Here is a 55,954-nt window from a genome sequence, read left to right on the forward strand (position 1 = left end):
TCAACTACGCCGGTGGTGGGGCTGAACGATACGAATCACGCATCTGAACAGTGGGGCTCACTCGCACCAGAGGTGGTGCCCATCGAAGCCAATATTCACGTAGGCGTAGAGATGGAGTCTGCACGTTGCCGGTCTGTGCGGATTCCGATCTTGAAGACCTGGTGGATTCAGCTGGTCATTGCAACACCTGGTGGATTTGTTGCTTCCGGCCTGCACGCGTCTTTGCGGAGGGGACTTCACTTACGAACAGTGAAGGCCGGTCAGAAGCGTGAGTTTTCCGATTCATATGCGATCAAGGTGTGCAGATCGACTCCGAAGAGGGCCACAAGAGGCCAGAGCGCAATCGCCGCCACGCCTTCCAGGACGTTGTTGGGAACATTCCATGCCACGAGGTAACCGTGGGTGGCAGCAACCACGACCCCGATGACCAGATACACGATCCCGACCAGACCAATTCCGCGCCTGCCCATTTTGCGCCTGCCAATTCCGCGTATCGTCGCTCATCTGCCACTGCGGGTGTGATGACACAATAGTCGCGTTGGGGTCCTTCGGGGAGGCTTGGGCTCTTTCCGATTCGATGTTCCGAGGGCGGTGCGGGCGGGGGTGTTCGTGCAGCACGGGTGCCGCCGACATGTTCGCAATAGGAAACCCATCCCATGCCTGTGCCACCCGTGAGTGTCGGTGGGTTTTAACGCCGTGAGTGAGTGACTCGGACTTTAAGTCACTTCGTATATCTCCCGGTCGTCCCGCGACGATCGATCGCGCTCCTTACCCGACGGGAATGCGAGGCCGGTACCGCGGTGATATGCTCGGCGCATCATCAAGCATTGGTGAGATGAAGGGTCGTCATCATGAATCTCCTGCTTATTGTCATCGCCGTTATTGCCGTGGTCCTGCTGATTACGGGCGGTTTTGTCCAGTCTCTCCAGTTCCTTCTCTGGGTGGGCATCGTTTTGGCGATCATCGCTGTGATCCTTTTTCTCGCGCGCTCCATCTCCGGACGACGTGGCGTGTAGCACCAGCTGTACCCAGTGCCTGCGAGGGCCGCTTCGCTGTGCCGACTGATGAAGTCACGACAAGACGCGTGAGTGTCAGGTGCGCGAATGCTTGTTGGCGCGACAAGTTGATCGGGATTCCGCCCCGACCGATCAAGCCCAGGCCTCCAAGGATGACTAAATAGCTGTTAACGCCAGCAAGAAAGTTCTACATCAGGTCTGCCAGTTTCGCGCAGTCAGTGCCGCGATAGGCCGTGCCCGGCGGACCGAGGACTTCGACCAGAGAACGGTGGCGAGGGCAGTTCGGGACGCCGGCAGTATCCGGCTAGCTGAATGCCTTGTTCGTTGTCTCTGAAATGCTGCAGCCAGGAATGCTGGACGGCGAGTTCACGAAATACGATATTGCCCCCTTCAGACTGGGAAAGACGGCGCGTTCAACCGAGTTAAGGAATTCCATCACCTCAAAACTGCCGTGGTTCTTCGAAATGAAGCCAATCAAGCAGAGAGCATTGTCTGGAGCAATGCGGCGGTCAATGACTCTCCACTCGCAACCGGACAGAGCGCGGACTTCAATGTCGTCTGCCGTTCGGGCCTGCAATCGGCCTGCGATCATGATGCTTCCTCCCATCATTTTCTCTGTGACGCTCGTGCGGCCGCCTGATGGTTTTCTGGGCCGTTGAATGGTGTGCCCATCTATCACGGCAGGGCCCGATGGTGCTAGCCGCGGAGGTCATTCTTCGCATCAGGTCACAGTTACTACGAGGACGGCCGCCACTCCTATCAGTCCACCGGCTTGCGGTGCCTGGGGTCAGGCTGTTGAGGTTCTTCTGTGACTGTGTTGATCGGCCGGGCGACTGCCGGGGCGGAACCAAACCAGAGAATCTTGGCTCTTGGTTCCACTGAATCTTCCGGAAGGACCAGTGTGGGCTCAGGGCGCGTCTCGGGCACGATCGGTTTGACGGATGTGAGGAAGGGGAAGCTCATTTCGCGTAGGTCCTAGCCATTCGGTAGGCCGGCTGGCCCGAGGGTCCCGTGCCTTTGCGACCCCGTCTCACGGCGGGTGTGCCTTGTGCGATGGACGTTGACACCCGTCTCGCCGGCGGCCGGTAGCCACCTGACTTGAAGGTAGCACTCTCGGTCCGACGCGGATGGCCCCCGAAAGGGGTGGGCCCTTGGTCCGGATTCTCGAGGTCAACCGCTTCATAGCGGTCTCCGGGAGGTGGGAAAGCGCACGGGACCCGCCGGAGGAGTATCCGCTGTGCACGATGCCGAGACCCAGGAGCGCACCGATCGTTTTCCGGTGAAGCGGTGCCAGGGTGACGCCATCGATACCGGCCACGATCGGAGTTGCAGTGGCGTGGTTGCCCAGCCGCCCGGAGGCGGCGGCGTCGAGTTGGCGGACACAATTGGACAAGAGCGCCCGCGGAAATGCACCGAATCGTCGGCACGTCGGTCCGGTGAACAGTTTCCACAGCGTGCCCTGACGCAGCACCGCTCTCCATGGAGTCCTCCCCGGTGAGTATCCCCGCGACCAACGCCCTCATGGGAACCAACCGGGCGGACGATACGAGGTTTAGGTCATTCAGGAATCGGCTTTGTCGCCATGAACGCTGCCGCCCAGAAATCCATCGGATTCACACCTGGCGCGCCCGGTTCAACCGCCACTCGCCAAAGCACGACCATCGAATACTCGCTAGGGAAAGTGGACGACACCACAGCGATCGGCTGACCCACCTCGGGCCGATCCGGTCGGTACAGGCACAGATGCTGGCACTATCCGCCACCTCGGAACGGGAAGCACATGACCGCATCAAGACACAGTGTTAGCAGCGCCCATCGCTTACCCCTAGTTCCGGAAGTGTCGACGGGCGCAAACGAATAGTACTTCGCGGGCAGCACATGCACTCACTAACAACCTCCATGCCGCGCCGACCGGGTGAACGGGGGGGGCTAGGAGGCCGCACCCTGAATTACTACGCTCTAAATGAGACGAATCACTCTGAGGGAACCCCGATGGCAACGATGTGGACGGCCGTTACCCTCCGGGGTAACGACGCTCTGAGCCCGACGTTTGTGGTTTTGGTCAGACGGGACGAGCGCGGCCTAGTTCCCACGGTCCTCATCAATCCAATCGACACCGCCGGCCGCAGACTGCCCGGCATCTGGCTAAGCCAAGATCCTCACCCCGCTATATACCGGCGTCTGTCAGAGAGTCACTCGCTCTAGAAGGGCGCTGATCAAGTTTTGGCGTTGGCTTGGCGGGTTAGGTCGCTCTTTCAAGCCTGGTCGCCCGTCGATGTCCGCTGATGTGATGGCGTTGGTCATGGTGTCGCAGAGCCCGAACAATTTCTCGGACCGGGATGCGGCCGAAGCCGTGATTTTTTATCTGAGTTGGAGGGCGGCCTGCGGGTGCGCGTTCGCGGGGACCCGTGGACGGCGTGACCACGAACTGCACGCCTCCTCTGGTGTATGTGTCAATGGCGTGAAGTTAACCCGCAGCCGTCGGCCCCCAAATAGGTGATGCGCTACCGTGACAGCATGAATCTTCTATTTTGCCCGAACTGCGACAGCAGCGTCGTGCACGGACCGTATTCCACTGTGGTCCAGCCCGGAATGCGCACTTGGATCGACCAGTGCTCGAAGGAGGACTGTGAGTGGGAAAACGCTGGGATAGACCTGATCTAGCGATAGGCCATGGCCACATGCGGCGCTGAGCTCTCCCCACACCGATGCAGCTGATTCTGAGGTAGAACCGACGGTGACTTTTGGCCTCGTCAGGTCGCGCAGTCATTCCCTCGAGAGTTTGGAACGCCGGCCCCAGTCGCTGTGGCTGGCGCGGCGATAGTTGCCTAAGTGAGGCCCTTGGGTGATAATCGGCTCACCCGAAAATAGTCTGTGTGCCCGGATTGTGGCGCGCAGGTTTGTGAGAAATGGAGACGCCATGGCGTCAGCGCGGACTGCAGAGATAACACGTGGTGCGGAGGCGGTGACGGGCGGACAGGCCGCGTTCATGTACCTCCGGCGTCGCATACTTTCAGGTGAGATACCCGCACGTACAGTACTCCGGGAGCAGTCCTTGGCGGACGAGTTGGGTCTCAGCCGGACCCCTGTCCGAGAGGCCCTGCGTCGTCTGGACGAAGCCGGCCTTGTTGACTTCACGCCCAATAGAGGGGCGACGGTCGTCTCCTGGACACAGGAACAGGTACGGGAGACGTATTGCCTGCGCGCGGGCCTGGAGAGCAGGGCCGCCGGTTTGGCTGCCACCCGCATAAGTGATGAAACTCTCGAACAACTCGCTGAACTCATCGTGTCGATGGACGAATTCGTGCTTGCGAGTGACGATGAAGGAGTTACGCGACTTGGCGAACTCAACGCCAAATTCCATCACACGATCGTGGCGGCGTCCGGGAACCAGCCGCTCATTCAACTGACAGGCTCTGTCGGACGCATCCCGATGATGGCGCGTGTCTTTCGACGCGATGGCGAGCGTTTTCGGGCAAGCAGCAATCATCACCACCGCGACATCCTCACGGCGCTTCGGTCACACGACGCCCTCTGGGCCGAAGCAGCGATGCGCGCTCACATCCTCGGCGCTCGGAACGCAATCATGGACTGGGACGGCTCGGATCTCGACGCAGATCGCGACACTGCATAGCCGGACGCGGATAGCTGTTTGGGGGAGTAGCGCGGCGCCTAGCAGCGGAGATTTCTCGGTCAGCTCGGTCGTGATTTCGACACGTCGAGGGATGCCACAGGTCTCACTGCGACTGAGGGGTCAAGGACGGCCTCGTCCGATCAGGACCTCAAATGGTGAGCTGTTTCAGTGCGAACATCGGGCATGACTGGTAGATGTTGGCCGGAGTTAGTAGACGTCGTCCCAGTGGTCCTCGGTCGACCAGCCTGCTGACCTTGATGCCACTGCACGCGTGACGGTGCTTTCAGCCCTGAACTCCGAAAGGAGAGAGTCGATGTGGTCGCGAAGGACGGATACGGCATAGTGCGTCTCGGGTTCGTCACCAACGGCATTCTCGGGAATGCTGATGAGTTCACTGCCGGGGGCTACGAGAAGGTGAATGAGTATTTCGCTACCGTCTGCGCTATAGGACGGCACCTCCACTACTTCAGATTTGTGCTGCTCTGTGAGCGCTGCGGCGAATTCTAATAGCGCATCCGCAACAGCATTTGTGGTTAGGAACGTCGTTCCGCAGTACGACATTCTCTTCACAATTCCCCCGATTCATGCCCTGGAGACGCCAACCCAGCGCACAAGCGAAATGTTAGGGCATTTTTGTGTCGGTGACCAGTATGATTTTTGGCTCACGCGCCATCAGGTGCATGTGAAGACGATAGCTTCACGCGAGCCTGCGACTTGTCGAAACAGCGCACGCAATCGCCTTTTTCAGGAGGGTCGTCTGGTCAATTTGGGTTTCCGGCTAGCGGCTCGAAAACTGTTCGTATTCTTGCCGCGCCCTTTCCAACCTTGTTCGCGGTCGACGTGAGTCAGAAGTGCACTTTGCCTTCGAATGCGTGCGAATAGGCATGCGTGGTGTCAGGCGAAGTGCGGAGATCGAAGGAGGCGTTGGTGTGGGCCTGATATCTCACCGATACGCACATCATGTCAACCCGGTTGCGCCGGGATAGATACGAGTTCAGGGTGTGGGAATGAGACGTATTATGTTCGGCGGTGCTTCGTTCCTGACGGCAGATCGAATCGCAGACTCCCTCGTCAGTCTCTTGATCGTGCTCAATGCCAAACATAGGTCTGCAGTCGCGTCAATCCCGGTGGTATTGATCGGGGGCGCAGTCGTGACAGCGACACTTCTCCTCGGGCCGACAAGCGCTTTCGTCGCTATCCCGGAAGAATCCTTCTGGCCTGAACCCGACGCCGCGGAGGCCGTTACGCACCTTGAGTTTCTCGGCCAGGCGGCGTCCGCACCTGGAGAGACCGGGTATTCGGAGACGATTGCGGTCCCTGCCTACGAATGGGGTGACCCGGATGTGCACGAATTCTGGTGATGCTGGACGTCAGTAGAGGGAAGGTGTACCCCGAAAATGGTCACTCCCAGGAGGCCGCGCGACGTTCCGGGAGCAGCCGGAGTGATGACCCGCTCGACGAAGCTGAGAGCGGTCGCTTGGCTGGATACTGCCAAGGCAGGGCGATGAACATCACGCGGGGGCTTCTTCTCACCGTTGGCTCGGCGCTTCCGGGGAAATCGACCAGCAAGGTGACGACGTTCAGGGCGAGCGGTGAAGGTATCCAAGGGTTTTGAATATCTTGTTTCCGCGCCCTGCGGAAAAGGCAGCCGCGGGTCTCGCGGCGCCTATTTTTGCGACTGCGCGCTTAACAGAGGCCCGAACCCGCGCCTACTTATCAAACGGGCGCGGGATGAGATCTATAAGTTGACACTCAGGACATAGTTGACGCACCCGGAGCCCGTATGGTGTCTCCACCGTCGCCACGTTCATCTCGTGGCCGCAGGCAGGACATACCGGTCCCTCCCAGGGGATGCCGTCATCGTCCATCGTAGGATTCTGCCTCAAATTGTGAAGTCCCTCGCCGACGGGCGACGGACGCTTTCGCTTCCCTGGACTAGCCGCGCAGAAGGTCGATCATGTGTTTGTCGTGTGCGACGAGAGCGGCCGTGACCCTCTTATCGATCAAAGCCGTGAGCTCCGCCATGGCTTGGTGTGCATACTCGTCCGCGCTGAGCTCCGTTGTCGACGTTTTGAAAACATTCTCCGACGATCGTGCTTCTATGTAGCGAATGATCGCGTCTAGCAATTCGCGATTCGGCATTTCCTATCCCCCCCCCCGAGCGTGGTTATTGATCCCAAACGTAGTCCCTCGTGGCATGGCTCGGCAACGAATGTTAACAGCCATGCCAGACTCGGAGCAGCGAGGCTAATCTCGACTCGCAAACCCCTAAGGGTAATCTGTGTGTAGACGACGGAGTCTTGTCGTCCACAGGGTGCGATCCAAGTCGCAATTTCACTGCCTATCCGCGCAGCTTCATTGGAGTCTTCAACGTCGACGACTTATTAAGACAGTTCGGTGCTGTTATCGGCAGAAACGACTCTTGACCATCCCAGGTCGCCCGTTCGCCTTAGTCCATTTCTATTGTCGGAGTCCAGAGCTGATATTCATTTTGACTCTCGTCAACCATTTTTTAGAAGACGATCTCAGCGATCGATGACTTTGGGTTTTGCCTTGACATAGAGCACAAGATGTTTGGTAGGCCTACGGCTTTATGATCCGCACACGGCTCAGTGAGAAGATAACAGCTCCGACGATTACGGTGGCGACGAAGATGACGATGGAATAGATCGCAACGCTTCCGTACCCAGTGGCGGGGTCGAGGAACGGGTAGGGCACCCAGCCGTCAGTTGCACCGCGGATGATGACGACGATGATCCAGAGCACCGGATAGATCAGGACGACCCAGAGTCGCTTCCACGCCAGGGCGGTGCGGTCGCCGAAGAGGATCCAGTCCAGTGCGGCGTAGATCGGGAATGCGACGTGGAGCACCCAGTTCGCCCACTCGAGTGAGACGCCTCCCTCTAGGCCGGCCAGGAGGAGGTTATAGACGATGCCGACGATCACGATGTAGGTCGTCGCGCAGGCACGCGCGAACATGAGAAGTCGCGTCTGTGTGCGGCCTATGAATGTGGTTAGAGCGGCGAGGAGCAGGATTACCGCGGTGATGATGTTGCTCTGCATCGTGAAGAAGCCGAAGAAGTTGAACGGGTTGATGTTCGCTCGCGTCGCTGTGTCGAAGAAGGTGGCCACGATGGCGATCACAACTAGCGCGACGATGGCCACTCGGAGGACGGCAAATAGGTATTTCCGTGATCCGGTCGATGGTTCCGTCTTGATATCGCTGGTTGTCGTCATGCTTCTCTCCCCGCTAGATGTTGTGCGTATGTATGAAGCATGAGCGCGATGCTGTCAAGCCTACGAGTATCCGGGGGCATCAGATAGATCGTACCGACCCTTTACTGACGTCATCGCCGAAGGCGATGCGTCGTCCAGCCAGCACCTCTTGCACGTGGTCCCAGGCCTCGTCGTCCACGAGTGGTTCGTGAGTGCCGTCGTGATGGGACGGGCGACCGGATGGGTCGAGCGGACTTTTTCGATGGCCAGATTGATCAACTGTTGTCGGGTTGTCGCGTCAAGCACCGCGCCATATATGCGGGGCTGGCTTGCCCTCCTCGGGGAATCTCTGGGCCCAGACGAACCGATCCACTGGTGGCCAGTCATCGCGCTCGCGCTATCACCGCTTGCCTTCCTGGCAGCCCCTGCCCTTCTGAACGACTTGCGCCTTCCCGAACTCATGACGCAGTCTCGCCGTTGGCAAACAAACGGCACGCCGGTAGAGACGGGCGATGTCGCCGGACCTGACTGCCGCCATTGCACGCGGCCAGGGAAACGAGATTGTGGCGATTCCAGCGCTCGGCGATGACGGCGAACCAATGGTTGTGAGTCTCGTTTTGGGCCCGACGAGTTCACTGATCAGCGTCCCGAAGGCGTGGAGTGAGCCAGTACCGGACTACACGGACGCGGTCGAAAGCCTTTGCACACTTGCCTACGACGCACTCTCGGCTGGGCCAGGGGGATTTTCAGAAGCAATCGAAATGACCGATTTTGAACTGTACGACCCGGACGACACAGGTTAGGTGGCCCGTGCATCACCAAGCTTGGCAGCAGGTTTACGTGACGCAAGTCCGTTTTGCGACCGGACAGTTCGAGCGGGCGCGGGATCCTTCCGATGCCTTCCGTGCCTCGCCGTGATTGAACAACGCGACGAGAGGGAGGATGGGTCCTTGATTCCTGCGCTGTTCACCCCTAGTCAGCATGCGCCACGGCGGCATCCAGCAACGGTTGAAGAGTTTCACGACCGGTTTATCAGAAGGTAGGGGTTCCTCGAAGAGCGGCGGCGGCGGGGGTTCACCCCGCAGGAGGCTGATCTCGCCCTGCGCGAGGCGGCGGTCGCACTCGGCGTTGTGCCCGGGCCGGCCGCGGTCCTGCGGCTCATCTGGTCGTGCAGATCAGTTGTTGATGCTCACGTGCTGGGTCGCGGCCTCGGCCCGGAGGGTGGCGCCGTCGGCCGCGATTACCTGGATAACGTCGGCGATCGAGAGCGGGCGGCCGAGCAGGAACCCCTGACCGTCGTCGCAGGCGAGGTCGAGGAGGTCGTTGAGCTGGGCGACCGTCTCGATGCCCCCACCGACCACGCTCATGCCCAGGCCATGCGCCATCGCGATGACCGCCGCGACGATCCCGCGCTCATGCGATGACACGGTCAGCTGCTCGAGCTTGACGACACCCACCGGGAACTTCGGCAACCGGGTGAGTGAGGTGTACGTCGCGCCGAAGTCGTCGACCGCGAGCTGGACCCCGAGGGCGGCGAGCGCCTCGAGGGTCCTGCGCGAGTCCGGCCCATCGTAGACCAGGGCTCGCTCGCTGACCTCGAGGCATAGCTGGCCGGGCGCGAGCCCGTGCTGCTCGAGGGTACTGCGGACGAGGTCCACGAAGTGTCGCTCGCGCAGCTCCCGACCCGAGACGTTGACGGACATCGTCAACGAGGCGATGTTCGGGTCCCGATCGGCGGTCCACGCCGCGAGCTGCTCGCAGGCCGTGTCGAGCACCCAGGCGCCGATCCGCACGATCAGGCCGCGGGCCTCGGCGACGGCGAGGAAGTCCGCGGGGCTGAGCGTCCCGCGCCGGGGGTGCTCCCAGCGGATCAGCGCCTCGAACCCGAGGACATGCTGTTCCGCCAACGAGAGCCGTGGCTGGTAAACGAGCCTGAACTCCTTGTTCTCCAGGGCAAGCCGCAGCTCGGCTTCGATTGCGGAGCCCTCGGCGGCCTCGATCGGCGCGAGCGGGTCGAAGATCTCGAACCGGTTCCGGCCGCCCTCCTTGGCCCGGTACATCGCCGAGTCCGCGTTGCGCAGCAAGCTCGAGGCATCGGTTCCCGGATCGTCGGTGACGACGGCTCCGACGCTCGCTGAGAGACGCAGAGTCAGGGTGCCGACCTCGAACGGCTCGGCCATGGCGTGCACGATGCGGTCGGCGACCTGCTCGACGTCGTCGGCGGTAGGTACCTGCTCGCACAGGACGATGAACTCATCACCACCGAGGCGGGCGATCGTGTCCGTGCGGCGTCCGGCCCGCTCCAGCCTGCGGGCGACCTCGATGAGCACGCTGTCTCCGACCTCGTGGCCGTACGTGTCGTTGACGTCCTTGAAGCGGTCGAGGTCGACGAAGAAGACCGCGAGCCGGTTCCCAGCGCGCTCCATGCGGACTAGAGCCTGACCCAGGCGGTCCGTCAGGAGGTGCCGATTGGCCAGGCCCGTCAGGGAGTCGTGCATGGCATGGTGGGCCAGGGCCTGCTCTGCACGCTTGATCTCAGTGATGTCCCGCATGGAGGTCAGCACCCCGACGAGGGCGCCGGTCGTGTCCCGGTCGGGTGACAGGGTGGTGTGGAACCACTTCTCGCCGCCCTGCAGGTCGCGCGCCGAGAACTCGATCTCGTCCGGTTCACCGGTCTGCAGCACTGCTCGCAATGCGGGCTCCCACATCGCGAGCAGACCTTGGTCCATCCCCGTCTCACGGTCGGTGCGACCGATCAGCTGCTCGAGCGTCGTGGCACGGGCGCGCTCACCGGCCGGGTTGACGTACCTGTAGCGCAGATCGCCGTCGTACTTCACGATCGCGTCGGTCGAGCCGTTCAGCACCGCCCGCAGCTGGGCCTCGGCCACTATCAGCCGCGCGTGCTCGTCGGCCGCCGCCTTCGCCATCCGCGCGACCTCCTGTTCGGCTCGCCCCTGGCGGGTGACGTCCCGGCTGGCGCCGAACGTGCCGACGATCGTGCCGGTGGCGTCGCGCAGCGGGAACTTGCTCGTCTCGACCCACGTGCCCGGCCGATCGACGAGCCGGTCGACCTCAGCCTTATCGATCAGTGGCTCACCGGTCGCGATGATGCGCTGCTCGTCGGCGAGGAGCTCCAGAGCGTGCGCCCGATCCGTCAGATCGAAGTCCGTCAGACCGACCAACTCCTCCGGCGTCCGGCCCGTGAGGGCCGCACACGCCGGACTGACCCGGATGAACCTGCCCTGCAGATCCTTGAAGAACACGATCGCCCCGGGGGCCTCGAGGAGGTTGCGGGTCCAGAACTCGCCCAGGTCCTCCTGGAGGCCGGGGTCTTCGGCGGCCTGAGGCGCGAGAGCGCCAGGGCCCTGCTCCGCACCGTCAGAGGTCCACGTGCTCATCACTTCACCAATCATCCAGTCGCGGAGCGCCTGAGGTTCGCGATCGCCGCAGATTCGCTCGTTGAGTAAGTCCTTTTGGGCTGGGTCCGCGTGGCCGCTATTAATGGCTGGCGGCGGGCGATAAACCCTTGGTGCGAACAACGAACTCAACACGCTGCCGACCATACTCTACGTCAAGCACCCGGCGTTGCGTCCCTGAGCGTGCTGTAACGGATCCCGGAGACCGTGTCGCCGCAAATGGCGACGGTCACCGCGGGATCCTTCGAGAACAAGGGGACGCCGGCCAGGGGTGACGGCCCAGATGGGACGCATTTCAGAGTTCGAATCCGTCCGGGGCACACATAGATCCCCAACAGACGGCGGCTTTGACGCAAGGTCATGCTGCACCCATCCCGCGTGATCACCCTGGTGTCTGCGCTCAAACCACGGCCATCTTGTTACCCGTCCGATCTGCACTGCGACGCGAGCCAGTGGAGGAACTTCATGGGCAGGAATCATTGGTGTGTCGGAGCACCGGGTGACGCGCGCGATGTCGGCGGGGGCGGCGGGGTGGCCGGAGCTGGCGACCGGGCGGACGGCGACCGAACTATCTAAATATCACTGATGTCCTGATGCACCAGCGGGGCGAGTTTCTCGCGGAGTGCCGTCACGACGCCGGGCTAGAATCACGCGCATGCGAACGATTCGCGAGCGCCGCCGATCAGTTCCCCTGTGGTGCGGCTTGATGAGCGCGGTCGTCCTGATCTCGTCGCTCGCAGGGGGCACGACGGTGTCCGCTCGCGCCACTGAATTACCGTCGCCCGGGTGGGCATCGGCGTCCGAGATCAATGCTTTTCTGCAAAAGGAGCGCGCCGATCTGAAGCTGTCGGGCCTCGCCGTGGTCGTGCTGTCTGAGGGATCGGTCCTATTCGAGGGGGCATTCGGCGACGCGACACCGGGCGGGCCCGCCGTCACGCTCAACACACCGTTCGTGCTCGGGTCGACGTCGAAACAATTGGCGGGACTCGCGATCCAACAACTCTTTGCACAGGGCAAGCTGTCTCTCCACGACACGGTTGGTACGCTGCTGCGCCGTCTCGGCAGCGAAAGCAGCCCCTTCGCTGACGTGACAGTCGCGGAACTCCTCAGCCACACGTCAGGAATCAGCACTGCCGCAGGCACGGCAGATGTGTTCGACCCAACGCCTGCGTTCACCTCACTCGGAACCGAGACACGCCATCTGTTGACGACCGCGTCGTCGTCGCTGGCGGGCACGAGGTTCGAATACTCGAATGGCAACTACACCCTGCTCGGATCGATCATCGAGGAGGTCACGGGGCAGACATTTGAGGCCGCCTTACAGAGCCTCGTGGCCCGGCCCCTCGGGCTCAACACGACCACGAGCGACCTCACAGCTGCCCAGGCGAACGGGCTAGCGCCGGGCCATTACACATGGTTCGGGATGATCGACTCGACAACGCCCGGCCCGCGCTGGCCGATGGGCGCACCATCCGCCTATACGAGCTCGACCGCGGTCGATCTCTCCCGCCTGCTCGAAGCCGAGCTGGGTCGGCCATCCGGCATCGACTCCGCCGTGTTCGCGGCCGATCACGTGCCGTTGGCCGCCGTCGATAAATACAGCAGGTATGCGAGTGGCTGGTACGTGCGCTCGTTCTGGGAATTACACGATGGTGACGAAAACTTCGACGACCCGGCCCTCCCGCTGATCTATGAGCACGATGGCGACACCACACGGGAAACCTCATACCTGGCGTTCTCTCCCGACCTTGGCTTCGGAGTCGTCGTGCTGAGCAACACCGGGCTCGGCACCGATTCGGGCCGATTCAGCGAATTCACCTACCAGCTCCTCCACACCATCGTCGGCACAACGGCGGCCCCGCATGTGGTTGATCCCGTTGTCGCCGCCGCGCCGATCATTATGATTGCGCTGCCCCTTCTCCAGCTGGCCGCTCTGATCCTTCTGACCGTCTCGTTCGTGCGCCGGCGCCTGGGCCGCCTCGCACGATCGATGCTGCGGGTCATCGCCGCGCTCGTAACAGTGGTCACATTGTTCGTCGCATTCGTTGTCGTACCGGAAAGGACGCACCAGTCCCTTTTCAATCGGGTGTGGTGGGCCGGAGTGCCGGACCTGGCGGTATCGACCGCGTCTAGCCTGTTATTCGCGACGGCGACCATCGCCGTGGGGGTCGTCGCGCTGATTCATGCGCAGCACAGGAGACGCAGCCTGTCTGTGAATGATCCCGCCGACAACGCATCCTGGAAGCAATAAGGAAACGGTTGCGGGTTCGAATCCCCCTGCCGCTCAAGCGGTTTTAGACACCACATCGTGCGCATAGAGAGGCTACCCAAGCCGCATCGATGGTCGGTCTCGGTCAGTCAGTCTCGGCGACCTCTGGATGAGCGGCAGCGTACCCAGCGTGACGACGGTGCCCCTGGAGGCCGTCATGGGTATCTTCATCCAACGAGCGCCATCGAGCGGGCAGCATCAACGCGGCCGCCCCTCCTTGCGACACGTGGGCGGCGATGAGGATGTCGATGGACGCATCTGTCCGCGCTCACACCCTCCTGGAATGCGCAGGAAGTCTAATAGGACCCGTGCGCCGCATGGCTTGTCTCGGTGGTCGGGACCGGCAAGAATGTGGCCGAACGGAGTTACTTAGTCGACGCCGACGTAGGGCCTGACGGAAATGAGGAGCGAAATGAACAGACAAGATGGCCTTCCGCCCAAAGATCCCCGAGTCACCAGCGAGGCAGTCGCCGAACCGGATGAAAAGGGTGAGTACACCGACGTGGATCCGGACCTGGATTCAGTGAGCGCTGACACCGACAACGTCTCCGATAGCAATGGGCCCGCGAAGCCCGGGGACGGGTCCGATGAAGGGGAGTACACCGACAGCGACGAGCCGGACTGACAAATCTCACCGTGCCGGCAGTGGAAATGGAAGTGTCGCGAAGTCGGGCTAGGTTCGCAGAGCCCAGCAGTGACCCAGGAACGCGGACGATTTCGTCATCACTTTTAGCCGGATCTCGGTGTCCATCCGAGTCATCGATGCCGTCGTTGGCTAAATGCCTAGGCTCTCGTAGCGAGGTCTGTGTTCGCGCGCACGACAAACGGCGGATTCTTCAGCGTCGGCATCTGGCCGCTAATAGCAAGCATGTGTCCGGACGTCTAGTTCGAGCCCGCGCCGAAGTGATGGTCGGCGAAAACGAATTCCTTGGCCAGCCAACTGTAGAACGGGTTCACCGTGTCATTGTCGATTTGGGCGGGCAGGGCCGGGTAGTCGCCCATCGCGTAGTGCACCCAGCTGTTGCGATCGTGAGGTTGATCGAAGTTCGGTCCCGCCGTCAAGAGGTTGCCGCGGTTCTCGACCAGGGCGCCCGAGGCTGACAGGGTTGGGAAGTAGAAATCGTTGGTCTTGTTCTCCTGCAGGAACACGATCACTCGATGCGCCGCTACTGCACCCATGTCATGCCCTCCCTAGTTGAGCGTCACCGATTGGCGCCGGAGACAGGAAAACACGCATGGCGTCAGGTCGCTACAACAACAAGGTGAATTCTTCTGGCCAGATCAAGATCCATTGCCGACACCGAGCGCGCGAGGCCGTGGTCTTTCTGTGCGCTGCTATCGCGATACTTTCCGCTCGACGAGCAGCCGTCGAGCGATATCGCGCTGCGACACGTATCGGAGTGGGTGTTTCCGCGGCGTTCGAGCCAAGCTGGAACAGTGCCAAGTAAATAGCGTTTGCTGTCGGTTTCGTGTGCATCACGCTCGGGCCCGGCAGGCCCCATTTCCTCCCCCGCTATATCGCCAGCGGTTTCCAAAAAAAAGTAGTCCAGTCGCGCAGAACTGTATCTGTCTTCAGCTGGCGTTAGTAGAAGCGTTCAGGACCACCCGACCAAGTCCTGCCTGCCTGTATCTCAGGACGCTAATCCGGTGCATGATGACGCTGACAGACGCCATCAACATTGCCGGACTGTCGGTCCGGCCCAGACGCGCACTGATGAAAGGGCTGCCCGGAAACCGGACAGTGCCGAAGGACAAAGGCGGCCCGGTCCGGCGTGGTGCCGAATCCGTCGGGGAAAGCAAGCCGTTCTAAAACCACAAGGAGTGATAAGCATGCTGAAGGAAAATGAGGTCTTCGCGGTCCTTCCAGCGAAGGACATGGCCCGGGCTAGAAGCTTCTATCGGGACAAGCTAGGGCTTGAGCCCGCGGACGTCATGGACGAGGAGAACGTCCAATATCGATGCGGGAACGGAACGACTTTCCTGCTGTACAAGACCGACAATGCGGGTACGGCCCAGAACACGCAGGTCGGCTGGAGAACCGACGACATTAATGCTGAGGTGGCAGATCTTCAAAGTCGCGGCATTGTCTTCGAAGAATACGATTTTCCAGGGCTCAAGACGGAGAACGGCGTCGCAACGACCCCAGTCGGGAAAGCAGCGTGGTTCATAGATAGCGAGGGCAACATTCTCAACATCTTCCAACGCCCATAGCCCCGACGCCGTGCCTCACTTGATGGGCCTGCAGTGTCCCGCGGGAATCGGCAGACGCCCTCAGGTGTCAGGATCCTCCGAAATGCGACGATGGCGTGGTGGCTGTCGCGCGGGAGAACTGGTCGAGCAGAGCGGCAAAAACGGTCACGGTTTGGTCATCCCAGCCTTCCACGGCGTGCCGGAGGAAACCGATTCGGAAGCCCTTCGCGGTCGCGTTCAATTCCTCACCGGCCGGGGTCAGGTCGAGGGCGACACTCCTCGGGTCATCGGGGCTGGGCGTGCGGCGGATGAAACCGGCCGCCTCAGTCGACGCCACGAGCCGGCTCGCAGTGGAGGGTTTCACCGTCAGGTTCGCTGCGATATCGGCGATCCGGGCCCGCTCCCCATTGTCCCTGAGACGTGCAACCGTGTCCGTGACGAGCATGGCCGACAGGTCGACCGTGCTGGTCAGGTGCGCCGGCAGCTCGAGCAGCCGTCGCATTCGGATCAGGGCGGCGTCAATCGTTTCCCAGGGACTCTCGGTCATAGGTGTACTCTACACATATGATCGAACGAAGAGGGAAGTCTGCTCGGGGGAGAGGAACCCGATGGCAGGCGAAGTGATTCTGGTCACGGGCGCGACCGGGAACGTGGGCAGGGTCGTTGTGGAGCGGCTCCTGGCCGCGGGGCGGCCTGTGCGAGCTGCCGGTCGTACCGCTGAGTCCGTTTCCCGGATGTTCGGCGACCGCGTGCAGGCCGTTCCGCTGGACTTCACGGATGAGTCAACCTGGGCCTCGGCGTTCGAGGGGGTTCACAGCATGTTTCTTATGCGTCCGCCGCAGCTCGGGAAGCCGAAGACCCAAATGGTCCCCGCCCTTGACTATGCCCGTGACCACGGCGTCCAGCAGATGGTGTTCCTCTCGCTACAGGGTGCCGAAGGGAACAAGATCGTGCCCCATGCTGCGATCGAGTCGTGGTTGCGCGCCTCGGGCATTTCGTGGACGTTTGTGCGCGCGTCCTTCTTCCATCAAAACCTCACGACCACCCACCTGACCGACATCCGCGATCGGAACGAGATCATGGTTCCCGCCGGCCGGGGCGCGACCGCGTTCGTGGACGCCGAAGACGTTGGCGCGGTGGCCGCGGCCGCACTTCTGGACCCGCTCTCCTATGCCAACGCTGCGTTGACGGTGACCGGAGATGAAGCGCTCACGTATGACCAGATCGCCGGGATCCTCACCCGGGAACTCGGCCGCCCCATCCGTTATGCCCGACCAGGGATGTTTCGCTACGTTCGTCACGCACGCCGCATTTTGGGGATGCCATGGGGGCTGGTCGCCGTCACGACGGCCATCTACACCACCGCCCGGCTCGGACTCGCCGCCGGTCGCACCGAAACCGTCCGCGAAGTCTTGAACCGCGACCCGATCGGCTTCGCCACTTTCGCCCATCGAGAACGCGACATCTGGAACAACACGTGACTATTGAGGAGATCCGGCGGGCCATCAACACGGATCCCGCGAATTCGGACTGGGCGAAGCAAGGCGTGGGGCCTTTGTTCGTTGCTGACCCTGCCGCTCGGATCGTGATCATCGGTCAGGCGCCTGGCCAGAGGGCGCAAGCCTCCGGCATCCCCTGGGACGACGCAAGTGGCGCAAAGCTCATGATGTGGCTGGGTGTGACAGAGACTCAATTCCGAGACCCCGAGCTGTTCGCGATCCTGCCGATGGACTTCTACTACCCCGGCAAAGGCACCAGCGGGGACTTGCCACCCCGAAAAGACTTCGCACCGAGATGGCATCCGCTCATCTTGAGCCAGCTGCCGCGGATTCGTTTGACATTGCTCGTCGGCAAGTACGCGCAAGACCAGTATCTGGTCGGCCGAGCCAAGAGCAACCTCACCGAGAACGTCCGAGCGTTTCGAGAGTACCTGCCCGAGGTGTTTCCCGTGGTGCACCCGTCCCCGCTCAACTTCCGTTGGCAAGCGCGCAATCCATGGTTCGAGGCTGACTTAGTGCCCGCGCTCAGGGCATCGGTCGCTGACGCGATCGGGTAAGCGCCAACGAGTCATCGACGGCGTCCGCGGCGTTTCGGGTCTGCATTGAGCAGATCGATGTCAGGCCTCGTGCCAGATGAAAAGCCGGAGGCGTGGGGATGGGAGCGGTTCACTAGGGGTATCGCCCTGAATCGCCTTGCCGAGGTCGCCGACGTCGCAGGCGTCGTCTCTTTCCTGGCCGGACCCGACTCCAACTACATCACCGGACAATCGATTCTGGTCGACGGTTGAATGGTCTTCAACTAGTCAGGTAAGAATCTCCGCCCCGTGCAAGATCGGGCAGCCGCACGACTTTCAGCGACAGCCTGAGAGAAATGGGGAATTGATGCGTGCACGTTTATTCAACGTTTATTGCCTCGAGACCGGCCGAGGCGGGCCGAGGGGTTGCGATAAAGTATGTTCCAAACATCGCAAGGAACTCTTGATCAGATCGAGATCAGTCAAGATGAGTCTAGGTTTCGAAAGCTGAGTCGCTTGGCCAAGAAGCGCCCAACGCAATCCGTCGGTCCCGGGTTCAAGTCCCGGCCGCCCTACTCCAAAGTATGGTTTGATCAGGTTTTCTTGTCCTCACAGAAGGGGCGAGACTTGATGCATGCAGTCTCTATCCATTGTTTATTCCGAAGTGCCCGCCTACTGACGGCGCTCATGGAGAAGATGCGCGACCGAGTTCGCTCGGTCTGGAGTGACCTCGAACACCTACGGGTGGACATCATCGAGGTGATGCTCGGCACAGCGACACGCGCGCCGCTCAGCAACGCGACGTTCTCTCCACGAGGCCTACAGTTCGCGCCACGGAGTCAGATCGGGATCGCGCTGTTCATTGTCGGGCTGGCAGTGCTCGCATTCGGTGCCGGCTGGATGCTCGGGCAACGTCAAGCGGCGAGCCAGCGACGATTGTCCGATCCGTGCAGGTCAGGCAACTGAAAGGTTCCGCTGCGTGGCCCGCGAGCCCAACCCCTATCGGGACGCTATCGAGAACGGTGTCACGGGTGATACCGTGTGTCCATGCCAATGACCCTTCGCTTGACCGATGACGAGGCGGACGCTCTGCGTCGCCGTGCCGAGTACGAGAGGCGGTCCATGCAGGACATCGCCAAGCAGGCGGTGCGTGAATACGTCGAGAACCACAGCCGACAGGACCTTCTGGGTAGTGTCCTTGACGAGGAGCTCCCGCGCTACGCCGAAGCGCTTGAACGCCTGGGAAAGTGATCTATCTCACCTACGCTGATCTCCTCTACGTCGGGCAGCGGGCCCTCGGAGGAGACATGCCGGTCCGTGACCAGGGGCTGCTTGAGTCGGCGCTGGCCCGTCCGCGCGCGAGCGCATTCGGAAGGGATGCCTACGGAAGCCTCAACGAGAAGGCCGCGGCGCTGACGCACTCCTTGGCCCGCAACCACGGCTTGATTGACGGCAATAAACGCCTGAGTCTCGCTGCTCTGCTCGCTTTCCTCGGTATGAATGGAAGACGGCTGACCTGGTCGAATGATGAGGCCTATGAATTCATCATGGACGTTTCTTCCGGGCGGCTTGACGACGTTTCCGAGATTGCGGAACGCATTGATCTGGGAAGCGAGGAGCGCTGAGACACAGGCGCCGTGGTCGACTCGAGAGTCGTGAAGGCTTCATTCCTCTCGCCGAGGTGTGGGTGACTGTCACTGGAAGTTGAGCCTCTGTCCCAGGGGACCTGCAAAGGCGTATCTGGTCGACTGGTCAGGCATGCCCTACATGCGATTCCTGCTAGGCAACATCGCAAAGGGCGAATCCCTCCCGCAACGGCTCAAGGTGATGGGCACTCTGCTCCGGGATACCCGTGGCCAACTCGCGAGCCTGATCCACTCGCACTGCACCTCGGCAGCTGCCCTGGGCCGGCAGATTGGGCTTTCCGCGGATGTCGAGAACACGCTCGCGTACACCTTCGAGCGATTCGACGGCGAGGGCCTGCCGGCGGCAGTTTCCTGCGACAAGATCCCGATCGAAATGAGAGTCGCCCAGTTCGCGGATGTCGCCGAAGTTCACTACCGGATATCCGGGCTCGACGCCGTGATCGCGATGGCCAGAAGCAGGCGGGGCGGACACCTCGATCCCGACGTCGTCGATGCTGCGCTTGGCTCGCCCGACGAGATCTTTGCGCCCGTGCCCGCCGGTGACTCCTGGAGTGATGCTCTTGGCTATGCACCCGATCGGGAGGTCCGACTCACCGACGAGAGTCTCGACCGGTTGGTGTGCGCGATAGGCGACTTCGTTGACCTCAAGTGCCCCTTCGCCTTCGGCCACTCCCGGCGCGTGGCCACGCTGTCGGCGAAGGCAGGTGAATTGTTGGGACTCGACGCCGGTAACCTCCGAACGCTTCGACGAGTGGGATACGTGCACGACCTCGGCTGTCTGGGCGTCTCCAACCAGGTGTGGTCCAAACCGGGCGAGCTGACTCCGTCAGAGTGGGAGCGCGTTCGCAGCCGGGGCCGCCAATGAACGTCTTGGGATGCGCCTGCCGGAGCACACCGACGCCGTTAGGCACGACGAGCGTGCCGCTTCCTCGGCAGAGGAGCAGAATGCTCGTAGTCGAGTTTCAACGTTGACCGGGAGGAAGAATGAGCGACCTCGATGTGCGCGAATCTTTTCTGCGGGCAATCACAGACAACGATCCGGAGGCCATGCGCGAGGGCCTCGAGCGTTTGTTCGGCCTCACCAAGGAGGGGCTCTCACCTGACGCTGAGTTTCGGCTTCGTGATGAGGCCTACGTGATGGAGATGCCGCAGTCGGGGGAGCGCATCCGTGGACGTGAGGCCATGCGGGCAATGCAGGAGGCTTTTCCTGTTCCCCCCTCGATCACCCTGCGCCGAGTCGTGGGGTCGGGGCAAATCTGGGTCGTCGAGGGGACGAATGACTATGCCGGGGATGTGTGGCACGTGGTGGTCATCCTGGAGTTCGGAGCGGACGGGTCGATCATCCGGGATACCCGCTATTACACGCGAAAGTCGGAGGCACCCGGATGGCGGTCTGAATGGGTGGAGCCCCTCGACTAGATGACTCTGCTCAGGGGTTGTGTCAGTTGTAAGTTCTCACAGAACAGGACACTCCTGGAGCTGCATGAGACCACCTGTTCACTGGAACCCGTGAACCCTAACTGCGGAGTTTCTGTCATTCGCTCCGAGACCTGATCTCGATGGATTCCCCGTTTCCTGGGGAACCTCAACCGGGCGACGTGCGTGTCAGCCGGGGTACGTTGGGAGACGTGACTAGCCGTAGCGGACGCATCGCCCTCATCGCCGTCGGCGTGATCGCTCTGATCCTTGGTGGCGTCTGGACCGGGCAGGGCATGAATCTGATCCCGGGAAGTTTCATGACAGGTAGCCGGATGTGGCTTTCCATCGGGCTCATCCTCGCAATCGTTGGCATCATCCTGATTTGGCTCGGCCTGCGACGGCCGGGGCACGGCCGCACGAGCAGGTGAGACGTGCCTTCCCCGCAGTCACTCAGCGAAGCTGACCGACGCCTCGTCGCAACCTGGGCTGCTGACTGTGCTGAGAGAGTCTTGGTCCATTTCGAAACGGAGGCGCCAACGGACGGCCGGCCACGTGATGCCATCGCTCGTACTCGGGCATTTGCTCAGGGTGATCTTGATACCGCCGGTGAAATTCGCAGGCGCTTCGTTGCTGGTCGGGCCGCGCAGGCAGTGAACTCTCCCTCGGCAGTGGCAGCTGCTCGGGCTGCCGGACAAGCTTCCGGCGTCGCGCACATGGGCGCGCACGCACTCGGCGCAGCCGCATACGCAGCGAAAGCCGCCGGGCTAGCCGCCGCTGATCAGGCGACGGCAGTCTCCGATGAGGTCTCCTGGCAGCTCGAGCACATGAATGCCCAAGTCAGGGCGGCGCTTCGGCAGTTGCCGCCCCTTGGTGAGGATTCCGCGGGCCCACTCGGTTCAGGTCTTCTCGCGTCGGGCATCCTCGGGTCGATCATTCGGAGGATTCAGGCCGCCTTGGGCAGTAGCTCGACAGAGCAGGGTCTCCGGTAGCCGGACGGCCACGGTGACATTTCAGCGCGGAAGTGCGATCGACCAGGACCGATGGATTGGCTGGAAGTTGACGATCGATTCTCTGCCCTGAGTGACATGCACCAAGCGTGAATTGCGGAGGCTCGAGGTTGCCCACATGTGGTGCCGGGGGAGCTGTTGCGACGGGCGAGCGGCTAGAGTCCGATCACGGAGTAGCGGCGTTCGATTCCCGCGGTGGCGTGACCCCACTCGCTGCTGGCGACACGTTCCTGGTGGGCTTCGAAGGCGGATGCGTGCTCAAAGCGCTCTTCAACCTGCCACACCAGGGGATTGCTCGTCCGGGTGACGTTGAACGACAGGCATCCCGGTTCGGCGCGGGTGAGGGCAAGGTGCAGTTGCAGGTATTCCCGGACAGTTTCCGCTTGGTCCTGGGTGCGACAAACAAGCTGCCCGCTGAGGGACACCTCGCCGCCGACTAGCTTCTTCTTCATCTTGAAATTGGTCAGCTGCACGCCGGCCGTCACCGGATGTTGTTCTGCCTCGACGGTGAATCCGGAGCGCTCAAAGAAGGGGCGGGCTGTAATGCTGACGTCAGCTGTCAGCTCTGTCAGCTGCTCCTGGCGCGCGCGGGCCTCCACGTGGCCGATCAGTTGCCGTGCCACCCCGCGTCCCAGGTAGCGAGGGGCGACGAACATCATGTCGATATGTCCCTCAGCGTCCACGTCGGAGAAACCCGCCGGCGCACCATCCACGGTTGCCACACAACTGTTCCGCGCCTGCATCGCCGTATGCCAAGCGGACAGCTCGCGCGCTTCTGGCCGCGCCCACGCCTGAATCTGCTCCCGCGAGTAGTCGGCGGCAGCGGTTTCTGTCACTGCGGCAAGGAAGATCGCTAACGTGTCTGTGGCATCCGCTTGACAATATGGCCGGATGATAACGGCCGGCGTGTCGGCATCTGTGTTCAGATCCACAGGATCAGCATCCCACGTGGACTGTGCATGACCGTGCGGCATTCACTGTGAATCAACGGGGGCAGTCCGCCGTCGTCGATTTGGTCGGTCGGCCGCAGGGTTGAACGATCCGACAAGGCGACCGAGCAGACTTGCTTACCGTCGTCGACCCGCCCGGTCCTGCGGTCGGCGATCGTGCGCCCAAGAATGCTGGTCTGGGTCTTTCGTCACCTGATCGGCGGGCACGGATTGCGCGCAGAGCTCGGCGTCGTTCTGGTTTCGGAGACGATTGACCCTGAGACACCCCTCGCCTACGCTGGCATCGTGTCCAGGATCTTCGGTACCCAGTTCACAGCGGTGTATGCGCTCTACGTGGCGAAGGTGGAGCGCAAGGGCAGGACGAAGATGGAGCTCGATCAGGTGATCATGTGGCTGACCGGATTCGACGACACGACGCTTCGCCGTCACGCCCAGGGTGGAACAACGTTCGAGGAGTTCTTCGCAGAGGCGCCGATGAATCCCAGCGCGTCGCTGATCACCGGTGTGGTGTGCGGCATCCGCGTGGAGACCATCGAGGACCCGCTCATGCAAAAGATTCGCTATCTCGACAAGCTCGTCGACGAGATTGCGAAGGGTAAACCGTTGGAAAAGGTGCTCCGTGCACCCGCCACGACCAGGATGGCCTGAATTTCTGATCAGTTCCCGCTGGCTCGACTGAAAGCCACGAGGCGAGCCTGCATTTCCCAGTAGGACGTCGCGGTCGGTGCCTGACGGTTATCGCGCAGGGCCGTGACAGTGTCCACGGCCCTGTCTATGGCTGCACGGTACGGCAGCGACCCCGAGCTCACACGCTTCACCCCCAGATCGCCGAGCTCGGCCACAGTCAGGGAGGGGTGCGCGAGCACATTGACCGGCAGCGCCACAACCGCGGTGATCCTCCGGATGTCCTCAGGATTCACGAGGCCGGGCACAAAGATTCCGTCGGCCCCGGCGTCGGCATAGGTGCGTGCTCGAAGCAGGACGGCCTCGACAGTCGCGTGCTCGCCGAACCAGAGATTGTCCACCCGCGCATTGACGAAGATGTCGGGGCTGAGGTCTTTGACGGCGCTGATTTTGGCGGCAGCCGTCGATGCATCCACGAGATGCCCATCCCGGCTGTCCTCAAGATTGACGCCGGCCACGCCCAGGACCTCTAGCTCGGCCACAAACTCCGCAACCTCCGCTGGGTCGTCGGAGTAGCCGTCTTCGACGTCCGCTGTGATGTGGACCGACATGCGGCCCAGTCGCGCCGCAAGTGCGACGGTTGCCGCCTTGCTGGACCCGCCACCATCCGGCAGGCCGGCGCTGGCCGCGATGCCAAAGCTCGTCGTGCCGACGGCCGGAAATCCGGCGTCCGCGAATGCCAGGGCCGAGCCGACGTCCCAGGCATTGGGTAGCACGAGCGGTGAGTCACGGTAGTGGAGTTGCCGAAAAGTTGACATCGTTGTTCCCGTCCTGCGCCAGCCGAATCGATGAATTCTCGTCAGCGTACTAGTGGGTGGCGAGCGCGCAAGCCGGTCCGAACGCTAACGCTTCTCGTCGAGTTCTTCCGCGGGCCAATGCTCTTGCATTGTCGCCCACCAGCGGGCCAGTGCTTCGCGTTCCGGCTGCGCCGTGACAGCACCGGCTGCAACCAGGTCCCGCCCGATCGGGAGGTCGATGCACGCTCCATCGAGTACCTGTGCGTCGACATAGCCGAGTACCGATCTCAATGTGGCGAGTGCACCGTGCCCGCGTCCCGGTGAGGCCACGTTGATCCACGCGACCGGCTTCCTGGTCAGAACGCTGCTGCCGACAGTCCAATCCAGAAGATTCTTGAAGCTGCCCGGGAGTGTCCCGGCATACTCTGGCGTGCTGAACACCACCACGTCGGCGTTGTTGATCTGTTGTCGCAACTCCGCGACCGGACCTGGAACCGGGTCGTGGTCATCGTCCGGGTTGAAGGCGGGTAGTGCAGACAAGCCTTGGTACACCAGTGCGATCGAGCCTGCTGGCGCCAGGTCGCGCACCGTGGTCAGCGCCGCGTTGTTGGTTGAAGACTGCCGAGTGCTGCCCGAAACAAGGAGGAGTCTCATATTCGTACTTCCCATACAGGCCACAGGCGGAGGAAAGCAGCCGGAAGGATCATCTCGTCGGCGCATCGTCTCCGGCCCGGGCGCATCAGCGAGCCGTGAGTTCGTGTGCCGTACGCGCGGAGCGTACCGATTGGTAATGCCGCGCAGCGCGAGCGCGGTTGCCGCAAGCGACCGAGCACCATTCCCGTCTGGGGTGTGTCTTCACGAAGTAGAGCACGCATCCGGGCGCGTGGCATGCCCGCAGATTCGAACCGTTTTCGCCCAGCAGGTGCTGGGCGTGGTAGGCGACGTCGGCGAGGCCGGCAACCACCGGAGAAACCGCGGATTCGGGGGAGAGCGCGAGAGCCGCTCCGCTCAGCCGCAGCTGCGGGATCGGACGCTGGTTGGCGGCGGCGTTGATAGTGAGCAGCGCGTCCTCCACGCTCGCCATGGGCGATTCGGCAGTCCGACGATCATCGTCCGTCACGTGGGCTGCCAATCGGCGCACCGCGTCTCGCAGATTCCGTGCCGTCAGGAACTCGTCCCGAGTCGTTGCCGCGCCTGCCCGATCGATGCGGACGGCATCCAGCCAGGCGTCTACGCCTGTCGGTGTCGCGAAGTCGTCGTGAAGGCCCTCCGTGTCTGCCCAGATAGTCGCCATCAGGCGGACCGGCATCGGCTCGTCGGCGAGCGCCCAGCTGCGGTCCAAGCTCCTGTTTCCCATGCGGACAAACTATCACGGAAGAAATCACTTGCATACGTTAGAAAGATCGTGATAGTAATTGTCACGGATGAACATGAGTTCATGCATTAGAAAACGAGGAGAAGAACCATGACTGCCACCATCACTGCTATCGTCCCGATCCAGCCCGAAACCGCGACGGGCGTCGCAAGGGACCTGCTTGACCAGGTCCAGAAGGGACTGGGTCTCGTGCCGAACATGGCCAAGGTCATGGCCAACAGCCCCACCCTGCTGAAGGGTTACCTCGCTCTCTCCACCGCAGTCGGATCCGGCAGCCTTTCTGCTGCGGTGCGCGAGCGCCTCGCTATCTCGACCGCTCAGCTGAACGGTTGCGAGTACTGCCTCTCCGCCCATACCTTCATCGGAGGCAACATCGCCAAGGTCGATGCTGCCGAGCTCGACTCCGCGCGCCGAGCGCAGTCACGTGACCCGCATGTGGCCGCACTGCTGACCCTCTCCAACACTATCGCGGAGAATGCCGGTGACGTCGGCGATGACGCGCTTGGTGCAGCCCGTGCCGCTGGTGTGACCGACGCGGAGATCGGCGAGGTCGTCGCGAACCTCGCGCTGAACATTCTGACCAACTACTTCAACGTGCTCGCTCACGTGGAAAACGACTGGCCTGTCGTCGGGCTGTAATCCTCGACTCGATTCTCCAGGAGATGATGACGATGATCGGGACGCCCCAACTCGCCGACGTCGGCTTTCACGCCGGCGAACTGGCCGTGCAGCGCCAGGCCGGTGTCACAATCGACGCGGCCCGCCTGTCAGGGATGCTCGGGCCTGTCACTCTGACCGCCGGGATGGCCGGGTTTCTCAGCGATCGAACGTTTCTCGTCATCTCCGGGAGGGATCGCTCCGGACGCCTCTGGACGTCCCCGCTGGTCGGCCGTCCCGGTTTCTTGGAGGTGCTGTCCGACACCTCCGTTGCCGTTCATGCCGTGATCCCGCCGGGTGACCCACTCCGCGGGCTGCAGGCCGGTCAGAAGATCGGGATGGTCACGGTTGAATTCGCCACCCGGCGCCGGGTGCGTATCAACGGCGCACTCACGGTGAGCGGCGGCGATCTCCTTGTCGTGGACGTCGAACAGGCCTTCGGCAATTGCCCGCAATATATCCAGCAACGTGTTCTCGTGCCCGATGAGATCGATGGGGCGGGCAGCGAGCACGTCAGACACGGCAGCACGCTCTCGATGGAAGACCGTGAGCTGATCAGTGCCGCCGACACGTTCTTCCTCGGCACAGTGAATCCCGAGCGGGGGTCCGACGCGTCCCATCGTGGCGGTCCGTCCGGGTTCGTCCGCATAGACGGGCACGGGCTGTGGTGGCCCGACTACCAGGGCAACAACCTCTTCAACAGTTTCGGCAACATCACCGTCAACCCCGAAGCCGCCCTGTTGGTCATTGATTTCGCGACCGGCAAGTCGTTGCAGCTATCCGGCACGACCCAGATCGAATGGGGTGAACCCGGTCGGCCCGGAGATGACGGACATACAGGCCGCATTGCTCGCTTCACCCTGCAACGCCTCGTGGCCGGCCAGGTTCTTCCGGTCCGGGAGATCACTCACACCCCTTATCCGCGCAACCTCGCGCTGACCGATTGACAAGGACCGTTCCGTTGACACTGGCGGCCACTCCGCACCTACGCTGCAGCGCAGCTCTGGCGTTCCCTCAACGCCCCGGACGAGTTTTAATCGGACAACCGGAATGTGGCGCGGTGAGAGGCGCCGACTGAACTGAACCACGGAAGGAACGTGATCTGCATGAATGCGAATCAGGAGTCCAATGGCGAGACCCGCCTGGCCTACATTCTCGGCGTACCCCTGGCCGAGAATGTCGTGCGCCAATGGCCGCAAATGGGCGAAATCGTGCGCACCAGCACACTCATCGGCAGCGTCGAGGGCAACTTCGCGGAACTGACACTGGAAGTCGGCAGACGCCTGCGCCTCGGGGATGTCCTGGTGGTCGAGTGGACCTGCAACTACGGCGACGGACGCCTCTACCGCAACGTGACCATCGGCGAACTCGAGAACGGGGAAGCCGTGCGCGTCACGGACTACTGGGGCGAACCCACCGACACGCCTCTCTGGCGAGTGCCGCTGACCGACCGCCTCGACATGCCCGGCGACGGCATCTGGAAGGACAACGACCACCTGAGCCACCACTGACGCGAAAGCGACCTGACAACCGGTCCGCGGATTCCGAGCACAGGACGGTCGGGGTGCCGCCGTGCTTGCGGCGCCGTTCTCGGCGCCGATGGCTGCACTGCCTCAGCGGCGGCCCAGCCGACCGATGGCGAACCCGACGACGCCGATGAGCCCGCCGAGGGCGACCCAGCCCGCGGCGCGGCCGCCTCTTGCCGCGTCCGGTAGCGGATGCGGCGACGCGGCCTCCGTCGCCCCCGCCCCGACAATGGCCACGGAAGCCGCCTCTGCCAGCGGCACCGCGGCATCCGCTGCCGGGGCGACGACGGACGCGTTGCGCACGAACAGCACGAACCACGCGAACACGATCAGCACGGCGACGAGTTCGAGGGCGGTGAGGTTGTAGTACCCGATCGGGTACCAGAGCAGCACCGCACCGCCGATCGCGAGTACGAAGACCGTCGTCGTGACGACGAAGCTCCGGGGGAGGTCCTTCAGGACGAGCGGGACCAGCACGATGAGCGCGACGAAGCCGACGACGGCAGAGGTCGCGAAGGTGTTGTGCACGACGAAACTGACGTCGACGGGCACGAGGCCGACTCCGATGAGCGCAACGCCGACGATGATGATGATGATCCGCACGAGCGGGACGCCGCGGAGGTCGCTGCCTGCGGCGCTCCGCCGCGAACGCAGGTCGAGGGTCAGGTAGTCCGCGAGGGTCGTCATCACGAGTCCGGCGAGGAGGATCGTCAGGTTGAACGCGTATGCGGAGGTTGCGTCCCCCATTCCGAGTGCGCTGAAGTTCGCCTGCCACCAGCGCGGGTCGGCCGCCGTGAGCATGCTCGAGAATACCCCGGCGGCGAGGAAGAGGCCCAGGAGTGAGGCGAGGCGGGTCGTCGTGATCTCCGCGGCGAGGAGGAACAGCGCGAAGGTGCTCGCTGCGACCGTCAGCGTGACGAACAGGGTCGCCGCGAACGGGTCGAGCAGCAGTTCGCGGAAGGCCAGCTGGAACACCGCGTAGACCGAGCTGATCAGGAGGCCGGCCATTGCGGCACCGGTCACCGACAGCCCGATGGTGTCGAGGATGCGTCGGATGCGGGCACGACTGCGCCATCGCGGAGAGTGCCGGGTGAAACGGACATAGGACCATCCGAAGACCAGCAGTCCGATCAGTCCGGCGATCTGGGCCGAGAGCCCGCCGACGGAATTTTCGCCGGCGAGGCCGACGGCACGGCCACCGAACACGATCACGGCAGCGAGGAGCCCCGCGAGCGCGCCGACCGCAGCGGCGATCAGGGCACCGGATTCCACCTCGGATCGGCCGTTACCGGTGCGTTCGTCCTCCACCGGCGGTTCCGGGTCCGCGCGGGAAGGAGTCATCTCCCTATCCTGTCGCGCTTTCGAGGCTGCTGTGGCCGCTGAGCGAGGTGTCGGCCTATGCGGGCGGGGCCTCACTCACGAAGCAGGAGATTGCACTCGCGAGGTCCGGCCGGACCATCCGGGCGACCGGGGTGCCGAATTCGATGACCTCGTAGCCGTCGCGGTTCCTGGCGATGAAGCCGATCACGCTCAGCGCGTTGTCCTTCGCGATCCGGGAGTCGCTGACCCGCCACTCCCGTCTCGAGAGCGCGCGCACCTGGACGTCGCTGGGCGAACGGGACTGAAGTGCGGCGGCGATCATGGTGGGTCCTTTCCTCGACATGAACCGACCGTAGGTTCGGTTCCTATCGGTTGCCTTGGGGCCCGATGTGAAGCCGATGAGGCCCGGCACACTCCGATCCGGGACTCAGGTTCCGATCCCGAGCAGCAGGCTCACCGCGATCACGGTCATGATCACCGCGATTCCGATGTCGAGAATCCGCCACGACACCGGCCGGCCGAAGACCGGGCGCAGCAGCCGGGCGCCGAAACCGAGCGCTGTGAACCAGATGACGCTGCCGAGCACCGCCCCGAGACCGAAGTACCAGCGTTCGTCGCCGTGGGCGGCGGCGACGGAGCCGAGGAAGACAACGGTGTCGAGGTAGACATGCGGGTTGAGCCAGGTGAGCGCCGCGGTCGTCGCGAGGACCTGGGTGAGGCTCGCGGCAGTGCCGACGACCGAGGTGTCGAGCGGCCGAGGGAGAACGGCCCGACGTGCGGCGAGCGCCGCGTAGCCGAGCAGGAATGCGGCACCGACGATCCGGACCACGACGAGCAACCACGGCACCGTGCGGATCAGCGCCCCGAATCCGGCGACACCGACCAGGATCAGGATCGCGTCGGAGGCTGCGCACACGATCACCACGGCGAGCACGTGTTCCCGGCGCAGTCCCTGCCGGAGCACGTAGGCGTTCTGGGCGCCGATCGCAACGATGAGGGACAGGCCGAAGCCGAGGCCGGCGAGGGTGGTGAGGATCATTCTCCGACCGTACCTCGGCGGCGAAGGATGAGTACAACGAAACTTTCTTAGGAGGCATTAGTCTGGCTAATCATGACGATTGACAATGCGCAGCTCAGGGCCCTCGCGGCGACGATCGATCGTGGCTCCTTCGACCTCGCCGCCGCGACCCTGCACATCACGCCGTCCGCGGTCAGCCAGCGGATCAAGGCCCTCGAGACCTCCGCGGGCCGGGTGCTGGTGCGGCGGACGAAACCGACAGAGATCACGGATGCCGGCCTGCCGTACCTGAGGCTGGCCCGGCAGATCGACGCTCTCGTCCAGGACGTCGTCTCCGGGTCGGAGTCGGAAGCGCGCGCGGGCGTTCCGCTCGCCGTCAACAGCGACTCGCTCGCGACCTGGGTGCTTCCGGCACTCGCCGGCCTGCCCGACTCGATCACCTTCGACGTACGCCGTGAGGACGAGGATCACTCGGCCGAACTGCTGCGCGCGGGAACGGTGATGGCCGCGATCACGACCGACGCGCGTCCGGTGCACGGTTGCTCCGTCACCCGGCTCGGCAGCATGCGTTACCGGCCGATGGCGCACCCGAGCTTCGCCGCTCGATGGTTCGCCGCGGGGCCCACAGCGGATGCGCTGTCCCGCGCGCCCATGGTCGTGTTCGACGCCAAGGACGACCTGCAGGACCGCTTCCTCCGGGGGCGGAGCCGTCGGCCGCTCACGCCTCCCCGGCACTCGATCCCGGGGTCCGCGGACTTCGCGGAGGCCGTCCGCCTCGGGCTGGGCTGGGGCATGGTGCCCAACCAGCAGATCCTCAGCGGCGAGGCCGACGGTGTGCTCGTCGATCTCGCGCCGGGCCGGCACATCGATGTGGTGCTCTACTGGCAGCAGTGGACGCTGCACACGCCCGTCCTCGCGACGATTTACGAGGCGATCCGGGCCGCGGCCGCGGAGCACCTCGACTGAACCCTGTCGCCACCAACCACTGCCGGCAGGGACCTTGCCGTCAGTCGGCGAGGATTCCGTAGAGGGAACGTCGGAGGTCGTCGATCTGGGTGACGGCCTTCGCGCGCTGCTCCGGGGTCGCGGCGAAGCGGAGTTGGTGGATGACGCCCATGAGCTTGGCGACGCTCTCGTGGAGATTCGCTTCGGCTTCGACGCGTGCCGTCGAACTGTCCCAGACGCGGGCAAGGGCGTCCGCGTTCTCGGTGACGTAGGCGCGGCCGGGCTCGCTGAGCTGGAATTCGGTGCCGGTGCCGTCACCGGTCGGGGCGATGAGGTCCTCGTCGACGAGCTGCTGCAGCGTCGGGTACACCGATCCGGGGCTCGGGCGCCATGTGCCTCCCGAGCGCTCGGTGATCTCCTTGATCAGTCCGTAGCCGTTGAAGGGCGCTTCGGAGAGCAGCGAGAGGATGGCGAGGCGGACATCCCCCTTGAGCTTGCGCTGGGCACCCGGCGGCATGAAGCCGCGCGGGCCGAAGCCGCCGAAGCCCGGGCCGAAGCCCGGGCCGAAACCGGCTCCGAAACCGGGCCCGGCGCCCCGGCCGAAGCCGCGGCGCTCGTGCCGGTCGCCGGAGTCGTGGGTTTGGGGTTCGCGAAAATCGTTGTGCATGGTGGTGTCCAATCGGGAAGCGGGTGGTCGACGGTCGAGAGGATCGGCGATGGCTTAAAGATATATCGGTGAATAGTCCTGAGCAATGACTCTCAGTGAATACGCAGCCGGGAGGTCAAGCGTGATGCGCGGTGAGTGCGGCAGCATGGACCACATGCAGGCCGACCCAGAGTTCAATCCGGAGTTCTTCGAGATCAACCCACTCTTCTCTCGCCCGGGGGAGGACAGCGTTGCGCCGCGGTACGTCCTCGGCGCGGGCCCGATGGAACCGGAGACGGCATACCAGATCATCCACGACGAGATCATGCTCGATGGAAACGCCCGGCTGAACCTCGCCACGTTCGTCGGAACCTGGATGGACGAGCACGCCGGGCGGCTCTACGCGGAGTCCTTCGACAAGAACATCGTCGACAAGGACGAGTATCCGCAGACCGCCGCGATCGAGGAGTATTGCTGGCGGATGATCGCCGGCCTCTGGCACGCGCCCGAGCCGATGGAGACCATCGGCACGTCGACGATCGGCTCCTCGGAGGCCTGCATGCTCGGCGGACTCGCCCTGAAACGCCGCTGGCAGCAGGCCAGGCGAGCGGCCGGGAAGCCGACCGCGCAGCCGAACCTCGTGATGAGTTCCGCGGTACAGGTGTGCTGGGAGAAATTCTGCAACTACTGGGACGTCGAGCCTCGATTCGTGCCCATCAGCGAAGAGCATCCGAGCCTGGACGGGCACGACCTGGCGAGCTACGTCGACGAAAATACCATCGGCGTCGTGGCGATCATGGGTGTGACGTACACCGGGGTCTATGAGCCGGTCGCGGCGATCAGCGCCGCCCTCGACGAGATCGAGGCGCGAACCGGAGTGTCCGTTCCCATCCATGTTGACGCGGCCTCCGGCGGGATGATCGCACCCTTCCTGCAGCCGGAGCTCGAGTGGGACTTCCGATTGGTACGGGTGCACTCGATCAACACCTCCGCGCACAAGTACGGCCTTGTCTACCCGGGACTGGGCTGGATCGTCTGGCGGTCGAAGGATTCACTGCCAGAGGACCTGGTCTTCCATGTCAGCTACCTCGGCGGGAGCATGCCCACGTTCGCGCTCAACTTCTCGCGTCCCGGCGCGCAGGTGCTCCTGCAGTACTACCTCTTCCTTCGGCTCGGATCCGACGGCTACCGTGCCGTGCAGCAGTCCGCCCAGGACGTTGCGCGGTACCTCGCGCGCGGCATCGAGAAGATCGGTGCCTTCACACTGTGGAATGACGGGTCGGACATCCCGGTCTTCGCCTGGCGCCTCACCCCCGGCCACACCCGGAACTGGAACCTCTTCCACCTGTCGGACCGGCTGCGCTCCCACGGCTGGCTCGTTCCCGCGTACTGGATGCCCGACAACCTGTCCGAGATGACCGTCCAGCGGATCGTCGTACGGAATGGGCTCAGCATGGACCTCGCTGCGCGCCTGCTCACAGTGATCGAGGAGGAGACGGCGTATCTCGACCGGCTCGAAGGTCCCATGCCCGTCGAGGGGCAGCATCCGGGCTTCACACACTGACTCCTGACGAGTGCCCCCTTGCCGGTTCGGGCGTCTCTTCCTATGCTCACGACGGGACCGCCGCCCAGGCGGGCCGACGTACAGAGGAGAATGCGATGACGCTCAAATACGGTGTGCTGGCTGTCGTTGAGGCCCGGGCCGGGCAGGAACAGGCCGTCGCGGATTTCCTCGCCGGTGCACAGGCACTGGCGGCCGCCGAGCCGGGCACCCGGACCTGGTACGCCTTCCGGGTCAATGACGATACGTTCGGCATCTTCGATACCTTCGACACCGAGGAGGATCGCCAGGCACACCTCACGGGGGCCATCCCGGCAGCGCTCGCCGAACATGGTCCGACCCTGCTCGTGAGGGACCCCGACATCAGCCTGATCGACATCCTCGCCGCCACCTAGTCGACGGCGAACCCCTCAGCCGCCGCCGACGTGGGTGCCCGGACGGCGGAGCGGGTCGGGTTCGACCTCGCGCATGATCTCCCGCACGACGGGGGCGGTGTCGCCCTGGCCGAGCAGGAGGTAGCGCATCAGATGGAAGAGCGGGTTCCCCTCCGACCATTCGAAGTAGACGTGCGGGCGTACCCCGGAGGCATCCCGCAGGGCGAGCAGGATCGCAGCGATGGCGTTCGGCGCCGCCGGGCTCTGCGCGCGCAGCACCCGGTAGCCTTCGATCTCAACTCCCCGGACGTGCACGATCTTGCTGAAGCCGGAGGGGTCGATGACCTCGATCTCGAGGAAGAGCACGTCCGCGGTTCCGGGAACCGGATTCATCCCACGCTGGTCGGCCTCCTTCGCCGCGTACTCGGCGCGGTCGCCGCTCTGGGGCTTGTTCGCGATGATGTTCAGGGCGCCGTCATAGACGAGGGAATCGGCGACGAACTGCCGGGCCATCCCGTCGAATTCGACGCTGTCCACCCGGAGCTCGGTCGTCCGTGTCACGCGTGAGATCAGGGACACGGCGATGATCGCCGCGATGAAGAACACTGAAATCGTGATCCCGTCCGGTTTCTCGACGATGTTCGCGCCGAGGGCGTAGAGGAGCGCGAGCGACAGGACACTGAAGCCGATGCTCGCGCGGCGTTGCCTGCGGCGGACGGCAGAGATGGTCACGGCGACGGCGCCGGACACCATCATGGCGAGGATCCCGGTCGCGTACGCGCCGGCCTGCGCGTTCACATCCGCCCGGAAACCGATCGTGATCAGCACACTCACCCCGGTGTACACGAGTACGACCGGGCGGATGGCGCGGCTTCAGTCCGGCGCCATCCCGTACGACGGCAGATACCGCGGCACGATATTGATCAGTCCGGCCATCGCGGACGCACCCGCGAACCAGAGGATCAGGATGCTGCTCACGTCATAGACGGTCCCGAAGACCTCGCCGACGCGCTCGTGGGCGAGGAAGGCGAGCGCGCGCCCGCTCGCCGCGCCGCCCGCCTCGAACTCGGCCGGTGGGATGAGCACGGTCGTCACGAAGCTGCTCGAGAGCAGGTAGACGCTCATGATGAGGGCCGCGGTCGTGAGGAGCCTGCGGGTGTTGCGGATCCGCGAGGCGAGTCGTTCCTCGGGGCTCCTGCCGTCCGCGGCGACGAGCGGCATCATGCTGACCCCGGTCTCGAAACCCGAGAGACCGAGGACGAGGAGCGGGAACGCGATCACGGCGGGCCCGAGGATATCGCCGAAACCGCTTCCCCGTGCGGTGAGTGCGTCCGTCCAGTTCGCGATCACCCCGGGTTCGGTGAAGGCGTCGTGGAGTCCGACGCCGATCACGACTCCATTGAGCAGCAGATACACCGCGACGAGGGGAATGGCGACGGAGACGGCCTCGCTGAAACCGAGCAGGAAGACTCCGCCGAGGATGAGCAGCAGCACGACCGTGATCGGCACGGCCTGGCCCGCGAGGAAGCTCGGCGCAAACGGGTTCTCAAGGATGTGCACCGTCGCATCCGCCGAGGACAGCGTGATCGTGATGATCCAGCTGGTCGCGACGAAGCCGAGCAGGATGAGCACGAATATCTTGCCGCGCCAGAACGGCAGCAGCCGCTCGAGCATCGCGACGGACCCTTGCCCGTGCGGGCTCTCCTTCGCGACGCGGCGATACATCGGCAGCATGCCGAGGAGGGTGAGCGCGACGATGAGCAGGGTCGCAACGGGTGAGAGCGCGCCGGCGGCGAGCGCTGCGATACCGGGCAGGTAGGAGAGGGTCGAGAAGTAGTCGACGCCGGTGAGGCACATCACCTGCCACCAGGGGTGGGTGGATGCCGTCCCCTCTGCGCTCTCGAGACCCACCGGTTGCACCCGGTTGGCCAGGAGCCACCGGCCCAGGGGCCCATATGCTGCCTTCGTGCGGATCGGACTCGGAACGCTCGCGGGGATCTCGGGACGAACTGCACGGCCCGGAGTCTGGTCCATGGTCACACGAGCTTTCGGGCGTCATCCTCGTCGCGCACGTCGACGATGTCGTGGGCGGCCAGGTCGTGGTGGATCGGTGTCCGGCGGTCGCCGAGCGGTTCACCGGTGCCACCCCACATTCCGGAGATGACCTCGGCCATGATCGAGACCGCGGTCTCCTCCGGCGTGCGGGCGCCGAGATCGAGGCCGATCGGGCTGTGCAGCCGCGCCAGTGCGACCTCGGGCACGGCTGCCGCGCGCAGCCGGTCCAGGCGGTCGTCGTGGGTGCGCAGGGAACCCATGGCGCCGACATAGGCGAGGTTGTCGTCGGAGAGGGCCAGCTCGAGGAGAGGGACGTCGAACTTCGGATCGTGGGTGAGCACGCAGACGACGGTGCGCGCGTCGAGGAGGCCGGCGGCATTCTGCTCGGCGAAGTAGCGGTGCGGCCAGGCCACGACGACCTCGTCGGCTCCGGGGAACCGTGCAGGAGTCGCGAACACGGCGCGGGCATCGCACACGGTGACCCGGTACCCGAGGAAGTCGGCCAGCCGGGTCAGGGCCGCGGCGAAGTCGACAGCGCCGAACACGAGCATCCGTGGCCGCGGGGCGAAGCTCGTGACGAAGACGCGTAGTTCAGCGCCGTCGCGTTCTCCGTCCGGCCCGTAGCCGATCGTCGAGGTGCGTCCCGCCGCCAGGAGGCCGCGGGCATCGTCGCCCACGACGTGGGTGAGCCGTTCGGAACCGAGGTCTCCGGTCACCCCGTCGCCGCGCACGATGAGGTGACGGCCGAGGATGCGGGGGTCGGGGTGCTCGATGACGGTCACGATACCGACCGGAACGGACGTCGCGAGGTCGCGCAGGACTGTGTCGAGCTCCGCGAAGGTCTCGCGGGAGACCGGTTCGACGAAGACGTCGAGGATGCCGCCGCAGGTCAGGCCGACCGCGAAGGCGTCGTCGTCGCTGATGCCGTAGCGCACGAGGGCCGGCCGTCCGGTGCGGATCACCTCCTGCGCGAGTTCGTAGACGGCGCCCTCGACGCAGCCTCCCGATACCGAGCCGACGACGGCGCCGTCGCTCGTGACGAGCATCGATGCTCCTGCGGGCCGGGGCGCGGAGTGGAACGTGCGTACGACCGTGGCGAGCGCCGCCGTCCGCCCGCGTTCCCAGGCGGGAACCAGTTCTTCGATGACGTCACGCATTGCGGAGTCTCACGGTCGGCGCCCCTGGCGGATGCCTGCGGCCGAGCGGGCTGCACCGTGCCGGCCGAGCCGGTAGCCGACGAAGCCGACGACGGCGAGCAGGCCGAGGAGCGTGGCCGGGTTGCTGAGGCGCTCCATGATCATCGCCCTGGCGAAGCTGAAGGCGTCGAGGCTCGATCCGGCGGCCGGAGGCGGCGGAGTCCTGGGAACCGGCCGGGCGGGAACATCCGCCGGGTTCACGATGCCGATCGGTGCCGTCGCGCCCGGCTCGGCGTTCACGGGCACCGTGTTCGCAGGCACGGTGTCCGCCGTCGCGGGGACCTCGCTCAGCATCGCCTGGAGGTTCTCGGCGAAAAGCGCCATCATCTGGTCGGTGACACTGCCGATGATGCTCTTGCCCATCACGGCGACCTTCCCGGAGAGATCGACGTCGGCGTTCACGGTGCCGTGGGTCGTCCCGTCCGCCTCGGTGAGCACGAGCGTCGCCGTGCCCTGCGCGGTGCCCTGGCCGCGCGCCTCCTGGGCGCGCCCCTCGAAGACCGCCCGGTGGGCGTCTGCATCCCGCTCGATCACGTTCATCATTCCTTTGTACTGCATTGCCACCGGTCCGAGCTTCACCTTCATGCCGACCTGATAGGCGTCGTCGGAGAGACGGTTCAGGATCTGCGCTCCCGGTACGCAACCGGCGACACGTTCGAAGTCCATCAGGGTCGCCCAGACCTCCTCGATCGGCGCGGTGACGGAAAAGGTGCTGTCAAGCTGCATGGTCATGTCCTCTGGTCGTCGGGTGGGGTCGGGTACGGGGATCGGCGCTGGATGCGGTGCCGGGACGAGTGCGGGGGTCGAGCCGTTCTGCGCGGATAAGGTCGGCGAGTTCGCCGAGCGCCGCGTAACTGTGGCCGCTCACGATGGCGTCGATGTAGGGCAGGGCGGCGTTCATCCCTCCGACGAGCGGCTGGAATCCGGGAGCGACCGTACGCGGGTTGACCCAGACGATCCGGTACGCGAGGCGGCGCAGACGGGCCATCTGGTCGGCAACGAAAGCGGGGTCGTCGAGGGCCCAACCGTCGGAGAGCACCACGATCACAGCGCCCCTGGCCAGTCCGCGCCGACCGTGGTCGTCGATGAACCGGCGGATGCTGTCGCCGAGCCGGGTGCCGCCGGCCCAGTCCGAGGAACTCGCCGCGGCGCTCGCGAGCGCGGCGTCCGCATCCCGGACGGCGAGTTGGCGGGTCAGCCGGGTCAGCCCGGTCGAGAAGACGAAGGCCTCCGCGTGCGCGCCCGCAACGGCGCCCTGGAGCAGGGTGAGGAACACCCGGGTGTACGGTTCCATCGACGCCGACACATCGCAGAGCAGGACGAGCCTGCGCGGTTGTTCCCTGCGGCGGGAGGAGACCAGAAGGATCGGCTCCTCGCCGGTGCGGTGTGCGGCCCGGACGGTGCGCCTCAGGTCGAGCCGGGCACCCTCCGCTCGGGTCGGCCGAACCCGCCTGCTGCGCCGAAGCGGGGTCGAGAGCGAGATCCGGCGCACGAGGTTCCGAACCTGCTCTGTCTCCTCAGCGCTCAGGAGCGAAAACGAGGTGTCGTGCAGGCGGCGTTCGAGCGAGGCGAGCATCAGGATCGTCTCGCGTTCGACGGCGCCCGGATCTGAGGGCCCTGCTGCGGGAGCAGGCGTCGGAGCCCGGGTCTCTGGTCCTTCGCGCGGTTCCTGCCGCCTTGCGGCGAGGTCGTCGTGTGGCGCCGGGCGGGTCCTGGCCTCCGAGCCGATGGCCGGCGGCGCGTTCGGGTCACCGCGCTGGTCCGCCGGGTCGAGCAGGCCGTCGAAGACGGCAGAGAAGACCGCGTCGAACACCGGCAGCTGGTCTCTCGACGAGAGGAGCACGATGCGGCACGTCCAATAGAGTGCCGAGCGACGGGTCGGCGGCACCACCTGGACCGCGTCAGCGAGCCGGGCAGCCCCGTCGACCGAAACGGGCAGGCCCGCGCGGCGGAGCGCGGTGACGAACCCCGCGGCGAATGCGGCCGGTTCAACCCGCGGGGCGGCATCCGCCGGTGCGCGCTCGGTCATCTCTGCCATGTCAGCTCCCGGCCATCCAGTCGGCCCCGCGCGCGAGCGCGAGATCGAGGTCGTCCCTGTTCTTGATCAGGGACCCCCAGGTCTGGGCGACGTACTGCGGATCAAGACGGTCGGCGCCGAGAACGGCGAGCGCAGCCGCCCAGTCGATGGCCTCGGCGATGCCGGGTGGTTTGACGAGGTCGAGGGAGCGCAACCGGGTGATCGCGGTCGCGGCGTCGAGGGCGAGGCGTTCGGTACTGCCGGGCACCCGGCGGCGCACGATCTCGGCGATCCGTTCCGGGCTCGGGTAGTCGATCCAGTGGTACAGACACCGCCGGGTGAGGGCGTCGTGCAGGTCGCGGGTGCGGTTCGAAGTCAGGATCACGATCGGCGGCACCGCGGCCCTGATCGTGCCGAGCTCGGGGATCGTCACGGCGGCCTCGGCGAGGAGTTCGAGGGTGAAGGCTTCGAACTCGGCGTCCGCACGATCGATCTCGTCGAGCAGCAGCACGGCGGGCCGGGGACCGGGGTGTTCGATGGCCTGCAGGAGGGGGCGTCGCAGCAGGTACTCCGGCCCGAAGAGCGCATCCTCGTCGATCCCTGATCCGCTGGCCTCCGCAAGCCGGATCGCGAGGAGCTGGCGCGGGTAGTTCCACTCGTAGAGGGCCTCGCCCGCGTCGATGCCCTCGTAACACTGGAGCCGGAACAGGGGCGTGTCGAGAGCCCTCGCGAGCGCCTTGGCCGCCTCGGTCTTGCCGACACCCGGTTCGCCCTCGAGCAGGATCGGCTGCGGCAGGCGTACCGCGAGGAAGAGGGCCGTAGCGAGGCCTTCGTCTGCGAGGTAGTCCTCCGCGGCGAGCGCAGCCTGCAGTGCAGGCACGTCAGGGACCAGTGCCCGGACAGCGGACGTCGCCCCGCCCCTGGCCGGGCTCGAGGGGATTCCCTCAACGCTCGGTGCCATGGTCAGTGCTCCACGGTCGAGGTGTGGACGTGGGTCTTCGTGAGGGCGAAGCGCTCTGGATCTGCGACGAAGGCCGCGCGACAGCCGGGGGAGCAGAAGTAGTGTGTTGTCCCCGCGTGCTCGTAGTGCAGGCTCGTGGGCAGGGCGGCAACCGTCATCCCGCAGACCGGATCGATGGCGCTCGGAGGCTCCAACATCGCGTCGGCCTCCCCGGGGGACACCGCGAGCGGCAGGGCCCCGGCAGCCCCGGCGAGCCCCGCCGACCGGAGCCTGAAACGTTCGGCGACGAGTTGCGCGAAGACCGACACCGCGATCTCGCCGGGGGTCCGGCCGCCGAGGTCGAGTCCCGCAGGGTTGAACACCCTGGCGCGTTGCTCGGCGTCGACGTTGAGGGAGGCGAGCACTGCGGCGCCCCGGGTGGGGCTCGCGACGAGCGCGACATAGGGCACCCCCACGCGGAGGGCTGCCTCGAGGGCGGGTTCCTCTTCCCGGCCGTGGGACGCGACGATGAGTGCGGCGTCGTCCCGGCGCGGTGACGTGGCCGTGCCGGGGGCGCCGATCGTCTCGGTGAGCTCGACGTCGAAGCCGAGGTCGACCCCGATCGTGGCGAGGGCCCGCGCGACCGGTGTCGCGCCGACGACGATGACCCGCGGTGCCGGATGCCACGGCTCGAGGAAGATCTCGACAGCGCCCCCGCTGAGGCACGGGTTCCGCACCTCGACAGCGCCGTCCTCCGCCACGCCGGACGGGTCCCCTGGCACGACCCGGAGCAGGACGGGCTCGCGTGCGGCGAGTTGCCTGAGCCCGTAGTACCGAACGGATGCCTCGACGCAGGCACCGCCGACGAACCCGTCGATCCGTCCGGCGGCATCCACAACGGCGGTGTCGCCGGCGTGCGCGCTCGTCGGACGCTGGGCGCGTACGACGGTGGCGCGGACGAACGGCTCGCGGCGTTCGGTGAGTTCGTGCGCCCTGCGGGCGAGGGCGTCCGGAATCGGTGGCATCGGCACGGCAATCAGATCGGCGGGCGGGGACGACCCTGGATGGCCGCCCACACCCGTGCCGGCGTGCACGGCATGTCCATGTGCGTGATCCCGAACGGGGCGAGGGCGTCGACGACCGCGTTGACGATCGCGGGGGGTGAACCGACCGTCGCGGACTCTCCGATGCCCTTCGCTCCGATCGGGTGGTGCGGCGAGGGGGTCACGGTGTACCCGGTCTCCCAGTCCGGCACCTCCATCGCCGTCGGGATGAGGTAGTCCATGAAGGAGCCGCCGAGGTTGTTGCCCGACTCGTCGAATTCGATGAACTGCATGAGCGCCATGCCGACGCCGTCGGTCAGGCCCCCGTGCACCTGCCCCTCGATGATCATCGGGTTGATCCGGGTACCGCAGTCGTCGACGGCGACGAACCGGCGCACCGTGACGTGCCCGGTGCCGGGGTCGACGTCGACGACGCAGATGTAGGCGCCGAAGGGGAAGGTCAGGTTCGGCGGGTCGTAGGTCACTTCGGCGTCGAGGTTGCCGTCGATCCCCTCCGGCAGGGCTACGGTGCCGTATGCGCCCATCGCGATCTCGGCGATGGTCTTGCCGACACTCGGGTCGCCCTTGACGAACCAGCGGCCCTTCTCCCATTCGAGGTCTTCCGGGCGGGTCTCGAGCATGGCGGCGGCGATGAACCGGGCCTTCTCGCGCACCTTGCGGGCGACGAGGGCCACGGCGGCGCCACTGACCGGGGTCGACCGGCTGCCGTAGGTGCCGAGGCCGAACGGCGTCTGGTCGGTGTCGCCGTGCACGACGTCGATGTCCTCCGGCGGGATGCCGATCTCCTCGGCGACGATCTGGGCGAAGGTCGTCTCGTGGCCCTGGCCCTGGCTCTGCACCGAGATGCGTACCACCGCCTTGCCGGTCGGGTGCACGCGCAGTTCCGCGCCGTCGTTCATGCCGAGGCCGACGATGTCCATGTGCTTGCGCGGGCCGGCACCGACCGTTTCGGTGAAGAACGAGATACCGATGCCCATCAGTTCGCCGCGGTCGCGTTTGGCTTGCTGCTCCCGGCGCAGGTCGTCGTACCCGGCCATCTTCATCGAGAGCCGCAGTGCACGCTCGTAGTCGCCGGAGTCGTACTCCCAGCCGGTCTTGTTCGGATAGGGGAACTGCTCCGGCTTGATCAGGTTCTTCAGGCGCAGTTCCGCCGGGTCCATCTCGAGCTTCGCGGCGAGGATGTCGACGAGCCGCTCCACGAGGTAGACGGCCTCTGTGACCCGGAAGGAGCACGCATATGCGACACCGCCGGGCGCCTTGTTCGTGTAGACGCCGGTTACCGAGCAGTGCGCGGCCTGGAGGTCGTAGCTTCCGGTGAAGATGTGGAAGAAGCCGGCGGGGTATTTCGTGGGCTGCGCCGTGGCGTTGAAGGCACCGTGGTCTGCGAGGACGTTGGTGCGCACGGCGAGGATCCTGCCGTCTTTCGTCGCGGCGATCTCGCCCTGCATGATGTAGTCGCGGGCAAAGGAGGTCGACATCAGGTTCTCCGAGCGGTCCTCCATCCATTTCACCGGTTTGCCGGTCACGATCGAGCCGACGACGGCGAGGATGTAGCCCGGGTAGATTCCGACCTTGTTGCCGAAGCCGCCGCCGATGTCGGGGGAGACGATCCGGATCTTGTGCTCCGGGATGCCCGCGACCATGGCGAACAGGGTCCGGTGGGCGTGCGGGGCCTGGCTCGTCTCGTAGAGTGTGAGCTTGCCGGTCACCGCGTCGAAGTCTGCGACGGCGCCGCAGGTCTCCATGGGAGCCGGGTGCGATCGCGGGTAGACGATCTCCTGGCTGACGACGACGTCTGCTGCGGCGAAGACGGCATCCGTCTCGGCCTTGTTGCCTGCCTCCCAGTCGAAGATGTGGTTGTCGGTGCGCCCTTCCATCTCGTCGCGCACGACCGGTGCGTCTGCGTCGAGCGCTTTCCTGGCGTCGACGACAGGCGGGAGCACGTCGTAGTCGACCTCGATGAGTTCGAGTGCGTCCCGGGCGGCGTAGCGGTCCTCCGCGACGACGAAGGCGACCTCCTGGCCCTGGAAGCGCACCTTGTCGGTCACGAGCACCGCCTGCACGTCGGCGGAGAGGGTCGGCGCCCACGCGAGGCCGAGGCCGAGCAGGTCGGCCCCCGTGATGACGGCGACGACGCCCGGGTGGGCGAGGGCTGCGGTCGTGTCGATCGAGACGAGCCGGGCGTGCGCGACCGGTGAGCGCAGGATCGCGCCGTGGAGCATTCCGGGCAGCGTGATGTCGTCGACGTAGTGGCCGCGGCCGCGCACGAAACGGGGGTCTTCCTTGCGTTGCAGCCGGCCGTAGCCGATCGGGCGGCCCTCGTCGTCCGCCGCCGGGTTGGGTGCGTGTTCCTGCAGGATGGTCATGCGGTCACCTCTTCCGGTTCCGTCTGCGAGGCCGGGATCGCCCTGGCCGCTTCCGCGGCGGCGGCGCCCGGTTCCGTGGTCGTGCCCGCCGAGTCGTCGAGCGCTGCGGGGTCGCCACCTGCGGCATCCGCTTCGGTCATGCCCGCCGGGTGGTCTGCTGCCCAGTGCACCGATCGGACGATCGTCGCATAGCCGGTGCAGCGGCAGATCTGCCCCGAGATCGCCCGGCGGATCTCGGTGTCGTCTGGGTGCGGGTTCACGTCGAGGAGAGCGCGGGCGGTGAGCATCATGCCGGGGGTGCAGAACCCGCACTGCAGCCCGTGTTCCTCCATGAAGCCCTGTTGCACGGGGTCGAGGGTGCCACCGGTGGCGAGGCCTTCGACCGTCGTGATCGCATGACCATCGGCCATCGCCGCGAGCACGGTGCACGACTTCACCGGCTGCCCGTCCATGAGCACGACGCAGGTACCGCAGTTGGAGGTGTCGCAGCCCCAGTGGGTTCCGGTGAGCCTCAACACGTCGCGGATGTAGTGCACGAGCAGGACGCGCGGTTCGACCTCGTTGGTCACGTCGGTCCCGTTCACCGTCATGGTGATCTGCATGGATTCAGCCTTCCTGCGGTGTGGTGGGGTGCCCGGTCGCGCCGGCGAACTCCGCGACACGATCTGTCGCGCGGCGCAGGACGCGGCGGGTGAGCTCGTCGGCGAGGTGCCGCTTGTAGTCGACCGGTCCGCGCTGGTCGGCGACCGGGTCAGCCGCGAGTGCTGCGAGGCGGCCGGCCTCGATGAAGAGCTGCTCGCCGGGGCGTTCACCGCGGAGCAGCTCCGTGACCGCGCCGACGGTGCCGTCGAGCCCCACGGCGGTCAGGCCGACGGATGCCTCCGCGATCGTGCCGTCCTCCGCGAACGAGAGCGCGGCTCCTGCCGCGGCGACGGCCCAGTCTCCGACCCTGCGCTCGACCTTTTCGTACGCGCTTCCTGAGCGCGGCCGGATCGGGATGCGCACCTCGCAGAGCAACTCATCCGCGGCGACCGCCGTCTCGTAGGCTCCGCGATGGAACTCGGTCATGGTCAGCATCCGCTCGCCGAGGGGACCGCGAACGATCGCCTCGGCACCGAGCACATCGCAGACGGTCGCGAGGTCCTCCGCAGGATCGGCCTGGCAGAGCGAACCTCCGATCGTGCCGCGATTGCGGACGATCGGGTCTGCGATCACTCGCTCGGCGTCGCCGACGATCGGGAAGAGCGCGGCGATCTCAGCGGACTCGAGGAGGGTCGTGTGCCGAGTGAGGGCGCCGATCCGCAACCGGTCTCCGTCCCGCAGCACGAAGTCGAGTTCGAACAGGTCGTTGATGTCGATGAGCCATTCCGGCCTGGCCAGCCGGAGCTTCATCATCGGCAAGAGGCTGTGACCTCCCGCGATGATGCGGGCCTCGGGGCCGTGCCGGGACAGCAGTGCGATGGCGTCGTCGACCGTGTCGGCGCGGGCGTATTCGAATGGTGCCGGAATTTGCACGGACCCTCCCCATTGAGGCATGCCCTGCGGAATGGGGGGCACTGGATGCCACACATAGTGGCCCCGGGCCCCAGCGAAGTCAATGACCCGCCGATCGGGCATTTCCTTTCGGTTCATGGCAAAGACCTAGACAATGCACAGGCTTCGGATTAATCTGCCAGCGTCGGCACCCGTGTGTGTGCCGGCCCCCGGGAGACGCTGTGCATCACACGTTCTCTCCGCGGTGCTTGACAACATGCAACCGTCATCTGCTCTCGGCGTACCTGCGCAGCGCTTGTCTTCCGGTGCTTCTGTCCCAGCGGTCGTGGCGAGAGCCGATCGTGAAGAGAACAGAGATCATGACCAGGACACTGCACGGAACAGGACTGCACGGAACGGCACGGCACGGAACAGCACGGCACGGAACAGGACTACGCAGGCGGCTCCTCGCGGGGGTGGCGTGCGCCTCCCTCGCGGTGGCGTTCTTCGGCGCCACCCCGGCATCGGCCGGACAGGGATCCGGACACGGCGACGGCGACGGGGAAGGAACAGGCGCGCCGGTGACGCTCGCGGAGGGCCTGCTCGGCCCGCTCAGCCTCGAGGTCGGCCGGCACAACACCGTCTACGTCAGCCAGAACTTCGCCGGCGAACTCACGAGGGTGGCCCGCGACGGAACGACAGCGACCATCGCGAGCGCCCCGGGCGACGAGATCTCCGCGGTCACCGCGCGGAAGGGCACCGTCTACTACGCCCGGGTGGCGCAGGACCACAGCGCGGCCACGCTCAGGTCCATCGCGCCGGACGGCACCGACGCACAGCTCGCCGACATCTGGGCCTACGAGAATTCGGCGAACCCGGACCAGGACAACAGCTACGGGTTCGTCGACCTCGACCCGGCGTGTGCCGCCCAGTTCGATCCGGCCCAGCCGCCGTTCATTCCGGCGGCGTACACGGGGGTCGTCGACACGCACCCGTACGCGTCGCTCGCCCTCTGGAACGGGGTGTACGTCGCGGATGCCGGCGGGAACGCGATCCTGCACGTCGACTGGGACGGCACGGTGTCCACCACCGCGGTTCTTCCGCCGAGCGACCCGATCACGATCGATGCGGCGATGATCGCGGATATCGGTTTCCCCGCCTGTGCAGCCGGGCACGACTACCGCTTCGAACCGGTTCCGACGGATGTCGAGCTCGGCCCGGACGGTTGGCTCTACGTCACGTCGCTCCCAGGCGGGCCGGAGGACGCGAGCCTCGGCGCGCGCGGCTCGGTGTACCGGGTCGATCCGGACTCCGGTGACGTCGAACTCGTCGCGACCGGGTTCGTCGGTGCGACGGGCCTCGCGGTCTCGCAGGACGACGGCACGATCTACGTCGCCGAGCTGTTCGGGGGTCCGGACGGCACCGGCCAGGTGTCGGTGCTCGATTCCGGTTCGGACACGCCGAGTGCGCTCGTGGCGGTGTCGCAGCCGGCCGCGATCGAGTTGCGCCACGGTGCGCTCTACCTCACGACGGATGCGATCAGTCCGGACGCGAACGGAGCGCCGACCCCGGTCGGCAAACTCGTGCGCATCCCGCTGACGGGTGGCCACGCCGCGAGCGACTCCCTCGACGACACGACAGACTGACCCTCGCCGCCCACCCGGCCCTCCCGGTCCGGGTGGGCCGGGTGCGGGGATCAGGCAGGGGCCGGGCAGCAGGCAGGGCCGGCAGCAGACCGGCAGGTGCTACGGATCGGGGGTGAAGCGGTAGCCCATTCCGGCCTCCGTGAGCAGATAGCGCGGATGCGCCGGGTCGGGTTCGAGCTTCTTGCGCAGCTGGGCGAGGTAGAGGCGCAGGTAGCCGGAGTCCGTCGTGTGGTGCGGACCCCAGATGTCCGTCAGCAGCGACTGCCGGGAGACGAGCTTCCCCGGGTTGCGCAGCAGGAACTCGAGGATGCGCCACTCGGTGGGGGTGAGCCGGATGGCCTCGGGTTTTCCGGGAGCGCCCCCGGAACCCGTGCCCGTGCGCACGACGCTCCGTGCCGAGAGGTCGACGGCGATCGTGCCGAGCATGATCACCGGTTCGGCACCGGAGTCGACCGGGCCGAGCCTCCGGGTGAGCGCGCGGATCCTGGCGAGCAGTTCGTCGATGGAGAACGGCTTCGTGACGTAGTCGTCCGCTCCCGCATCGAGAGCGTCGACCTTGTCGGCGGCGCCGCTGCGCCCTGAGACGACGAGGATCGGCACCTGGGTCCAGCCGCGCAGGCCGGCGATGACCTCGATCCCGTCGAGGTGCGGCATTCCGAGGTCGAGCATCACGAGGTCGGGATGCTCATGCGCTGCAGCGGCGAGGGCCTCAGCGCCGTCCCTGGCGGTCACGACGTCGTACCCGCGCGCGCCGAGGGTGACCCGCAGCGCACGCAGGATCTGCGGGTCGTCGTCTGCGATCAGGATCTTCACTCAGGTCTCCTCATCAGTGCCAGTGCCAGTGCCAGTGCCCGTGCCCGTGGCTGCGGCCGTGCCGGCTGTCTGGCCCGCCGGCGCTGCGGGGTCGAATGCGGGCAGGGCGATGACCATCGTCAGCCCGCCGCCCGGGGTGTCCTCCGCCTCGAGCCGACCGCCCATGCCCTCGGTGAATCCCTTCGCGAGTGCGAGGCCGAGGCCGAGGCCGGTCAGGTTGTCGGTGTCGCCGAGGCGCTGGAACGGAAGGAAGACCTCATCGCGCCGGTCGGCGGGAATGCCGGGCCCGCGGTCCATGATCCGCAGTTCGACGACGCCGCCGAATTCGCTCGCCGAGACGAGCACGCGCCCGCCCGTCGGCGAGAAGCGGATGCCGTTGGCCAGCACGTTCACGACGACCCGCTGCAGGAGTCCGGCATCGGCGAGCATCGGCGGCAGCCCGGGAGGGAGCTCGAGTTCAACCGTGTCCGGCCCGACGCCGAGCTCATCGAGTGCGGGGAGCACGACGTCCGCAGCGTCGACGGGGCCCAGGGAGACCGCGAGGGCACCGGCCTGCACCCGGCTGACGTCGAGGAGGTTCGTGACGAGGCCGGCCAGCGACTCGAGACTCTCTTCGGCCGTCTCGAAGAGCTCCTCCCTGTCGGCGGGCGACAGCGTGAGTTCGGCCGAGCGCAACCCGCTGATAGCGGCTGTCGCAGCGGAGAGCGGCCGCCGCAGGTCGTGACCGACGGCGGCGAGAAGGGCGCTGCGCATCCGGTCGGCCTCGGCGAGCGGTCCGATCGCACTGGCCGTCTCTGCGAGGTCGCTGTGTTCGAGCGCGGCGTCGAGCTGGGTCGCGATCACGCCGAGCAGTCGTCGCTCGGACGCTGCGAGGTCGCGTCCGGAGAGCTCGAGGGTGCCCCGGGTGCCGACGGGGACCGTTGCGAGGGGGGTGTCCGGGCCGGCCTGGGCGGGCGAGCCGTCGGAGTACAACAACGTCCCGCCCGCGAACAGGCGCACCCCGGTGAGGTTGAAGGCCTCGCGGGTCCTGGCGACGAGCGCGGGAACGGCGTCCTCGCCGCGGAGCACGCTGCCGGCAACGGTGGCGAGGAGTTCTGACTCACCCGCGGCGCGCTGGGCGCTGCGGCTTCGTCGGGCGGCGAGGTCGACGACGTAGCTGACGACGCCCGCGTTGGCCAGGTACAGGACGAGCGCGAGGGCGTGTGCGGGTTCGGCGATCGTGACGGTGTAGAGCGGGTTCACGAAGAAGTAGTCGAGGGTGAGCCCGGAGAGCAGCGCGGCGAACAGGGCAGGCCAGAGTCCGCCGACGAGGGCGACGACGATGACGAGGAGTTGATAGCTGAGCACCTCGCTCGTGATCGATTCCTCGCTGTGGGTCGCCACGAGGAGCGCGGTGAGCAGCGGACCGCCGACGACGGCGAGGCCGAGGCCGGCCAGCCGTCTGCGGAGGCTCAGTGCACCGCCGATCCGGGGGAGGCGCATCCGCTCGCCCGCGGCGGAGTGCGTGACGACGTGCACGTCGATGTCTCCGGACTCCCTGACGACCGTCGTGCCGATTCCCGGCCCGCTGAAGGCCGCCTTGAGCCGGGTACGCCTGCTCACACCGATCACGAGCTGGGTCGCATTCGAGGCCCTGGCGAATTCGACGAGGGCGGTCGGGACGTCGTCGCCGACGAGCTGGTGGTAACTGCCGCCGAGTTTCTCAACGAGGGCCCGCTGGGCCGCGAGCGCGCCGGGGTGTGCGGAGCGGAGTCCGTCCTGGCTGATCACGTGCACGGCGAGGAGCTCGCCCCCGGCTGCGCGCCCGGCGATCCGTGCCCCGCGGCGCAGCAGCGTCTCGCCCTCCGGCCCGCCGGTGAGCGCGACGACGACACGTTCGCGGGCTTCCCACTTGCTGTCGATGCCGTGTTCGGCCCGGTAGTTCTTGAGTGCCGTGTCGACCTCGTCGGCGAGCCAGAGTAAAGCGAGCTCGCGCAGGGCGGTGAGATTGCCGAGTCGGAAGTAATTCGACAGGGCGGCGTCGATCCTGGCGGCGGGATAGACGTGGCCCTCGGCGAGCCGGTCGCGCAGGGACTGCGGGGCGAGATCGATCACCTCGACCTGATCCGCGGCACGCAGCACGCTGTCCGGGAGGGTTTCGCGCTGGGGGACACCCGTGATCTGCTGCACGACGTCGTTGAGCGACTCGATGTGCTGGATGTTGACCGTCGAGATGACGTCGATGCCCGCGTCGAGGATGGACTGGACGTCCTGCCACCGTTTGTCGTGGGCGAGTCCGGGGGCGTTGGTGTGGGCGAGCTCGTCGACGAGTGCGATCGCGGGTGCGCGATCGAGGACAGCATCCAGGTCGAGGTCGGTGAGTTCGATCCCGCGGTGCCGCCTGACGAGGCGCGGCACGACCTCGAGTCCTTCGAGCATCGCGGCCGTCGCAGGGCGGTCGTGGGTTTCCACGACCGCGACGACGACGTCCTTGCCCTCTGCGTGCAGCCGCCTGCCCTCTTCGAGCATGGCGTAGGTCTTGCCGACGCCCGGTGCGGCACCGAGCAGCACCCGCAGTCGACCGCGTTTCATGTCACGCCTTTCAGCCCTGGCCGGGCAGCGCCGCGAGGGCGAGGTTCAGTTGGAGCACGTTGACGGTGGGTTCGCCGAGGAAACCAAGGTCCCGTCCCTGAATCCTAGACTCGACCAGGGCGCTGACCGTCGCGACCGGAAGGCCGCGGGCCGCCGAGACCCTGTTCACCTGGATCCGGGCGTACTCCGCGCTGATCTGGGGATCAAGACCCGACGCGGATGCCGTGAGCGCGTCAGCGGGGATCTGGGCGGCGGTCACGCCGTCGGATCCCTCGATTGCGGACGTCCGGTCGGCGATCGCGGCGATCAGGTCCGCGTTCTCCGGACCGAGGTTACTGCCGCCGGAGGCCGCCGCATCGTAGCCGTCGCCCGCTGCGGATGGCCGGGACTGGAACCACTCCGGAAGGGCCGCTCCCTGGGCATCCGTGAATGACTGGCCGATCAGCGAGGAGCCGACCGCTCCAGAACCCCCCTGGATGAGGGAACCGTTGGCCTGGTTCGGCAGGGCGACCTGCCCGAAGGCCATGATCGCGAGGGGATAGGCGACACCGAGGATGACGGTGAAGACGAGCATGGCGCGAAGGGCGACGCCGTACTGGCGGGCCGAGCTGCGAGGGGAACTCATGGTGACGTTGTCCGTTTCCGTGGAAGTGAGGTTGGGGAGAGGTCCGGCGGGTCAGAAACCGGGGAGCAATGCGACGAAGAGGTCGACGAGCTTGATCCCGAGGAACGGTGCGATCACACCACCCAGGCCGTAGATCAGCAGGTTGCGGCTGAGCACGCTCGCGGCGGCGGCCGGACGGTAGGTGACTCCGCGAAGCGCGAGCGGGATCAGTACAACGATGATGATCGCGTTGAAGATGATGGCGGACAGGATCGCCGAGGCTGGCGAGTGCAGCTGCATCACGTTCAGCACGGCGAGGCCGGGGAAGACTCCTGCGAACATGGCCGGGATGATCGCGAAGTACTTGGCGATGTCGTTGGCGATCGAGAAGGTGGTGAGGGCGCCGCGGGTGATCAGAAGCTGTTTGCCGATTCGGACGATATCGATGAGCTTCGTCGGGTCAGAGTCGAGGTCGACCATATTGCCGGCCTCCTTCGCGGCGCTGGTGCCGGTGTTCATCGCGACCCCGACGTCGGCCTGGGCGAGTGCCGGTGCGTCGTTCGTTCCGTCGCCCGTCATGGCGACGAGATTGCCGCCCTCCTGCTCACGCCGGATGAGGGCGAGCTTGTCCTCTGGGGTGGCCTCGGCGAGGAAGTCGTCGACGCCGGCTTCCGCTGCGATCGTCTTGGCGGTCAGCGGGTTGTCGCCGGTCACCATGATCGTGCGGATGCCCATGCTGCGCAGTTCGGCGAATCGTTCGGCGATTCCCTCCTTGACGATGTCCTTGAGGTACACCACTCCCAGGATCCGCCGCGCCCCGGGTCCAAGGTCCGCCGAGTTGTCCGCCGTGTTGCCCGCAGCGCTGCCCTCGGCCACGACGAGGGGGGTGCCGCCCAGTTCTGAGATCCGTTCGACGGTCGCGTTCAGGTCGTCGAGGATCGTCGACTCGACGTTCGTGGTTTCGCTCACCCAGGCGAGCACGGCGGAGCCGGCGCCCTTGCGCACGAAGGAGCCGTCGGGCAGGTCGATCCCGCTCATCCGGGTCTGCGCCGTGAAGGGCACCACGACGGCGTCGAGGATTCCCGGATTCCCGAACCCGGTTTCGATGGCGAGGTCGACGATCGATTTGCCCTCTGGGGTCGGGTCGCTCAGGGAGGACAGTGCTGCTGCGTTGATGAGTTCGCCTCTGTCGACCCCGGCGAGCGGGGTGAACTCCCGTGCCTGCCGGTTGCCGTAGGTGATCGTGCCGGTCTTGTCGAGGAGCAGGATCGTGACGTCGCCTGCCGCCTCGACTGCGCGTCCCGACATGGCCAGCACGTTGCGCTGCACGAGCCGGTCCATTCCTGCGATGCCGATCGCGGAGAGCAGGGCGCCGATCGTGGTCGGGATCAGGCAGACGAGCAGGGCGACGAGGACGGGCAGGCTCACGGCGGCGGCGGAGTATCCCGCGATGGGGTTGAGGGTGAGGGTGACGACGAGGAACACGATCGACAGGCTCGCGAGCAGGATGTTGAGCGCGAGCTCGTTCGGGGTCTTCTGCCGGGAGGCGCCCTCGACAAGGGCGATCATGCGGTCGACGAAGGTCTCGCCCGGCTTGCTCGTGATGCGGACGACGATCCGGTCGGAGAGCACCCGGGTGCCGCCGGTGACGGCGCTCCGGTCGCCGCCGGACTCACGAACGACGGGTGCGGATTCACCGGTGATCGCGGACTCGTCGATCGACGCGATGCCCCAGACGATGTCGCCGTCTCCGGGGACGAGCTCCCCGGCGGTCACGATCACGGTATCGCCCAGTGTCAGGTCGGCGGAGGAGACGGCGGAGACGGTGGCCCGTTCGGCCGCGGCATCCGCTGCCTCGTCGTAGCCGGCCACGAGGTTGGCGATCGTGCTCGTTCGGGTCTGGCGGAGGCTGTCGGCCTGCGCCTTGCCGCGGCCCTCGGCGACGGCTTCCGCGAGGTTCGCGAAGATCACGGTGAGCCAGAGCCAGAATGCGATGCCGACGGTGAAACTCGCCGGTACGTCGCCGCCGCCCGAACGGGCCGGTCCGCCGAGGAAGGGTTCGACGATCGCGAGCAGCGTGGTGAGCGCGGCACCGACCTCGACGATGAACATGACGGGGTTCCGCCACATCAGCCGGGGGTCGAGCTTGCGCGCCGCCATCGGGAGTGCAGCGACGAGCTGGGCAAGGTTGATCGCGCTCGATGCGCGTTTCCGCGGATGTTCTCCAGCGGGCGCTCGGCCCTCGCCCCGTGGAGAGGTGGATGCTTCGGTGACTGTCGACATGATTACTGCTGCCCTTCCGTCGGGGAGTCCGGCGTGAGTGGTGACAAGGAGAGGAACGGGGGAGCCTGGGTGCCGGAGGCGGTGGTCATGGCTACTGCAGCCCTTCCGCGAGCGGACCCAGCGCGAGCACCGGGAAGTACGTGAGCGCCGTGATGATGACCGTCACGCCGACGAGCAGCCCGACGAACTGCATGCGGTGGGTCGGCAGGGTGCCGCGCGTCGCAGGAACGGTGTCCTGGGCGGAGAGGGCTCCGGCGAGGGCGAGCACGAGGACGATCGGCAGGAAACGGCCGAGGAGCATGGCAACGCCCAGCGCCGTGTTGAACCACGGCGTGTTGGCCGTCAGTCCCGCAAAGGCGGAACCATTGTTGTTGGCCGCGGAGGTGAAGGCGTAGAGCACTTCGGAGAGACCGTGCAGCCCGGGGTTCCAGATGGAGGTGCCCTCGACATCCGCTCGCACGGCGGGGATCGCGAAACTCAGGGCCGTTCCGGCGAGGACGAGGGTCGGGGTCACCAGGATGTAGAGGCTGGCGATCTTGATCTCGCGCGGGCCGATCTTCTTGCCGAGGTATTCGGGAGTGCGGCCGACGAGCAGGCCGGCGATGAAGACCGTGATCACGGCGAGGATGAGCATTCCGTAGAGCCCGGACCCCGTGCCGCCGGGGGCGACCTCGCCGAGCATCATGTTGAGCATCGGCATCAGGCCCCCGAGGGCCGTGAAGGAGTCGTGCATCGAGTTCACGGCACCGGTCGAGGTGAGGGTCGACGCCGTCCCGAAGATGGCGGACCCGATAATGCCGAAGCGCTGTTCCTTGCCCTCCATGGCGCCACCCGCTGCGAGTGGGGCCGTTCCGGCACCGCCGAGCTCGAAGAGGGTGAGCGCGGTGAGGGAGACCACGAAGATGGCGGCCATCGCTCCGAGAATGGCATAGCCCTGTCGTTTGTCGCCGACGATCGTGCCGAAGGTGCGGGGCAGGCTGAACGGGATCGCGAGCATGAGAACGATCTGGAACATGCTCGTCCACGCGGTCGGGTTTTCGAACGGATGCGCCGAGTTCGCGTTGAAGAATCCGCCGCCGTTCGTGCCGAACATCTTGATCGCCTCCTGCGAGGCCACCGGCCCGCCCGGTATGGACTGGGTGGCGCCCGTGATCGTGGTGACGTCCGTGAAGCCGGTGAGGTTCTGGATGACGCCGCCGGCGAGGAGGACGAGCGCGGCGAGAATCGCCACAGGGAGCAGCAGGCGCAGTACCCCGCGGGTCAGGTCGACCCAGAAATTGCCGATCGTGCCGGTCCGGCGCTGAGCGAAACCGCGCACCAGGGCGATCGCAACGGCGATGCCGACCGCGGCGGATACGAAGTTCTGCACGGCGAGGCCGAGCATCTGCACCGAATAGCCCATGGTCACGTCGGGTGAATAGGACTGCCAGTTCGTGTTGGTCACGAATGAGACGGCCGTGTTGAACGACAGGCCCGACGGGATGGCCGGAAAGCCCAGGGAATAGGGCAGTACCGCCTGGGCTCGCTGAATGACGTAGACGAAAAGCACGCCGATGAGGGAAAAGGCGAGCACGCTGCGCAGGTAGGACTGCCAGGTCTGCTGCGACCGGGGATTGACCCCGACCAGGCGATAGAAGCCGCGCTCGACCCGGTTGTCACGCGGCGACTGGTAGAACGCCGCCATGTAGTCGCCCAGGGGGCGATAGATGAGGGCGAGGACAAGCGCAAGGGTGAGCGCCTGGAGAACGGCGAACCAGAGGTCCATCAGAACCTTTCCGGCTTCACGAGCGCGAGCACGAGGTAGGCCAGGGCCGCGACGGCGAGGAGGGCGCCGAGCAGGTCGAAGACGATCACAGTTTCTCGACTCCCTTGGCCACGAGGCCGATCAGGGCGAACACGGCGATCACGCCGAGAACGTAGACGATGTCAAGCACGAGGTCGGGCACAGGAGAACTCCATCCACACGGTGACCGCGCCGGTGCAGGCGCGGGTATCCCGGGGTCGGAACCGGGGTACTCCACAGGATTACGCCGGATTCGGGGCGGAGAATGGGGTCCTCACGGTATCCATACGGCGCACCGGCGGAACCTAACGGTTTCTCTGCGCTGGTGCGCGCTCCCGTGCAATGTGCGCGGTCGCTCGTCGCAGCGAGGGTCGTCGGTGCGCGCTGGCAGAATGGAAGGCGTGTACATACTGGTCGGTCGAAGGGGGAACGGGGAGTTCCTCGTCGAGGTGCTGAACGCCGGGGGTGTGACTCTCGGTGCCGCCCGCCCGGTGTCGGCGGACGACTTCCCCGGGTATGTGCTCCAGGAGGAACCCGGGTCGCCGCGCTGGCTCTGGGAGGACACCGCGAGCATCTACCCGGTCCTGCTCGAGGCCGGCGTCCGCGTCGAACGTGCCCACGACCTGCGGCTCTGCCACGCGATCCTGCGCCACTCCGTCCTCACCGCCGCGAGCGACCTCGCAACGGCGGCACCGAGCCGGTGGGATGCCGCCCTCGCCATCGTCGCGGAGACCCGCGATCCCGGAGCCACGCTTTTCGAACTGCTCGGAGAGGACATCGATCCCGCCGGAGAAGCGGACGCGGGCTTCACGGACGCCGGTGCCGAGTTCCGGCGCCAGCTCACGGCCGTCGCCGAGAGCGAGGAGCCGGGGCGGCTGCGCCTGCTGCTCGCCGCGGAGTCCGCCGGCGCGCTCATCGCCGCCGAGATGCGCTTCGCCGGACTGCCCTGGCGCACCGACGTGCACGACGAGCTGCTGACCAGGGTCCTCGGTCCGAGGGTCGGCCCCGGGATCCGGCCGGCGCTCCTCGAAAAACTGGTCGGACGCATCCGCCTGGCACTCGGAGACCCCCTCGTCAACCCGGACTCCCCGCCCGAGCTCACCCGCGCCCTGCGCCGGGCCGGACTCGCCGTGACCTCGACCCGGGCCTGGGAACTCAAGGAGCTCGACCATCCCGTGATCGAGCCCCTGCTCGAGTACAAGAAGCTCGCCCGGCTGCTGAGCGCCAACGGCTGGTACTGGATGGACACCTGGATCGTCGACGGTCGCTTCCACCCGGAGTACCTGCCGGGCGGCGTCGTGACCGGCCGGTGGGCGACCCGGGGCGGGGGAGCCCTGCAACTGCCCAAGCAGGTGCGCGGTGCTGTTGTCGCGGACTCGGGCTGGAAGCTCGTCGTCGCGGATGCCGCCCAGCTGGAACCGCGCATCCTCGCGGCGCTCTCGAGCGACACGGCCATGGCGGATGCCGGCCGTGGCACGGACCTCTACGCCGGCATCGTCGCGAGCGGCGTCGTCGAGACCCGC

General features: G+C 65.6%; 57 protein-coding genes, 1 pseudogene and 1 riboswitch (1 of these 59 cut by a window edge). Of the genes and pseudogenes, 27 read left to right on the forward strand and 31 right to left on the reverse strand.

All coding sequences use genetic code 11. The annotated features are described in order from the left end of the window. Positions 1-260 precede the first annotated feature (260 nt). Positions 261-470 (reverse strand): hypothetical protein, encoded by a 210-nt coding sequence (locus E3O39_RS01295; RefSeq protein WP_134446420.1) that lies wholly within the window; start codon positions 468-470, stop codon positions 261-263. 381 nt (positions 471-851) lie between these two features. Here E3O39_RS01295 and E3O39_RS18840 point away from each other — a divergent pair, with 381 nt between their 5' ends. Further along, entirely contained in the window at positions 852-1,016 is a 165-nt protein-coding gene (locus E3O39_RS18840) for a DUF2207 domain-containing protein (RefSeq protein WP_166787260.1), read from the forward strand. 304 nt (positions 1,017-1,320) lie between these two features. Here E3O39_RS18840 and E3O39_RS01300 read toward each other — a convergent pair whose 3' ends face one another. After that, positions 1,321-1,608, reverse strand: a complete 288-nt coding sequence (locus E3O39_RS01300) for a hypothetical protein (protein WP_134446421.1) — start codon at positions 1,606-1,608, stop codon at positions 1,321-1,323. Positions 1,609-1,998: 390 nt separating this feature from the next. Next, a riboswitch (cyclic di-GMP riboswitch) is annotated at positions 1,999-2,072 on the reverse strand. 1,219 nt (positions 2,073-3,291) lie between these two features. On the opposite strand from E3O39_RS01300, the gene E3O39_RS19800 reads away from it, so the two are divergent. Together E3O39_RS19800 and E3O39_RS01310 are read left to right on the forward strand one after the other, a co-directional pair. Further along, entirely contained in the window at positions 3,292-3,516 is a 225-nt protein-coding gene (locus tag E3O39_RS19800) for a hypothetical protein (protein WP_134446422.1), read from the forward strand. Between the two features lie 489 nt (positions 3,517-4,005). Further along, positions 4,006-4,650 carry a GntR family transcriptional regulator gene (locus E3O39_RS01310; RefSeq protein WP_241984949.1) on the forward strand — a complete coding sequence of 215 codons (645 nt, stop codon included), beginning with the start codon at positions 4,006-4,008 and terminating at the stop codon, positions 4,648-4,650. 207 nt (positions 4,651-4,857) lie between these two features. On the opposite strand, the gene E3O39_RS01315 is transcribed toward E3O39_RS01310, so the two are convergent. Further along, positions 4,858-5,220 carry a hypothetical protein gene (locus E3O39_RS01315; protein WP_134446424.1) on the reverse strand — a complete coding sequence of 121 codons (363 nt, stop codon included), beginning with the start codon at positions 5,218-5,220 and terminating at the stop codon, positions 4,858-4,860. Positions 5,221-5,801: 581 nt separating this feature from the next. Here E3O39_RS01315 and E3O39_RS01320 point away from each other — a divergent pair. Then, complete coding sequence (locus E3O39_RS01320) at positions 5,802-6,011, forward strand: hypothetical protein (RefSeq protein WP_134446425.1); 210 nt, start codon at positions 5,802-5,804, stop codon at positions 6,009-6,011. A 574-nt stretch (positions 6,012-6,585) separates the two neighbouring features. Here E3O39_RS01320 and E3O39_RS19325 read toward each other — a convergent pair. Together E3O39_RS19325 and E3O39_RS01330 are read right to left on the reverse strand one after the other, a co-directional pair. Further along, the gene (locus E3O39_RS19325; protein WP_134446426.1) at positions 6,586-6,792 is read right to left on the reverse strand and encodes a hypothetical protein; all 207 of its coding nucleotides are present in this window, start codon (positions 6,790-6,792) and stop codon (positions 6,586-6,588) included. Between the two features lie 441 nt (positions 6,793-7,233). After that, positions 7,234-7,887: a Pr6Pr family membrane protein gene (locus tag E3O39_RS01330; RefSeq protein ID WP_134446427.1), complete on the reverse strand. Its 654-nt coding sequence runs from the start codon at positions 7,885-7,887 to the stop codon at positions 7,234-7,236. A gap of 491 nt (positions 7,888-8,378) precedes the next feature. Here E3O39_RS01330 and E3O39_RS01335 point away from each other — a divergent pair, with 491 nt between their 5' ends. Further along, a complete protein-coding gene (locus E3O39_RS01335) occupies positions 8,379-8,669 on the forward strand; it encodes a hypothetical protein (protein ID WP_134446428.1) in 291 nt (96 codons plus the stop codon). Between the two features lie 372 nt (positions 8,670-9,041). On the opposite strand, the gene E3O39_RS01340 is transcribed toward E3O39_RS01335, so the two are convergent. Then, positions 9,042-11,264: a bifunctional diguanylate cyclase/phosphodiesterase gene (locus E3O39_RS01340; protein ID WP_166787261.1), complete on the reverse strand. Its 2,223-nt coding sequence runs from the start codon at positions 11,262-11,264 to the stop codon at positions 9,042-9,044. A 673-nt stretch (positions 11,265-11,937) separates the two neighbouring features. Here E3O39_RS01340 and E3O39_RS01345 point away from each other — a divergent pair. Both E3O39_RS01345 and E3O39_RS18845 read left to right on the forward strand, forming a co-directional pair. Continuing rightward, entirely contained in the window at positions 11,938-13,533 is a 1,596-nt protein-coding gene (locus E3O39_RS01345) for a serine hydrolase (protein WP_134446430.1), read from the forward strand. Positions 13,534-13,963: 430 nt separating this feature from the next. Next, positions 13,964-14,176 (forward strand): hypothetical protein, encoded by a 213-nt coding sequence (locus E3O39_RS18845; RefSeq protein WP_134446431.1) that lies wholly within the window; start codon positions 13,964-13,966, stop codon positions 14,174-14,176. A 257-nt stretch (positions 14,177-14,433) separates the two neighbouring features. Here E3O39_RS18845 and E3O39_RS01350 read toward each other — a convergent pair whose 3' ends face one another. Beyond that, a complete protein-coding gene (locus E3O39_RS01350; RefSeq protein ID WP_134446432.1) occupies positions 14,434-14,730 on the reverse strand; it encodes a hypothetical protein in 297 nt (98 codons plus the stop codon). Positions 14,731-15,381: 651 nt separating this feature from the next. Here E3O39_RS01350 and E3O39_RS01355 point away from each other — a divergent pair. Then, positions 15,382-15,762 (forward strand): VOC family protein, encoded by a 381-nt coding sequence (locus E3O39_RS01355; protein ID WP_134446433.1) that lies wholly within the window; start codon positions 15,382-15,384, stop codon positions 15,760-15,762. 67 nt (positions 15,763-15,829) lie between these two features. Here the strand turns inward: E3O39_RS01355 and E3O39_RS01360 are convergent, their stop codons facing one another. After that, positions 15,830-16,288, reverse strand: a complete 459-nt coding sequence (locus E3O39_RS01360; RefSeq protein WP_134446434.1) for a MarR family winged helix-turn-helix transcriptional regulator — start codon at positions 16,286-16,288, stop codon at positions 15,830-15,832. A gap of 61 nt (positions 16,289-16,349) precedes the next feature. Between E3O39_RS01360 and E3O39_RS19370 the strand changes: the two genes are divergently transcribed. The 10 genes from E3O39_RS19370 to E3O39_RS19375 all read left to right on the forward strand — a co-directional run bounded on the left by E3O39_RS19370 (position 16,350) and on the right by E3O39_RS19375 (position 21,809). Continuing rightward, a complete protein-coding gene (locus E3O39_RS19370) occupies positions 16,350-17,222 on the forward strand; it encodes an NmrA family NAD(P)-binding protein (protein ID WP_135100962.1) in 873 nt (290 codons plus the stop codon). Then, on the forward strand, positions 17,219-17,797 hold the full coding sequence (locus E3O39_RS01375; protein ID WP_241984938.1) for a uracil-DNA glycosylase family protein: 579 nt from the start codon (positions 17,219-17,221) through the stop codon (positions 17,795-17,797). Before E3O39_RS19370 ends, E3O39_RS01375 begins: the two co-directional genes overlap by 4 nt. A gap of 57 nt (positions 17,798-17,854) precedes the next feature. Continuing rightward, the gene (locus E3O39_RS01380) at positions 17,855-18,028 is read left to right on the forward strand and encodes an SDR family oxidoreductase (RefSeq protein WP_134446437.1); all 174 of its coding nucleotides are present in this window, start codon (positions 17,855-17,857) and stop codon (positions 18,026-18,028) included. 414 nt (positions 18,029-18,442) lie between these two features. Further along, on the forward strand, positions 18,443-18,721 hold the full coding sequence (locus tag E3O39_RS01385) for a hypothetical protein (RefSeq protein ID WP_134446438.1): 279 nt from the start codon (positions 18,443-18,445) through the stop codon (positions 18,719-18,721). An 81-nt stretch (positions 18,722-18,802) separates the two neighbouring features. Further along, positions 18,803-19,006 (forward strand): ribbon-helix-helix protein, CopG family, encoded by a 204-nt coding sequence (locus tag E3O39_RS01390; protein WP_174774583.1) that lies wholly within the window; start codon positions 18,803-18,805, stop codon positions 19,004-19,006. Beyond that, the gene (locus tag E3O39_RS01395) at positions 19,003-19,380 is read left to right on the forward strand and encodes a type II toxin-antitoxin system death-on-curing family toxin (RefSeq protein WP_134446439.1); all 378 of its coding nucleotides are present in this window, start codon (positions 19,003-19,005) and stop codon (positions 19,378-19,380) included. Before E3O39_RS01390 ends, E3O39_RS01395 begins: the two co-directional genes overlap by 4 nt. Before the next feature lie 133 nt (positions 19,381-19,513). Beyond that, entirely contained in the window at positions 19,514-20,266 is a 753-nt protein-coding gene (locus E3O39_RS01400) for an HD-GYP domain-containing protein (RefSeq protein ID WP_134446440.1), read from the forward strand. Positions 20,267-20,385: 119 nt separating this feature from the next. Next, a complete protein-coding gene (locus E3O39_RS01405; RefSeq protein ID WP_134446441.1) occupies positions 20,386-20,820 on the forward strand; it encodes a nuclear transport factor 2 family protein in 435 nt (144 codons plus the stop codon). A 209-nt stretch (positions 20,821-21,029) separates the two neighbouring features. Next, complete coding sequence (locus E3O39_RS01410; RefSeq protein ID WP_198413350.1) at positions 21,030-21,248, forward strand: hypothetical protein; 219 nt, start codon at positions 21,030-21,032, stop codon at positions 21,246-21,248. A 3-nt stretch (positions 21,249-21,251) separates the two neighbouring features. Beyond that, the gene (locus E3O39_RS19375; protein WP_134446442.1) at positions 21,252-21,809 is read left to right on the forward strand and encodes a putative immunity protein; all 558 of its coding nucleotides are present in this window, start codon (positions 21,252-21,254) and stop codon (positions 21,807-21,809) included. A 173-nt stretch (positions 21,810-21,982) separates the two neighbouring features. On the opposite strand, the gene E3O39_RS19380 is transcribed toward E3O39_RS19375, so the two are convergent. Further along, positions 21,983-22,759, reverse strand: coding sequence for a GNAT family N-acetyltransferase (locus E3O39_RS19380; RefSeq protein WP_241984939.1), 777 nt, complete (start codon positions 22,757-22,759; stop codon positions 21,983-21,985). A gap of 303 nt (positions 22,760-23,062) precedes the next feature. Here E3O39_RS19380 and E3O39_RS01425 point away from each other — a divergent pair, with 303 nt between their 5' ends. After that, on the forward strand, positions 23,063-23,425 hold the full coding sequence (locus E3O39_RS01425) for a DUF2200 domain-containing protein (RefSeq protein WP_134446613.1): 363 nt from the start codon (positions 23,063-23,065) through the stop codon (positions 23,423-23,425). An 8-nt stretch (positions 23,426-23,433) separates the two neighbouring features. Here E3O39_RS01425 and E3O39_RS01430 read toward each other — a convergent pair whose 3' ends face one another. The 3 genes from E3O39_RS01430 to E3O39_RS01440 form a co-directional block, all read right to left on the reverse strand. Next, positions 23,434-24,219, reverse strand: coding sequence for an isocitrate lyase/phosphoenolpyruvate mutase family protein (locus E3O39_RS01430; protein WP_134446444.1), 786 nt, complete (start codon positions 24,217-24,219; stop codon positions 23,434-23,436). 84 nt (positions 24,220-24,303) lie between these two features. Beyond that, positions 24,304-24,852, reverse strand: coding sequence for an NADPH-dependent FMN reductase (locus tag E3O39_RS01435; protein ID WP_198413351.1), 549 nt, complete (start codon positions 24,850-24,852; stop codon positions 24,304-24,306). 85 nt (positions 24,853-24,937) lie between these two features. Then, a complete protein-coding gene (locus E3O39_RS01440; RefSeq protein WP_198413352.1) occupies positions 24,938-25,540 on the reverse strand; it encodes a CGNR zinc finger domain-containing protein in 603 nt (200 codons plus the stop codon). A gap of 123 nt (positions 25,541-25,663) precedes the next feature. Here E3O39_RS01440 and E3O39_RS01445 point away from each other — a divergent pair, with 123 nt between their 5' ends. The 3 genes from E3O39_RS01445 to E3O39_RS01455 all read left to right on the forward strand — a co-directional run bounded on the left by E3O39_RS01445 (position 25,664) and on the right by E3O39_RS01455 (position 27,741). After that, a complete protein-coding gene (locus tag E3O39_RS01445) occupies positions 25,664-26,212 on the forward strand; it encodes a carboxymuconolactone decarboxylase family protein (protein WP_134446447.1) in 549 nt (182 codons plus the stop codon). Positions 26,213-26,235: 23 nt separating this feature from the next. Further along, entirely contained in the window at positions 26,236-27,177 is a 942-nt protein-coding gene (locus E3O39_RS01450; protein WP_241984940.1) for a pyridoxamine 5'-phosphate oxidase family protein, read from the forward strand. Between the two features lie 159 nt (positions 27,178-27,336). Next, the gene (locus tag E3O39_RS01455) at positions 27,337-27,741 is read left to right on the forward strand and encodes a hypothetical protein (RefSeq protein WP_134446448.1); all 405 of its coding nucleotides are present in this window, start codon (positions 27,337-27,339) and stop codon (positions 27,739-27,741) included. A 102-nt stretch (positions 27,742-27,843) separates the two neighbouring features. On the opposite strand, the gene E3O39_RS01460 is transcribed toward E3O39_RS01455, so the two are convergent. The 3 genes from E3O39_RS01460 to E3O39_RS01470 form a co-directional block, all read right to left on the reverse strand. After that, positions 27,844-29,097, reverse strand: a complete 1,254-nt coding sequence (locus tag E3O39_RS01460) for a hypothetical protein (protein ID WP_134446449.1) — start codon at positions 29,095-29,097, stop codon at positions 27,844-27,846. A gap of 55 nt (positions 29,098-29,152) precedes the next feature. Beyond that, entirely contained in the window at positions 29,153-29,419 is a 267-nt protein-coding gene (locus E3O39_RS01465; protein ID WP_134446450.1) for a hypothetical protein, read from the reverse strand. An 84-nt stretch (positions 29,420-29,503) separates the two neighbouring features. Beyond that, a complete protein-coding gene (locus tag E3O39_RS01470) occupies positions 29,504-30,115 on the reverse strand; it encodes a LysE/ArgO family amino acid transporter (protein WP_134446451.1) in 612 nt (203 codons plus the stop codon). A gap of 72 nt (positions 30,116-30,187) precedes the next feature. On the opposite strand from E3O39_RS01470, the gene E3O39_RS01475 reads away from it, so the two are divergent. After that, positions 30,188-31,060: a LysR family transcriptional regulator ArgP gene (locus E3O39_RS01475; RefSeq protein ID WP_174774825.1), complete on the forward strand. Its 873-nt coding sequence runs from the start codon at positions 30,188-30,190 to the stop codon at positions 31,058-31,060. A gap of 40 nt (positions 31,061-31,100) precedes the next feature. Here E3O39_RS01475 and E3O39_RS01480 read toward each other — a convergent pair whose 3' ends face one another. Next, positions 31,101-31,706: a PadR family transcriptional regulator gene (locus tag E3O39_RS01480; protein ID WP_134446453.1), complete on the reverse strand. Its 606-nt coding sequence runs from the start codon at positions 31,704-31,706 to the stop codon at positions 31,101-31,103. A gap of 145 nt (positions 31,707-31,851) precedes the next feature. Here E3O39_RS01480 and E3O39_RS01485 point away from each other — a divergent pair, with 145 nt between their 5' ends. Both E3O39_RS01485 and E3O39_RS01490 read left to right on the forward strand, forming a co-directional pair. Next, positions 31,852-33,249 (forward strand): glutamate decarboxylase, encoded by a 1,398-nt coding sequence (locus tag E3O39_RS01485; RefSeq protein WP_370294581.1) that lies wholly within the window; start codon positions 31,852-31,854, stop codon positions 33,247-33,249. 95 nt (positions 33,250-33,344) lie between these two features. Continuing rightward, entirely contained in the window at positions 33,345-33,641 is a 297-nt protein-coding gene (locus E3O39_RS01490; RefSeq protein WP_134446454.1) for a putative quinol monooxygenase, read from the forward strand. 15 nt (positions 33,642-33,656) lie between these two features. Here the strand turns inward: E3O39_RS01490 and E3O39_RS19805 are convergent. From E3O39_RS19805 to E3O39_RS01535, 9 genes and pseudogenes are all read right to left on the reverse strand, one after another. Next, positions 33,657-35,654, reverse strand: a pseudogene (locus tag E3O39_RS19805) (amino acid transporter). A gap of 2 nt (positions 35,655-35,656) precedes the next feature. Continuing rightward, the gene (locus tag E3O39_RS01500; RefSeq protein WP_134446455.1) at positions 35,657-36,832 is read right to left on the reverse strand and encodes an XdhC family protein; all 1,176 of its coding nucleotides are present in this window, start codon (positions 36,830-36,832) and stop codon (positions 35,657-35,659) included. Between the two features lie 9 nt (positions 36,833-36,841). After that, positions 36,842-37,597, reverse strand: coding sequence for an SRPBCC family protein (locus E3O39_RS01505; RefSeq protein ID WP_134446456.1), 756 nt, complete (start codon positions 37,595-37,597; stop codon positions 36,842-36,844). Further along, complete coding sequence (locus E3O39_RS01510) at positions 37,587-38,909, reverse strand: VWA domain-containing protein (protein ID WP_241984943.1); 1,323 nt, start codon at positions 38,907-38,909, stop codon at positions 37,587-37,589. The genes E3O39_RS01505 and E3O39_RS01510 overlap by 11 nt, the downstream gene beginning before the upstream one ends. 1 nt (position 38,910) lies before the next feature. Then, entirely contained in the window at positions 38,911-39,849 is a 939-nt protein-coding gene (locus E3O39_RS01515) for a MoxR family ATPase (protein ID WP_134446457.1), read from the reverse strand. 2 nt (positions 39,850-39,851) lie between these two features. Continuing rightward, entirely contained in the window at positions 39,852-40,853 is a 1,002-nt protein-coding gene (locus tag E3O39_RS01520) for an XdhC family protein (RefSeq protein ID WP_134446458.1), read from the reverse strand. Between the two features lie 11 nt (positions 40,854-40,864). Continuing rightward, positions 40,865-43,258, reverse strand: a complete 2,394-nt coding sequence (locus tag E3O39_RS01525; protein ID WP_134446459.1) for an aerobic carbon-monoxide dehydrogenase large subunit — start codon at positions 43,256-43,258, stop codon at positions 40,865-40,867. After that, positions 43,255-43,860 (reverse strand): (2Fe-2S)-binding protein, encoded by a 606-nt coding sequence (locus E3O39_RS01530; RefSeq protein ID WP_134446460.1) that lies wholly within the window; start codon positions 43,858-43,860, stop codon positions 43,255-43,257. The genes E3O39_RS01525 and E3O39_RS01530 overlap by 4 nt, the downstream gene beginning before the upstream one ends. Before the next feature lie 4 nt (positions 43,861-43,864). After that, positions 43,865-44,773, reverse strand: coding sequence for a xanthine dehydrogenase family protein subunit M (locus E3O39_RS01535; RefSeq protein WP_134446461.1), 909 nt, complete (start codon positions 44,771-44,773; stop codon positions 43,865-43,867). Positions 44,774-45,111: 338 nt separating this feature from the next. On the opposite strand from E3O39_RS01535, the gene E3O39_RS01540 reads away from it, so the two are divergent. Next, positions 45,112-46,377: a ScyD/ScyE family protein gene (locus tag E3O39_RS01540; RefSeq protein ID WP_134446462.1), complete on the forward strand. Its 1,266-nt coding sequence runs from the start codon at positions 45,112-45,114 to the stop codon at positions 46,375-46,377. 99 nt (positions 46,378-46,476) lie between these two features. On the opposite strand, the gene E3O39_RS01545 is transcribed toward E3O39_RS01540, so the two are convergent. From E3O39_RS01545 to E3O39_RS01570, 6 genes are all read right to left on the reverse strand, one after another. Then, positions 46,477-47,190, reverse strand: a complete 714-nt coding sequence (locus tag E3O39_RS01545; protein WP_134446463.1) for a response regulator — start codon at positions 47,188-47,190, stop codon at positions 46,477-46,479. Then, positions 47,191-49,761 carry a DUF4118 domain-containing protein gene (locus tag E3O39_RS01550; protein ID WP_134446464.1) on the reverse strand — a complete coding sequence of 857 codons (2,571 nt, stop codon included), beginning with the start codon at positions 49,759-49,761 and terminating at the stop codon, positions 47,191-47,193. It abuts the gene before it with no gap. Between the two features lie 10 nt (positions 49,762-49,771). After that, positions 49,772-50,386: a potassium-transporting ATPase subunit KdpC gene (gene kdpC, locus E3O39_RS01555; protein WP_134446465.1), complete on the reverse strand. Its 615-nt coding sequence runs from the start codon at positions 50,384-50,386 to the stop codon at positions 49,772-49,774. Between the two features lie 51 nt (positions 50,387-50,437). Then, complete coding sequence (gene kdpB / locus E3O39_RS01560) at positions 50,438-52,648, reverse strand: potassium-transporting ATPase subunit KdpB (RefSeq protein ID WP_134446466.1); 2,211 nt, start codon at positions 52,646-52,648, stop codon at positions 50,438-50,440. Positions 52,649-52,739: 91 nt separating this feature from the next. After that, positions 52,740-54,413 carry a potassium-transporting ATPase subunit KdpA gene (kdpA, locus tag E3O39_RS01565; protein ID WP_134446467.1) on the reverse strand — a complete coding sequence of 558 codons (1,674 nt, stop codon included), beginning with the start codon at positions 54,411-54,413 and terminating at the stop codon, positions 52,740-52,742. Continuing rightward, positions 54,413-54,502 (reverse strand): potassium-transporting ATPase subunit F, encoded by a 90-nt coding sequence (locus E3O39_RS01570; protein WP_134446468.1) that lies wholly within the window; start codon positions 54,500-54,502, stop codon positions 54,413-54,415. The genes kdpA and E3O39_RS01570 overlap by 1 nt, the downstream gene beginning before the upstream one ends. A gap of 321 nt (positions 54,503-54,823) precedes the next feature. Here E3O39_RS01570 and E3O39_RS01575 point away from each other — a divergent pair, with 321 nt between their 5' ends. After that, positions 54,824-55,954: the 5' portion of a bifunctional 3'-5' exonuclease/DNA polymerase gene (locus E3O39_RS01575; protein WP_134446617.1), read on the forward strand. 672 nt of this gene lie beyond the right edge of the window; 1,131 of the gene's 1,803 nt are visible here — the first part of the coding sequence; the start codon lies at positions 54,824-54,826; its stop codon lies off the right edge, out of view.

Origin of the sequence: Cryobacterium sp. MDB2-A-1, from assembly GCF_004402675.1 — a bacterium.
In the GTDB taxonomy this organism is placed as follows: Bacteria; Actinomycetota; Actinomycetes; order Actinomycetales; family Microbacteriaceae; genus Cryobacterium; species Cryobacterium glucosi.

Coding starts and splice junctions, on each gene's coding strand:
- E3O39_RS01330 (WP_134446427.1), bottom strand. CDS start 7,887: ATGACGACAACCAGCGATATCAAGACGGAACCATCGACCGGATCACGG.
- E3O39_RS01520 (WP_134446458.1), bottom strand. CDS start 40,853: ATGCCACCGATTCCGGACGCCCTCGCCCGCAGGGCGCACGAACTCACC.
- E3O39_RS01405 (WP_134446441.1), top strand. CDS start 20,386: ATGAGCGACCTCGATGTGCGCGAATCTTTTCTGCGGGCAATCACAGAC.
- E3O39_RS01295 (WP_134446420.1), bottom strand. CDS start 470: ATGGGCAGGCGCGGAATTGGTCTGGTCGGGATCGTGTATCTGGTCATC.
- E3O39_RS01470 (WP_134446451.1), bottom strand. CDS start 30,115: ATGATCCTCACCACCCTCGCCGGCCTCGGCTTCGGCCTGTCCCTCATC.
- E3O39_RS01485 (WP_370294581.1), top strand. CDS start 31,852: ATGGACCACATGCAGGCCGACCCAGAGTTCAATCCGGAGTTCTTCGAG.
- E3O39_RS01380 (WP_134446437.1), top strand. CDS start 17,855: ATGTCAGGCCTCGTGCCAGATGAAAAGCCGGAGGCGTGGGGATGGGAG.
- E3O39_RS01455 (WP_134446448.1), top strand. CDS start 27,337: ATGAATGCGAATCAGGAGTCCAATGGCGAGACCCGCCTGGCCTACATT.
- E3O39_RS01335 (WP_134446428.1), top strand. CDS start 8,379: ATGTCGCCGGACCTGACTGCCGCCATTGCACGCGGCCAGGGAAACGAG.
- E3O39_RS01505 (WP_134446456.1), bottom strand. CDS start 37,597: ATGCAGCTTGACAGCACCTTTTCCGTCACCGCGCCGATCGAGGAGGTC.
- E3O39_RS01510 (WP_241984943.1), bottom strand. CDS start 38,909: ATGGCAGAGATGACCGAGCGCGCACCGGCGGATGCCGCCCCGCGGGTT.
- E3O39_RS01475 (WP_174774825.1), top strand. CDS start 30,188: ATGACGATTGACAATGCGCAGCTCAGGGCCCTCGCGGCGACGATCGAT.
- E3O39_RS01435 (WP_198413351.1), bottom strand. CDS start 24,852: ATGAGACTCCTCCTTGTTTCGGGCAGCACTCGGCAGTCTTCAACCAAC.
- E3O39_RS18840 (WP_166787260.1), top strand. CDS start 852: ATGAATCTCCTGCTTATTGTCATCGCCGTTATTGCCGTGGTCCTGCTG.
- E3O39_RS01525 (WP_134446459.1), bottom strand. CDS start 43,258: ATGACCATCCTGCAGGAACACGCACCCAACCCGGCGGCGGACGACGAG.
- E3O39_RS01540 (WP_134446462.1), top strand. CDS start 45,112: ATGACCAGGACACTGCACGGAACAGGACTGCACGGAACGGCACGGCAC.
- E3O39_RS01350 (WP_134446432.1), bottom strand. CDS start 14,730: ATGGGTGCAGTAGCGGCGCATCGAGTGATCGTGTTCCTGCAGGAGAAC.
- E3O39_RS19800 (WP_134446422.1), top strand. CDS start 3,292: ATGTCCGCTGATGTGATGGCGTTGGTCATGGTGTCGCAGAGCCCGAAC.
- E3O39_RS01300 (WP_134446421.1), bottom strand. CDS start 1,608: ATGATCGCAGGCCGATTGCAGGCCCGAACGGCAGACGACATTGAAGTC.
- kdpA (WP_134446467.1), bottom strand. CDS start 54,413: ATGGACCTCTGGTTCGCCGTTCTCCAGGCGCTCACCCTTGCGCTTGTC.
- E3O39_RS18845 (WP_134446431.1), top strand. CDS start 13,964: ATGAACAGACAAGATGGCCTTCCGCCCAAAGATCCCCGAGTCACCAGC.
- E3O39_RS01530 (WP_134446460.1), bottom strand. CDS start 43,860: ATGCAGATCACCATGACGGTGAACGGGACCGACGTGACCAACGAGGTC.
- E3O39_RS01490 (WP_134446454.1), top strand. CDS start 33,345: ATGACGCTCAAATACGGTGTGCTGGCTGTCGTTGAGGCCCGGGCCGGG.
- E3O39_RS01430 (WP_134446444.1), bottom strand. CDS start 24,219: ATGTCAACTTTTCGGCAACTCCACTACCGTGACTCACCGCTCGTGCTA.
- E3O39_RS01445 (WP_134446447.1), top strand. CDS start 25,664: ATGACTGCCACCATCACTGCTATCGTCCCGATCCAGCCCGAAACCGCG.
- E3O39_RS01550 (WP_134446464.1), bottom strand. CDS start 49,761: ATGAAACGCGGTCGACTGCGGGTGCTGCTCGGTGCCGCACCGGGCGTC.
- E3O39_RS01360 (WP_134446434.1), bottom strand. CDS start 16,288: ATGACCGAGAGTCCCTGGGAAACGATTGACGCCGCCCTGATCCGAATG.
- E3O39_RS01450 (WP_241984940.1), top strand. CDS start 26,236: ATGATGACGATGATCGGGACGCCCCAACTCGCCGACGTCGGCTTTCAC.
- E3O39_RS01480 (WP_134446453.1), bottom strand. CDS start 31,706: ATGCACAACGATTTTCGCGAACCCCAAACCCACGACTCCGGCGACCGG.
- E3O39_RS01385 (WP_134446438.1), top strand. CDS start 18,443: ATGGAGAAGATGCGCGACCGAGTTCGCTCGGTCTGGAGTGACCTCGAA.
- E3O39_RS01340 (WP_166787261.1), bottom strand. CDS start 11,264: ATGAGCACGTGGACCTCTGACGGTGCGGAGCAGGGCCCTGGCGCTCTC.
- E3O39_RS01400 (WP_134446440.1), top strand. CDS start 19,514: ATGCCCTACATGCGATTCCTGCTAGGCAACATCGCAAAGGGCGAATCC.
- E3O39_RS01460 (WP_134446449.1), bottom strand. CDS start 29,097: ATGACTCCTTCCCGCGCGGACCCGGAACCGCCGGTGGAGGACGAACGC.
- E3O39_RS01390 (WP_174774583.1), top strand. CDS start 18,803: ATGCCAATGACCCTTCGCTTGACCGATGACGAGGCGGACGCTCTGCGT.
- E3O39_RS01500 (WP_134446455.1), bottom strand. CDS start 36,832: ATGCGTGACGTCATCGAAGAACTGGTTCCCGCCTGGGAACGCGGGCGG.
- E3O39_RS19325 (WP_134446426.1), bottom strand. CDS start 6,792: ATGCCGAATCGCGAATTGCTAGACGCGATCATTCGCTACATAGAAGCA.
- E3O39_RS01345 (WP_134446430.1), top strand. CDS start 11,938: ATGCGAACGATTCGCGAGCGCCGCCGATCAGTTCCCCTGTGGTGCGGC.
- kdpC (WP_134446465.1), bottom strand. CDS start 50,386: ATGAGTTCCCCTCGCAGCTCGGCCCGCCAGTACGGCGTCGCCCTTCGC.
- E3O39_RS01355 (WP_134446433.1), top strand. CDS start 15,382: ATGCTGAAGGAAAATGAGGTCTTCGCGGTCCTTCCAGCGAAGGACATG.
- E3O39_RS19370 (WP_135100962.1), top strand. CDS start 16,350: ATGGCAGGCGAAGTGATTCTGGTCACGGGCGCGACCGGGAACGTGGGC.
- E3O39_RS01515 (WP_134446457.1), bottom strand. CDS start 39,849: ATGGCACCGAGCGTTGAGGGAATCCCCTCGAGCCCGGCCAGGGGCGGG.
- E3O39_RS01465 (WP_134446450.1), bottom strand. CDS start 29,419: ATGTCGAGGAAAGGACCCACCATGATCGCCGCCGCACTTCAGTCCCGT.
- kdpB (WP_134446466.1), bottom strand. CDS start 52,648: ATGTCGACAGTCACCGAAGCATCCACCTCTCCACGGGGCGAGGGCCGA.
- E3O39_RS01310 (WP_241984949.1), top strand. CDS start 4,006: ATGTACCTCCGGCGTCGCATACTTTCAGGTGAGATACCCGCACGTACA.